At 69.2% G+C, this 55,920-nt stretch carries 57 protein-coding genes (2 of these 57 running past the window's edge); 35 read left to right on the top strand and 22 right to left on the bottom strand.

The window, feature by feature from the left end; genetic code table 11:
- The 5 genes from thrC to ACIBKY_RS06600 form a co-directional block, all read left to right on the top strand.
- A protein-coding gene (thrC, locus tag ACIBKY_RS06580) for a threonine synthase (RefSeq protein WP_397094928.1) crosses the window boundary here: on the top strand, positions 1–762 show its 3' portion. It extends 297 nt beyond the left edge of the window; 762 of the gene's 1,059 nt are visible here — the last part of the coding sequence; its start codon lies off the left edge, out of view; its stop codon occupies positions 760–762.
- A gap of 26 nt (positions 763–788) precedes the next feature.
- On the top strand, positions 789–1,709 hold the full coding sequence (gene thrB / locus ACIBKY_RS06585; protein ID WP_397094930.1) for a homoserine kinase: 921 nt from the start codon (positions 789–791) through the stop codon (positions 1,707–1,709).
- Between the two features lie 457 nt (positions 1,710–2,166).
- The gene (rho, locus tag ACIBKY_RS06590; RefSeq protein ID WP_397094932.1) at positions 2,167–4,251 is read left to right on the top strand and encodes a transcription termination factor Rho; all 2,085 of its coding nucleotides are present in this window, start codon (positions 2,167–2,169) and stop codon (positions 4,249–4,251) included.
- Positions 4,252–4,703: 452 nt separating this feature from the next.
- Positions 4,704–5,954, top strand: coding sequence for a sensor histidine kinase (locus tag ACIBKY_RS06595; RefSeq protein WP_397094934.1), 1,251 nt, complete (start codon positions 4,704–4,706; stop codon positions 5,952–5,954).
- Positions 5,955–5,964: 10 nt separating this feature from the next.
- Complete coding sequence (locus tag ACIBKY_RS06600) at positions 5,965–6,600, top strand: response regulator (RefSeq protein ID WP_397094936.1); 636 nt, start codon at positions 5,965–5,967, stop codon at positions 6,598–6,600.
- Positions 6,601–6,643: 43 nt separating this feature from the next.
- Here the strand turns inward: ACIBKY_RS06600 and ACIBKY_RS06605 are convergent, their stop codons facing one another.
- On the bottom strand, positions 6,644–7,726 hold the full coding sequence (locus tag ACIBKY_RS06605) for a hypothetical protein (protein ID WP_397094937.1): 1,083 nt from the start codon (positions 7,724–7,726) through the stop codon (positions 6,644–6,646).
- Between the two features lie 240 nt (positions 7,727–7,966).
- Here ACIBKY_RS06605 and rpmE point away from each other — a divergent pair, with 240 nt between their 5' ends.
- The 19 genes from rpmE (at position 7,967) to ACIBKY_RS06700 (ending at position 24,212) form a co-directional block, all read left to right on the top strand.
- Entirely contained in the window at positions 7,967–8,185 is a 219-nt protein-coding gene (gene rpmE, locus ACIBKY_RS06610; protein WP_184965973.1) for a 50S ribosomal protein L31, read from the top strand.
- 90 nt (positions 8,186–8,275) lie between these two features.
- Positions 8,276–9,328 (top strand): peptide chain release factor 1, encoded by a 1,053-nt coding sequence (gene prfA, locus ACIBKY_RS06615; protein ID WP_397094939.1) that lies wholly within the window; start codon positions 8,276–8,278, stop codon positions 9,326–9,328.
- Entirely contained in the window at positions 9,325–10,179 is an 855-nt protein-coding gene (gene prmC, locus ACIBKY_RS06620) for a peptide chain release factor N(5)-glutamine methyltransferase (protein ID WP_397094941.1), read from the top strand. Before prfA ends, prmC begins: the two co-directional genes overlap by 4 nt.
- 49 nt (positions 10,180–10,228) lie before the next feature.
- On the top strand, positions 10,229–10,876 hold the full coding sequence (locus ACIBKY_RS06625; protein ID WP_397094943.1) for an L-threonylcarbamoyladenylate synthase: 648 nt from the start codon (positions 10,229–10,231) through the stop codon (positions 10,874–10,876).
- 80 nt (positions 10,877–10,956) lie between these two features.
- The gene (locus ACIBKY_RS06630; RefSeq protein WP_397094945.1) at positions 10,957–12,873 is read left to right on the top strand and encodes a hypothetical protein; all 1,917 of its coding nucleotides are present in this window, start codon (positions 10,957–10,959) and stop codon (positions 12,871–12,873) included.
- Entirely contained in the window at positions 12,873–13,247 is a 375-nt protein-coding gene (locus ACIBKY_RS06635; RefSeq protein WP_397094946.1) for a hypothetical protein, read from the top strand. Before ACIBKY_RS06630 ends, ACIBKY_RS06635 begins: the two co-directional genes overlap by 1 nt.
- Before the next feature lie 67 nt (positions 13,248–13,314).
- Positions 13,315–14,571: a serine hydroxymethyltransferase gene (gene glyA / locus ACIBKY_RS06640; RefSeq protein WP_397094947.1), complete on the top strand. Its 1,257-nt coding sequence runs from the start codon at positions 13,315–13,317 to the stop codon at positions 14,569–14,571.
- 58 nt (positions 14,572–14,629) lie between these two features.
- Complete coding sequence (locus ACIBKY_RS06645; protein ID WP_397094949.1) at positions 14,630–15,892, top strand: glycosyltransferase family 4 protein; 1,263 nt, start codon at positions 14,630–14,632, stop codon at positions 15,890–15,892.
- A 131-nt stretch (positions 15,893–16,023) separates the two neighbouring features.
- Entirely contained in the window at positions 16,024–16,446 is a 423-nt protein-coding gene (locus tag ACIBKY_RS06650; protein ID WP_397094951.1) for a hypothetical protein, read from the top strand.
- 64 nt (positions 16,447–16,510) lie between these two features.
- Positions 16,511–16,729 (top strand): AtpZ/AtpI family protein, encoded by a 219-nt coding sequence (locus ACIBKY_RS06655; protein ID WP_379609100.1) that lies wholly within the window; start codon positions 16,511–16,513, stop codon positions 16,727–16,729.
- Positions 16,730–16,796: 67 nt separating this feature from the next.
- Entirely contained in the window at positions 16,797–17,597 is an 801-nt protein-coding gene (atpB, locus tag ACIBKY_RS06660; protein WP_397094952.1) for a F0F1 ATP synthase subunit A, read from the top strand.
- Positions 17,598–17,669: 72 nt separating this feature from the next.
- Complete coding sequence (gene atpE, locus ACIBKY_RS06665) at positions 17,670–17,900, top strand: ATP synthase F0 subunit C (protein WP_132595523.1); 231 nt, start codon at positions 17,670–17,672, stop codon at positions 17,898–17,900.
- Positions 17,901–17,933: 33 nt separating this feature from the next.
- Positions 17,934–18,479 (top strand): F0F1 ATP synthase subunit B, encoded by a 546-nt coding sequence (locus ACIBKY_RS06670; RefSeq protein WP_397094953.1) that lies wholly within the window; start codon positions 17,934–17,936, stop codon positions 18,477–18,479.
- Positions 18,480–18,516: 37 nt separating this feature from the next.
- Positions 18,517–19,326, top strand: a complete 810-nt coding sequence (locus ACIBKY_RS06675) for a F0F1 ATP synthase subunit delta (RefSeq protein WP_397094954.1) — start codon at positions 18,517–18,519, stop codon at positions 19,324–19,326.
- Between the two features lie 24 nt (positions 19,327–19,350).
- Positions 19,351–21,000, top strand: coding sequence for a F0F1 ATP synthase subunit alpha (atpA, locus tag ACIBKY_RS06680; RefSeq protein ID WP_397094956.1), 1,650 nt, complete (start codon positions 19,351–19,353; stop codon positions 20,998–21,000).
- A gap of 3 nt (positions 21,001–21,003) precedes the next feature.
- The gene (locus tag ACIBKY_RS06685; RefSeq protein WP_397094957.1) at positions 21,004–21,906 is read left to right on the top strand and encodes a F0F1 ATP synthase subunit gamma; all 903 of its coding nucleotides are present in this window, start codon (positions 21,004–21,006) and stop codon (positions 21,904–21,906) included.
- A gap of 1 nt (position 21,907) precedes the next feature.
- Positions 21,908–23,353, top strand: a complete 1,446-nt coding sequence (atpD, locus tag ACIBKY_RS06690) for a F0F1 ATP synthase subunit beta (RefSeq protein ID WP_397094958.1) — start codon at positions 21,908–21,910, stop codon at positions 23,351–23,353.
- A 66-nt stretch (positions 23,354–23,419) separates the two neighbouring features.
- On the top strand, positions 23,420–23,821 hold the full coding sequence (locus tag ACIBKY_RS06695; RefSeq protein WP_184965942.1) for a F0F1 ATP synthase subunit epsilon: 402 nt from the start codon (positions 23,420–23,422) through the stop codon (positions 23,819–23,821).
- 16 nt (positions 23,822–23,837) lie between these two features.
- A complete protein-coding gene (locus tag ACIBKY_RS06700; protein ID WP_397094959.1) occupies positions 23,838–24,212 on the top strand; it encodes a DUF2550 domain-containing protein in 375 nt (124 codons plus the stop codon).
- Here the strand turns inward: ACIBKY_RS06700 and ACIBKY_RS06705 are convergent.
- A complete protein-coding gene (locus tag ACIBKY_RS06705) occupies positions 24,209–24,799 on the bottom strand; it encodes a cob(I)yrinic acid a,c-diamide adenosyltransferase (RefSeq protein WP_397094960.1) in 591 nt (196 codons plus the stop codon). The two genes, ACIBKY_RS06700 and ACIBKY_RS06705, sit on opposite strands and share 4 nt — an antisense overlap.
- 12 nt (positions 24,800–24,811) lie before the next feature.
- The gene (locus ACIBKY_RS06710) at positions 24,812–26,659 is read right to left on the bottom strand and encodes a hypothetical protein (protein WP_397094961.1); all 1,848 of its coding nucleotides are present in this window, start codon (positions 26,657–26,659) and stop codon (positions 24,812–24,814) included.
- Positions 26,660–26,910: 251 nt separating this feature from the next.
- Here ACIBKY_RS06710 and ACIBKY_RS06715 point away from each other — a divergent pair, with 251 nt between their 5' ends.
- The 4 genes from ACIBKY_RS06715 (at position 26,911) to ACIBKY_RS06730 (ending at position 30,457) form a co-directional block, all read left to right on the top strand.
- Positions 26,911–27,786: an ABC transporter ATP-binding protein gene (locus ACIBKY_RS06715; protein WP_397094962.1), complete on the top strand. Its 876-nt coding sequence runs from the start codon at positions 26,911–26,913 to the stop codon at positions 27,784–27,786.
- Positions 27,783–28,892 carry an ABC transporter permease gene (locus tag ACIBKY_RS06720; RefSeq protein ID WP_397094963.1) on the top strand — a complete coding sequence of 370 codons (1,110 nt, stop codon included), beginning with the start codon at positions 27,783–27,785 and terminating at the stop codon, positions 28,890–28,892. Before ACIBKY_RS06715 ends, ACIBKY_RS06720 begins: the two co-directional genes overlap by 4 nt.
- Positions 28,893–30,050 (top strand): sensor histidine kinase, encoded by a 1,158-nt coding sequence (locus ACIBKY_RS06725; RefSeq protein WP_397094964.1) that lies wholly within the window; start codon positions 28,893–28,895, stop codon positions 30,048–30,050. It begins immediately after the preceding gene.
- A gap of 89 nt (positions 30,051–30,139) precedes the next feature.
- Entirely contained in the window at positions 30,140–30,457 is a 318-nt protein-coding gene (locus tag ACIBKY_RS06730) for an STAS domain-containing protein (RefSeq protein ID WP_397094965.1), read from the top strand.
- A gap of 22 nt (positions 30,458–30,479) precedes the next feature.
- On the opposite strand, the gene ACIBKY_RS06735 is transcribed toward ACIBKY_RS06730, so the two are convergent.
- The 10 genes from ACIBKY_RS06735 to ACIBKY_RS06780 form a co-directional block, all read right to left on the bottom strand.
- Positions 30,480–31,541, bottom strand: a complete 1,062-nt coding sequence (locus tag ACIBKY_RS06735; protein ID WP_397094967.1) for a hypothetical protein — start codon at positions 31,539–31,541, stop codon at positions 30,480–30,482.
- Between the two features lie 126 nt (positions 31,542–31,667).
- Positions 31,668–32,210, bottom strand: coding sequence for a TetR/AcrR family transcriptional regulator (locus ACIBKY_RS06740; protein WP_397094968.1), 543 nt, complete (start codon positions 32,208–32,210; stop codon positions 31,668–31,670).
- Between the two features lie 144 nt (positions 32,211–32,354).
- Entirely contained in the window at positions 32,355–33,827 is a 1,473-nt protein-coding gene (locus tag ACIBKY_RS06745; RefSeq protein WP_397094969.1) for an aldehyde dehydrogenase family protein, read from the bottom strand.
- Positions 33,828–33,857: 30 nt separating this feature from the next.
- A complete protein-coding gene (locus ACIBKY_RS06750) occupies positions 33,858–34,475 on the bottom strand; it encodes a response regulator (protein ID WP_397094971.1) in 618 nt (205 codons plus the stop codon).
- Entirely contained in the window at positions 34,472–35,656 is a 1,185-nt protein-coding gene (locus ACIBKY_RS06755) for a sensor histidine kinase (protein ID WP_397094972.1), read from the bottom strand. Before ACIBKY_RS06755 ends, ACIBKY_RS06750 begins: the two co-directional genes overlap by 4 nt.
- The gene (locus ACIBKY_RS06760) at positions 35,614–36,396 is read right to left on the bottom strand and encodes an ABC transporter permease (RefSeq protein WP_397094973.1); all 783 of its coding nucleotides are present in this window, start codon (positions 36,394–36,396) and stop codon (positions 35,614–35,616) included. Before ACIBKY_RS06760 ends, ACIBKY_RS06755 begins: the two co-directional genes overlap by 43 nt.
- Positions 36,393–37,214 carry an ABC transporter ATP-binding protein gene (locus ACIBKY_RS06765; protein WP_397094975.1) on the bottom strand — a complete coding sequence of 274 codons (822 nt, stop codon included), beginning with the start codon at positions 37,212–37,214 and terminating at the stop codon, positions 36,393–36,395. Before ACIBKY_RS06765 ends, ACIBKY_RS06760 begins: the two co-directional genes overlap by 4 nt.
- A gap of 67 nt (positions 37,215–37,281) precedes the next feature.
- Positions 37,282–37,839: a GNAT family N-acetyltransferase gene (locus ACIBKY_RS06770; RefSeq protein WP_397094976.1), complete on the bottom strand. Its 558-nt coding sequence runs from the start codon at positions 37,837–37,839 to the stop codon at positions 37,282–37,284.
- Positions 37,840–37,844: 5 nt separating this feature from the next.
- Positions 37,845–39,143 (bottom strand): carotenoid oxygenase family protein, encoded by a 1,299-nt coding sequence (locus tag ACIBKY_RS06775; protein WP_397094977.1) that lies wholly within the window; start codon positions 39,141–39,143, stop codon positions 37,845–37,847.
- Positions 39,144–39,209: 66 nt separating this feature from the next.
- Positions 39,210–42,593 (bottom strand): hypothetical protein, encoded by a 3,384-nt coding sequence (locus ACIBKY_RS06780; protein WP_397094979.1) that lies wholly within the window; start codon positions 42,591–42,593, stop codon positions 39,210–39,212.
- Between ACIBKY_RS06780 and ACIBKY_RS06785 the strand changes: the two genes are divergently transcribed.
- Positions 42,547–42,780, top strand: a complete 234-nt coding sequence (locus ACIBKY_RS06785; protein WP_397094980.1) for a hypothetical protein — start codon at positions 42,547–42,549, stop codon at positions 42,778–42,780. The two genes, ACIBKY_RS06780 and ACIBKY_RS06785, sit on opposite strands and share 47 nt — an antisense overlap.
- On the opposite strand, the gene ACIBKY_RS06790 is transcribed toward ACIBKY_RS06785, so the two are convergent.
- Together ACIBKY_RS06790 and nucS are read right to left on the bottom strand one after the other, a co-directional pair.
- Positions 42,706–44,361, bottom strand: a complete 1,656-nt coding sequence (locus ACIBKY_RS06790) for a hypothetical protein (protein ID WP_397094981.1) — start codon at positions 44,359–44,361, stop codon at positions 42,706–42,708. The genes ACIBKY_RS06785 and ACIBKY_RS06790 overlap by 75 nt on opposite strands.
- A 641-nt stretch (positions 44,362–45,002) precedes the next feature.
- A complete protein-coding gene (gene nucS / locus ACIBKY_RS06795) occupies positions 45,003–45,665 on the bottom strand; it encodes an endonuclease NucS (protein ID WP_397094983.1) in 663 nt (220 codons plus the stop codon).
- A 37-nt stretch (positions 45,666–45,702) separates the two neighbouring features.
- On the opposite strand from nucS, the gene ACIBKY_RS06800 reads away from it, so the two are divergent.
- The 5 genes from ACIBKY_RS06800 to ACIBKY_RS06820 are packed head-to-tail and all read left to right on the top strand — an operon-like array spanning position 45,703 to position 49,796.
- Positions 45,703–47,151, top strand: a complete 1,449-nt coding sequence (locus ACIBKY_RS06800) for a 3-hydroxyacyl-CoA dehydrogenase (protein ID WP_397094985.1) — start codon at positions 45,703–45,705, stop codon at positions 47,149–47,151.
- Positions 47,148–47,438 carry an ATP/GTP-binding protein gene (locus ACIBKY_RS06805; RefSeq protein WP_397094987.1) on the top strand — a complete coding sequence of 97 codons (291 nt, stop codon included), beginning with the start codon at positions 47,148–47,150 and terminating at the stop codon, positions 47,436–47,438. Before ACIBKY_RS06800 ends, ACIBKY_RS06805 begins: the two co-directional genes overlap by 4 nt.
- A gap of 24 nt (positions 47,439–47,462) precedes the next feature.
- Complete coding sequence (locus tag ACIBKY_RS06810; protein WP_397094989.1) at positions 47,463–48,170, top strand: alpha/beta hydrolase; 708 nt, start codon at positions 47,463–47,465, stop codon at positions 48,168–48,170.
- 49 nt (positions 48,171–48,219) lie between these two features.
- Positions 48,220–48,978 carry an SDR family NAD(P)-dependent oxidoreductase gene (locus ACIBKY_RS06815; RefSeq protein ID WP_397094990.1) on the top strand — a complete coding sequence of 253 codons (759 nt, stop codon included), beginning with the start codon at positions 48,220–48,222 and terminating at the stop codon, positions 48,976–48,978.
- A gap of 23 nt (positions 48,979–49,001) precedes the next feature.
- Positions 49,002–49,796 carry an alpha/beta fold hydrolase gene (locus ACIBKY_RS06820; protein WP_397094992.1) on the top strand — a complete coding sequence of 265 codons (795 nt, stop codon included), beginning with the start codon at positions 49,002–49,004 and terminating at the stop codon, positions 49,794–49,796.
- On the opposite strand, the gene ACIBKY_RS06825 is transcribed toward ACIBKY_RS06820, so the two are convergent.
- From ACIBKY_RS06825 to mce, 3 genes are all read right to left on the bottom strand, one after another.
- A complete protein-coding gene (locus ACIBKY_RS06825; protein WP_397094993.1) occupies positions 49,756–50,838 on the bottom strand; it encodes an AI-2E family transporter in 1,083 nt (360 codons plus the stop codon). The genes ACIBKY_RS06820 and ACIBKY_RS06825 overlap by 41 nt on opposite strands.
- Before the next feature lie 107 nt (positions 50,839–50,945).
- Positions 50,946–52,241 carry a DivIVA domain-containing protein gene (locus tag ACIBKY_RS06830; RefSeq protein WP_397094994.1) on the bottom strand — a complete coding sequence of 432 codons (1,296 nt, stop codon included), beginning with the start codon at positions 52,239–52,241 and terminating at the stop codon, positions 50,946–50,948.
- A 192-nt stretch (positions 52,242–52,433) separates the two neighbouring features.
- Positions 52,434–52,856 (bottom strand): methylmalonyl-CoA epimerase, encoded by a 423-nt coding sequence (gene mce / locus ACIBKY_RS06835; protein ID WP_397094995.1) that lies wholly within the window; start codon positions 52,854–52,856, stop codon positions 52,434–52,436.
- 84 nt (positions 52,857–52,940) lie between these two features.
- Here mce and ACIBKY_RS06840 point away from each other — a divergent pair, with 84 nt between their 5' ends.
- On the top strand, positions 52,941–54,122 hold the full coding sequence (locus ACIBKY_RS06840) for an acetyl-CoA C-acetyltransferase (RefSeq protein ID WP_397094997.1): 1,182 nt from the start codon (positions 52,941–52,943) through the stop codon (positions 54,120–54,122).
- Positions 54,123–54,393: 271 nt separating this feature from the next.
- On the opposite strand, the gene ACIBKY_RS06845 is transcribed toward ACIBKY_RS06840, so the two are convergent.
- The 4 genes from ACIBKY_RS06845 to ACIBKY_RS06860 all read right to left on the bottom strand — a co-directional run.
- Positions 54,394–54,531 carry a hypothetical protein gene (locus tag ACIBKY_RS06845; RefSeq protein ID WP_184965887.1) on the bottom strand — a complete coding sequence of 46 codons (138 nt, stop codon included), beginning with the start codon at positions 54,529–54,531 and terminating at the stop codon, positions 54,394–54,396.
- Positions 54,532–54,564: 33 nt separating this feature from the next.
- The gene (locus ACIBKY_RS06850; RefSeq protein WP_397094999.1) at positions 54,565–54,708 is read right to left on the bottom strand and encodes a hypothetical protein; all 144 of its coding nucleotides are present in this window, start codon (positions 54,706–54,708) and stop codon (positions 54,565–54,567) included.
- Positions 54,709–54,853: 145 nt separating this feature from the next.
- Positions 54,854–55,504, bottom strand: coding sequence for a DUF4230 domain-containing protein (locus ACIBKY_RS06855; RefSeq protein WP_397095001.1), 651 nt, complete (start codon positions 55,502–55,504; stop codon positions 54,854–54,856).
- Positions 55,505–55,532: 28 nt separating this feature from the next.
- On the bottom strand, positions 55,533–55,920 hold the end of the coding sequence (locus ACIBKY_RS06860; protein ID WP_397095003.1) for a hypothetical protein. It continues 923 nt past the right edge of the window; the window shows 388 of its 1,311 coding nt (coding positions 924–1,311); the start codon falls outside the window, past its right edge; its stop codon occupies positions 55,533–55,535.

Raw genomic sequence — 55,920 nt, forward strand, 5'->3', positions numbered from 1 at the left:
GCCGGGCTCACCTGCGCGGTGCTCGTGCCGCGCGGCAAGATCGCGATGGGCAAGCTGGCCCAGGCGCTCGTCCACGGGGCGACGCTGCTGCAGGTCGAGGGCTCCTTCGACGACTGCCTGGAGATGACGCGCAAGCTGTCGTCCGAGTACCCCATCGCGCTGGTCAACTCCGTCAACCCCTTCCGGCTCCAGGGCCAGAAGACCGCCGCCTTCGAGATCGTCGACACGCTGGGCGACGCGCCCGACATCCACTGCATCCCGGTGGGCAACGCGGGCAACATCTCGGCGTACTGGATGGGTTACCAGGAGTACGCGCAGGACGGCGTCTCCACGCGGCGTCCGCGCATGTTCGGCTTCCAGGCCAGCGGCGCGGCCCCGATCGTCAACGGCGCGCCGGTGGCCCGTCCCCACACGATCGCCACGGCCATCCGCATCGGCAACCCGGCCTCCTGGCAGCTCGCCGAGGCGGCCAGGGACGACTCCGACGGCGTCATCCAGTCGGTGACCGACCGCCAGATCGCGGCCGCGTACAAGCTGCTGGCGCAGGAAGAGGGCGTCTTCGTCGAGCTGGCCTCGGCGGCGAGCGTGGCGGGACTCCTGCAGGCCCACGCCAACGGCCTGGTCGAGTCCGGCCGGCGCATCGTCTGCACGGTCACCGGCAACGGACTGAAGGACCCCGACTGGGCCATCTCCGGCGCTCCGGCCCCGGTGACGATCCCGATCGACGTCCACGCCGCGGCGGGCGCGCTCAACCTCGCCTGACCACGCGATCTGAGGGAAACAACACATTGATCACTGTTCGCGTGCCCGCGACCTCCGCGAACCTCGGTCCCGGCTTCGACACGCTCGGCCTCGCGCTCGGCATGTACGACGAGGTCGAGGCCGAACTCACGGGAGACCGAGTCCAGGTCACCGTGGAAGGCCAGGGGGAGGGCGAACTCGACCTCGGCGAGGGCCATCTCGTCGTCAAGGCGATGCGCAAGGCGTTCGACCGGATGGGCATGGCGCAGCCCGCCGGCATCCGGCTGCGCTGCCTGAATCGCATCCCGCACGCGCGCGGGCTGGGATCGTCGTCGGCGGCCATCTGCGCGGGCATCCTCGCCGCGCGCGCTCTCGGCTCTCAGCGAACATCGCCGGAGGGCGCGCGCACGCTGTCGGACGACGAGGTGTTCGCCCTGGCCACGGAGATGGAAGGCCACCCGGACAACGTCGCCCCATGTTTGGCCGGAAATCTCACGATTTCATGGACCGACCATGGGGGGTCACCGCATATGGTGAAAGTCACCCCCGATGCGAGAATCCGTCCGGTCGTGCTCGTCCCATCGGCACGGGTGTCCACGGAGACCGCTCGAGGGCTGCTCCCGAAGGACGTGCCCCACAAGGACGCTTCCTTCAACGCCGGCCGGGCCGCGCTGCTGATCGCCGCGCTCACCCTGCGTCCGGAGAGCGACCTGCTGCTCGCCGCCACCGAAGATCGTCTCCACCAGAAATACCGCGCGCCTGCGATGCGCGACAGCGCGGATCTGGTAGAACGTCTGCGTGCGGTGGGCGTGCCCGCGGTCGTTTCGGGAGCGGGCCCCACGGTTCTTGCGTTTTCCACACCGGATACGCAGGATTTGATCGCGCCAGAAGTGGGTAATGACTGGCACATCCAGCTAATGGACGTCGACCCGGATGGTGCGAACGTTCAGTTCCCCGAGACACGCTGATGCCTCTTTAGACCTTCAGGGAATAGCCGTGTGCGCTGGTGATGTTAGGCTGATAGCCGCACCAGATGCCCCCTTGGTGGGTGCGTGCTTGTCAGCCACACATCGCTGCTTCATGCTGCACGTCGCGAGGCGTGGGCAGCGCGGCTGTCTCCCCGGAATCCGGCGTCTCCCATGGACCTACACCCGGTTGGTTCACCACGAGACGACGACTATGGGGATCTGCGCGTTCGAATCACCTCGACATCTGGCTGGCGACAGCAATCTGGGGGGTGTCCTCCATGCGCCACCGTCCTGTGGCGGCCTGGACGAACCCCTCCCCAATAGTGGCGGCCGACCTGCGCGGCGGCCGAAGATCGCAGCGTGCATCCCGACCCGGTCTGTCCCGCCGGATCGACAGCACCTCCGGGACGCCCGGTACAGCAAAGCCGGCGCCCGACCCCTGGGAAGGACCTTTTAGTTGAGCGACACCACCGAACTCCTCTCCGACGCATCGGGCGCGTCTGCGCAGCCCGCGTCCGGCGACACCCCCACTCGTGCCGCGGCCAAGCCGCGTGCGCGTCGCTCCGGCACCGGCCTGTCCGCCAAGGTGCTGCCCGAGCTGCAGAAGATCGCTGCCGAGCTCGGCATCAGCGGGACCGGACGCATGCGGAAGAGCCAGCTGATCGCGGCCATCCAGGAGAAGCAGGGTGGCGGTTCCGGTGACAGCGCCCCGGCGGCTCCGCCCGTCGCGGAGGCTCCGGCGGCCGTGGCCGAGGCGCCCGCCGCCGAGCGGCCCACCCGCGCGAGGAGGGAACGTTCCCGGGCCAAGAGCACCGAGGAGACCAGCGCACCCGTAGCAGAACCGGTGGTCACGGCCCCTGAGCCGGTGGCCGCCGCCGCCCAAGCCGAGCCGGTCGTGGCCGCGGCTCCCGCCGTGGTGGAGCAGCAGCAGCCGGCCGCCGAGGCCGTTCAGAGCGACCCCCAGGGCGAGTCCCGTGGCGACCGCGGTGACCGTGGCGACCGGGAGAGCCGCCGTGAGCGCCGCACCCGCGGCGAGCGGCGCGACCGTGGCGACCGCGGTGAGCGTGGCGACCGCGGTGACCGCGGCGGTGACCGTGGCGAGCGCGGGAGCGACCGTGGCGAGCGTGCGGGGAACGACCGTGGCGAAGGCGGCCGTGCCGACCAGCGCGCGGTGGACGCGGGCAGCCGCGGTGACCAGCGCGGTAACGACCAGCGTGGCAGTGACCCTCGCGGGGGCGACCCCCGTGGCGGTGACCAGCGCGGTGGCGACCCCCGTGGTGGCGACCCGCGCGGCGGGGCCGACGACGACGAGCGCGGGCGCGGACGGCGTGGCCGTTTCCGTGAGCGCAACCGTGGCCGTGGCCGCGACCGCTTCGACAGCAACGAGCCGGTCATCGGCGACGACGACGTGCTCATCCCGATCGCCGGCATCCTGGACATCCTCGACAACTACGCCTTCGTGCGGACGAGCGGCTACCTGCCGGGCTCCAACGACGTCTACGTGTCGCTGGCCCAGATCCGCCGCAACGGCCTGCGCAAGGGCGACGTCGTCACCGGCGCCGTCCGGCAGCCGCGCGACGGCGAGCGCCGCGAGAAGTTCAACGCCCTGGTCCGCCTCGACACCGTCAACGGCATGGACCCGGAGCAGGCGCGCAGCCGTCCGGACTTCAACAAGCTGACGCCGCTCTACCCGCAGGACCGCCTGCGCCTGGAGACCGAGCCGAACATCATGACGACCAGGATCATCGACCTGGTCTCGCCGATCGGCAAGGGCCAGCGCGGCCTGATCGTCTCGCCGCCCAAGGCCGGTAAGACGATGGTGCTGCAGGCGATCGCCAACTCGATCACGCGCAACAACCCCGAGTGCCACCTGATGGTCGTGCTCGTGGACGAGCGTCCAGAAGAAGTCACCGACATGCAGCGGTCGGTCAAGGGTGAGGTCATTCACTCCACCTTCGACCGTCCCGCCGAGGACCACACCACCGTCGCCGAGCTCGCCATCGAGCGCGCCAAGCGCCTGGTGGAGCTGGGCCACGACGTGGTCGTGCTGCTGGACTCGATCACCCGCCTGGGCCGCGCCTACAACCTGGCCGCCCCCGCGTCGGGCCGGATCCTGTCCGGTGGTGTCGACTCCACCGCTCTCTACCCGCCCAAGCGCTTCTTCGGCGCCGCGCGCAACATCGAGAACGGCGGCTCGCTGACGATCCTCGCCACGGCCCTGGTCGAGACCGGGTCCAAGATGGACGAGGTCATCTTCGAGGAGTTCAAGGGCACCGGCAACATGGAGCTCAAGCTCAGCCGTTCCCTGGCCGACAAGCGCATCTTCCCGGCGGTGGACGTCGACGCGTCCAGCACCCGTAAGGAAGAGATCCTCATGGCCAAGGACGAGCTGCAGATCGTCTGGAAGCTGCGCCGGGTGCTCCACGCGCTCGACATGCAGCAGGCGCTCGAACTGCTTCTGGAGAAGATGAAGGAGACGAAGTCCAACGCGGAGTTCCTCCTCCAGGTCCAGAAGACCACCGTAAGCAACGACCGCGACTAGATCGCGGTTTGAGGGCGGCGGGGATCCTTCCCGCCGCCCTTTGGCTTTCCGTCGTCGTGGTCTGTTGTCGTTACGGCACAGCCGCCAGGACCACCGCCCGCCGCCATCGGCGCGCCACCGCGACCGTGCGCCCGTCGCCGCACCCCACCCCGCCGCCACAAGGCACGTAACCCGGAGGCACGGTCAAGCCTGCCCCGATCCTCCAGAACCCCTGAACCCTCCGGGCCCCCGCAACCCCGGCCCCTCAGGACGCTCCTAACCCCCCCGATCCCCGGAACCCCGATCCCCGGCCCCTCCGGGCCTTCGCGGCTTTCCGAGGGTGCCGGATCGCCGAGGCCCTCAGTCCCGGCGTCGGTACCCCAGGGGTTTGGGCTTGATGCGGGGGTTAACCCCACCATGAAGCGGGCGCCACCGGCATTCCCGGATGCCGTTGGCCCAGGCACGCTGGAACCGTGGATGTGCCGTTGCGTGAGCGGGTGCCGTTGGGGCCCAACGGGCCGGTCGGGGTCGTGGTCGATCCGCGTACCTGGCGGGCGGTGCCGTACCTGCTGGTGAGTTTGTTCTTCGGGCTGGCCTGGTTTCTGGTCGTGGCGTTCGGGAGCACGATCTCGCTGGTCATGACGGTGGTCTGGGTCGGGTTCCCGTTGCTGCTGGTGACCGTGCTCGTCTGGCGTGGGGCGGCGATGCTGGAGCGGCGGCTGTTGTGGCTGGCGTTCGGGGTGCGGATCCGGGATCCCTATCGGCGGCGTCCCGAGCGGGGCGTCATGAACCATCTCAAGTGGCTCTTCCGGGATCCGGCCACCTGGCGGGATCTGGGGTATCTGATACTGCTCGCGCCGCTCAGCCTGCTGGAGTTCGTCGTGGTGATGGTGCTCGGGAGCCTGTCCGTGGCGTTGATTCTCGCGCCGTTCCGGGAAGAGCTGATGATCGGCGCGGCCTTCGTGGTGAACACGCCTGTGGAGCGGGCGATGGCTGTTCTGGCCGGGTTCGTGATGGTGGCGGTGCTGGCGTACGCGGTGCGTGGGCTGAGTCTGCTGCACGGGACGCTCGCGGCGGCGTTGCTGGGCGGCGGCGAGGAGGAACGGCTGCGGGCCAGCCGGGCCAGGGGCATCGACGCGGCCGAGGCCGAGCGGCGCAGGATCGAGCGCGACCTGCACGACGGGGCGCAGCTGATGCTGCTGTCGGTCGCCATGGACCTGGGACGGGCGCGCACCAAGCTGGACGACGACCCGGAGCAGGCCAAGGAGCTCATCGCGCAGGCCCACACGGGCACCAGGGCCGCGATCGCCGAGCTGCGCGACCTGGCGCGCGGCATCCATCCGGCGATCCTCACCGACCGGGGCCTGGACGCCGCCCTGTCGGCTCTGGCCGCGCGGGCGCCGATCGGGGTCGACGCGGCCGTGGACGTCGGCGAGCGGCCTCCTGCGGCCGTGGAGAGCATCGCCTACTACATCGTGGCCGAGTCGCTGGCCAACATGGCCAAGCACGCGGTGGCCACGGAGGCGTCGGTACGGGTCGTACGCGCGGGCCAGATGGTCACCGTCGAGGTCTGGGACAACGGCATCGGCGGCGCGACCCTGCGTCACGGCGGCGGCCTGGCGGGGCTGGCCGACCGGGCGGCGACCATCGACGGCGTGCTCGTGCTGAACAGTCCGGTGGGCGGGCCCACGCTGGTTCGCGCGGAACTGCCGTGTGAGTGGTAGTCATGAGCGCATGCGAGTGGTGATCGCCGAGGACTCGGTGCTGCTGCGTGAGGGCCTGGCCCGCCTGCTGGCCGACGGCGGCATCGAGACGGCGGCGGCGGTGGGCGACGGCCCGTCGCTGATCAGCGCGGTCGAACACCACCGGCCCGACCTGGCGATCGTGGACGTGCGCATGCCGCCGAGCAACACCGACGAGGGCCTGCGCGCCGCCCTCGACGTGCGGGCGCGGCGGCCGGACTTCCCGATCCTCGTGCTGTCGCAGTACGTGGAGGAGCGCTACGCGGCCGAGCTCATCGGCCCCGGCGTGGGCTACCTGCTGAAGGAGCGGATCTCCGACGTGGCCGAGTTCCTGGCGGTGGTGCGGCAGGTGGCGGAGGGCGGCACGGTCATCGACCCCGAAGTCGTGCTGCAGCTTCTGGGCAGGCAGCGCAGGGGCACGGCGATGGACATGCTGTCTCCGCGCGAGCGCGAGGTCCTGGCGCTCATGGCCGAGGGACGCTCCAACACCGCCATCGCGGCCCGTCTGTCGGTCAAGGAAGGGGCCGTGGAGAAGCACATCTCCGGCATCTTCGCCAAGCTCTCGCTCGGCCAGGCGCCCGACGACCACCGCCGGGTGCTGGCGGTGCTGGCCTACCTCGGGCGCTGAAACGGCCCGCGCCGAGCAGGCGCGGGCCGGTCAGTGAGACGGGCTACTTGACGTTCACGAACTTCTGCGGGGACCAGGCGCTCCTGGTCTTGCTCGTCCCGGAGACCTTCACCTTGACGTAGCCGTCCTTCTTGATCTTGACCTTGGTGCTGTACTTGCCGGCCGAGTCCGTCTTCACGAACGCGATGCGCTTGTACGTCTTGGCGCCCTTGGCCTTGTAGTAGACGGCCAGCACCTTGCCCTTGTAGGCCTTGCCGGCGCGGGTGGCCTTGCCGTACACCTTGACCTTCGTGCCCTTCTTCTGCACGGAGAGGGTGACCTTGGACTTGGCCTTCTTGGAGACGCCGCCCTCGGGCTCGTTGACGGTGAAGGCCACCTGGCCCTTGAACGTCTCGCTGCCCCGGGTCGCGCTCACCTCCAGGGTCCACGCGCCGGGCTCGGTGTCGTCGCTGAAGAACGTGCTGCCGGTGTAGACGCCGTAGCTGTCCTGGCTCAGGGTGCCGAGGTCGTAGTACTCGCTGGTGTCGTCGCTGACCAGGCGGGCGCTGACCGAGCCGGCGTCCTTGACCCTGGCGCGGACGTCGACCTGGACCTCGCGGCCCTTCTTGAGGTTGACGGGGTCGGGCGTCACCGAGGCGCTGATGCTCGCCTTCTTGCCCGTCACGCTGACGGTGAAGGAGTCGCTGCTGATCGATCCGCCGCGGCTGACCTTGAACGTCAGCGACCAGTCGCCGGCCGGGTCGTCGCTGGAGATGCTGAACGATCCCGTGCCGGCCGCCGAGGTGGGCAGCCTGCCGTCGCTCCCCTTGGACGGCTGGCTGTAGGAGACGTTCACCGAACGGGCGCCCTTGCCGGGCGGCGAGATCTCGGCGGTGACGCTGGCCGGGACGGTCGTGTTCGGGTCGGTGCCCAGCGGGTCCTTGACCGTGAAGTTGATACTGGCCTGGACGGTTCCGTCGCTCGGCACGTAGGTGTTGCCGGCGGAGACGCCCGTGATGTCCCCTGCCGCGGTGCGGGCGGTCAGGGAGGTGGAGGCTCCGGCGGCCGTGGCCGTGATTCCAGCGCCTCCGAGGAGAACGGCGGCCCCCGTGGCGGTCGCGAGCAGCAACCGCACCTTTCTCATCATCTCTTTTGATGTCCTTTATGGGAGGAAAACTAATGATTGATGCGCGGGAGCCTAGTGTGACAGGAGTGAGTTGGGCATCAAGATCCGGGGAATGCCTGGTGGCCCGGGATGGTTGCAACGTCTGGCACACTGGTAGCTGAACCGAAGCGGTACCGGTTCCCGCCGCGCGCACCACATCAGTGTGCGACCGCGCGCAGAGCAGCTGAGGCGACCCGGCGACCGCACCCCGAAAGGACTCACATGAAGAGCGACATCCACCCGGAGTACCACGTCACGCAGGTGACCTGCACGTGCGGTAACTCCTTCACGACCCGCAGCACCGCGAAGAACGGCGTCATCCACGCCGACGTGTGCTCGGCCTGCCACCCGTTCTACACGGGCAAGCAGAAGATCCTGGACACCGGTGGCCGGGTGGCGCGCTTCGAGCAGCGCTTCGGCAAGAAGGCCCAGAGCAAGTAGCTCCCCTGACGCCGGCCCGACGCACTCACTGGTGCGCCGGGTCGGCGTTCTTGGTGATACGGCCGGCACGGACGACATTAGGGACCCACGGTGAACCTGGACGAGTTGCTCAAGGAGTACGCGGAGCTGGAGACGCAGCTCGCCGATCCCGCCGTGCACGCCGACCAGTCCAAGGCCCGCACGCTCGGCAAGCGTTACCGCCACCTCACCCCGATCGTCGGCACCTACCGCGAGCTGGAGAGCGTCCGCGACGACCTCAGCGCCGCCAAGGAGCTCGCGAGCGAGGACGAGGCGTTCGCCACCGAGGCCGAGGAGCTCGCGGCCCGCATCCCCCTGCTGGAGGAGAAGCTCCGCCACCTGCTCATCCCGCGCGATCCCAATGATGACAAGGACATCATCATGGAGATCAAGGCCGGCGAGGGCGGGGAGGAGTCGGCGCTGTTCGCCGGCGACCTGCTGCGGATGTACCTGCGCTACGCCGAGCGCCTGGGCTGGAAGACCGAGGTCATCGAGGCCCAGCACTCCGACCTCGGCGGCTACAAGGACGTCACCGTCGGCATCCGGGCCAAGGGCGACGAGGGCGTGTGGTCAAGGCTCAAGTACGAGGGCGGCGTCCACCGCGTCCAGCGGGTGCCCGCCACCGAGTCGCAGGGCCGGATCCACACCAGCGCCGCGGGCGTGCTCATCTATCCGGAGGCGGAGGAGGTCGACGTCCAGATCGACCCCAACGACCTGCGCATCGACGTCTACCGCTCCAGCGGACCCGGCGGCCAGAGCGTCAACACCACCGACTCCGCGGTGCGCATCACCCACGTGCCCACGGGCGTGGTCGTCTCCTGCCAGAACGAGAAGAGCCAGCTGCAGAACAAGGAGTCGGCGCTGCGCATCCTGCGCGCCCGCCTGCTGGCCATCGCCCAGGAGGAGGCCGACGCCGCCGCGCAGGCCGAGCGCAAGTCGCAGGTCCGCACCGTCGACCGTTCCGAGCGCATCCGCACCTACAACTACCCGGAGAACCGCATCTCCGACCACCGCGTCGGCTTCAAGGCGTATAACCTCGACCAGGTCCTCGACGGCGAGCTCAACGCCGTCACCCAGGCCCTGATCGACGCCGAAACGGCGGAGAAGCTCGCACAACACTCATGACATTTCTGCTGGACGAGATCGCACACGCAACGGCCCGGCTGGCCGAGGCCGGCGTGCCGTCGCCGCGCACCGACGCGGAGGAGATCGCGGCGTTCGTCCACGGCGTGCGCAGAAGCGAGCTGCACACGGTCAAGGACGGCGACTTCGACGCCCTGTTCTGGGAGGGCATCGCCAGGCGCGAGGCGCGCGAGCCCCTTCAGCACATCACCGGCCACGCCTACTTCCGCTACCTGGAGCTTGAGGTTGGCCCCGGCGTCTTCGTCCCTCGACCGGAGACCGAGGTCATGGCCGGGTGGGCCATCGAGACCCTGCGCGCCATGGACGTCGCCCAGCCGCTCGTCGTCGATCTCGGCACCGGCTCCGGCGCGATCGCCCTGTCCATCGCCCAGGAGGTCTCGCTGGCCGAGGTCCATGCGGTCGAGGTCGACCCCGGCGCGTACACGTGGGCCAAGCGCAACATCGCCGAGCACGGCCAGGGCCGTGTCCACCTGCACCCCGACGACCTCGCGGAGGCGCTGCCCGAGCTCAACGGCACCGTCGACATGGTGATCTCCAACCCGCCCTACATCCCGCCCGGCGCGATCCCGCGCGACCCCGAGGTGCGCGACTACGACCCCTCGCGGGCGCTGTACGGCACGGGCGACGACGGGCTCGACGAGGTCAGGGCGGTGGAGCGTACGGCGTTCCGCCTGCTGCGGCCGGGCGGCTGGGTCGCGGTCGAGCACGCCGACCAGCAGGGCCGGTCGGTCTACCTGACCTTCCCCGAGGACAATGGCTGGCGGGACGTACGCCTGCGCCAGGATCTCACCCGGCGAGACAGGTTCGTCACCGCCAGGCTGGCCCAGGACTAGGATTCGGGCGAGCACCGCCCATCCAGAACGCAGAGAGGCCGACAGCGCCGTGGGACGACGATTTGACTGCTCGGACGCCGACCAGAAGGCCGAAGGCCTGACCGAGGCCGCCAACGCGGTGCGCAGGGGCGAACTCGTGGTGCTCCCGACCGACACCGTCTACGGCATCGGCGCCGACGCCTTCACCCAGAGCGCCGTCACCGCGCTGCTGGAGGCCAAGGGCCGGGGCCGCGAGATGCCGCCGCCCGTGCTGGTCGGCACCGTACGCGCGGCCAACGCCCTGGTCGAGGACCTCGGCCCCTACGGCCAGGACCTCATCGACGCCTTCTGGCCAGGTCCGCTGACGATCGTGTGCAAGGCCAACCGGGCGCTGTCGTGGGACCTCGGCGACACGAAGGGCACGGTGGCGCTGCGCATGCCGCTGCACCCGATCGCCCTCGACCTGTTGAAGGAGACCGGCCCGATGGCCGTCTCCAGCGCCAACCGCTCGGGCTCGCCCGCCGCCACCACCGCGGACGAGGCGGAGGACCAGCTCGGCGAGTCCGTGGCCGTCTACCTGGACGCCGGACCGACGAATGACAACACGCCCTCGACCATCCTCGACCTGACCACCGCGGTGCCGCGGCTGCTGCGGGGCGGGGCGATCCCGGTGGAGAAGTTGCGGGGGATTGTCGGGTACGTCGCCACCGACGGCTGATCCCAGCGATACCCGCTGTTTATCACGCGAGTCACAGGCGGCACGGGCGGCCTACCGTGGTGCCCGGAGGTGGCTCGCCCATGGGCAAGTTCGACGGCATGGACCCGAAGCTGGTGCGTGACCTGCTGGCCGAGGTGAAGCAGGCGGCGGGGGAGCTGCGCGCGATCGAGGGCCGGGTCGCCCAGGTGATGAGCGGGGCGGGGCTGGCCACCCGGGCCATGCATCGGCCGGGGCAGGTCGCCGAGGCCATCGACACGATGTCCAAGGACGTCAACACCCGGCTGACGGTGCTGGAGAAGCGTGAGGACGCGCCTCGGGGCGCGGACGCGGGCAAGGACCCGGTGCGTGTACTGGGCGGGAACGACGAGCCCAAGGACGGCGCCAAGACCCCGACCGGTCCCGTGGACGAGCCGAAGGAAGAGCGCGGAGACGACCGCTCGCGCTACGACAACCCCAGGGCGGACGATCCGAAGCCGGGCGACAAGCCGGACGTGAAGACCGACGACAAGCCCGACGTGAAGACCGACGACAAGCCCGACGTCAAGACGGACGATAAACCGGACGCCAAGACGGATGACAAGCCCGACGTGAAGACGGACGACAAGCCGGACGTCAAGACCGAGGACAAGCCGGACCCGAAGGGTGACGACAAGCCGGATCTCAAGGGCGATGACGTCACCGCCACCGACGAGAACAAGAACGACAAGAAGGACGACCCGGTCAAGGGTGACGAGCCCAAGGACGACGAGCGTGACAGCAGGCGTGACCGGGGCGCCGAGCCTCCCCTCGACCCGACCAAGCCGCAGGTCGTCGAGGTGGACGGGGTGAAGGTCCTCCAGGTTCCCCTCGATCCGCCCACAGCCGAGGAGCTGGAGGAGCTGATCAGGAACATCGACGACGTCCAGCCCCAGGACACCCCTACGCTCGCCGGCGACACCACTCCGGGCCAGATCCAGCCCGGCGGGAAGACGGTCGACGCCGGCCTCGGTACCTGGGCGAACGACGGCAGCGACGTGGTCTCCGCGGACGCCCGGCCGATCGACCCCGCAGCCCTGAAGGCGCTGATCGAGAACATCAGGGACGTCCAGCCCATGGACATGCCCGGGGTGGAGGTGCCCAAGGGGGAGTGGGGCAACGGCCAGTGGGCGCCGCAGGACATCAAACCCGACGGCCCACCGGGCTCCCTCGACCCCGGCAACCCCACCACGACCCCGGACCCCTCCGGCAACCCAACCGCCACCTCCGGCAACCCCGCCACACCTCCAGAAACCTCCGGCAACCCGGCCCCGCCCTCCCAACCGGTCGGCAACCAGCCCCCGACCTACCAACCGGTCGGCAACCCGCCCGCGACCTCCGACGTCTACGGCAACCCGGCCCAGCCCGTCGGCAACCAGCCCTCCGACACTTCCGGCAGCGCGGCTCAGCCGGTCGGCAACCAGCCCTCCGACACTTCCGGCAGCGCGGCCCAGCCCGTCGGCACCCAGCCCTCCGACGCCTCCGGTGAGCAGGGCAACTGTGCGAAGACCGGCGGAAACGACACCGCACCGGGCACCAAAGCCGATCCCGGCACCCCGGGCACCTCCGGTGACCGTGGTCAGACGGTGCCGGCGGGTGACCGTACCGGAGTGGAGAACGGCGACCGTACCGGAGTGGAGAGCGGTGACCGCACCGGAGTGGAGAGCGGTGACCGTACCGGGACCGAGTACAGCACTCCGGCGGGCGGACGTGCCGGAGCGGAGGACAGCAGCCCGGCGGCGGGGAGCGCGGGACCGCGGCAGTGGGCCGATGACGGCGGCGATGTGGTGTCCGTGGACGCCGACCCGCTCGACCCCGCGGCGCTCAAGACGCTCATGGACAACGTGCGCGACGTCCAGCCGATGGAGATGCCGAGTGTGGAGGTGCCCAAGGGGGAGTGGGGCAAGGGGGAGTGGGTGCCTGAGGACATTCGGCCTGACGGCCCGCCGGGTGCGGTGGAGCCGGGCGAGAGGAGTCGCTGATGTACGTGGACCCGCCCGCCCCCCAGCCCCGCCAGCCCGGCGAGACCCCGCCCGCCACCGCCTCCGGCGCCCTGGACGGCCAGCCGAGGGCCTGGGAGTTCAATCCCGAGTACCAGCGCCTGGTGACCGCCTGGCAGGCCGTCATGCCGCTGCTGGAGTCGCTGACGACCGCTCTGGACAAGGCCTACCAGCTCGCCCGGAGCCCGCAGACGTGGGACGCTCCGGTGGGGGCGCGCTACGTCGAGGATCTCGCGGAGTGGCGTACCCGGCTGGGCCTCTACCGGCAGGCGGTGCTGACCGCGATCAGCGACGAGGCCGCGGACACGCCGCGCTGGGTGCCGAGCTCCGCCGGGGCTCCGCATGCCTTCTCCTGACGGCGATCCGGCGCGTGGTGCCAGGGGGACCTGCGTCGGGTGAGGGAAACGGGCGTACATTGAGAAAATGCCCTACTACGGGCCAGACTTCGGCCTGCTGCAGCAGCAGGATCCCGAGATCGCCCAGGTGTTGCTCGACGAGCTCGACCGGGTGCGCGGCGGGATCCAGCTGATCGCGAGCGAGAACTTCACCTCGCCCGCCGTGCTCGCCGCCCTGGGTTCGACCCTCACGAACAAGTACGCGGAGGGCTATCCGGGACGCCGCTACTACGGCGGCTGCGAAGTCGTGGACCGGGCGGAGCGGCTGGCGATCTCGCGGGCCAAGGAGCTGTTCGGGGCCGAGCACGCCAACGTCCAGCCGCACTCGGGCGCCTCGGCGAACCTGGCCGCCTACGCCGCGCTGCTGCAGCCGGGCGACACGATGCTGGCCATGGCGCTGCCGCACGGCGGCCACCTCACGCATGGCTCGAAGGTGAACTTCTCCGGAAAATGGTTCGACGTGGTCGCGTACGGCGTGCGGCGCGACACCGAACTCATCGACTACGACGAAGTCAGGGCGCTGGCCCTGCGCCACCGGCCGAAGGTGATCGTCTGCGGCGCCACCGCCTATCCGCGCCTGGTCAACTTCTCGATCTTCCGCGACATCGCCGACGAGGTCGGGGCCTGGCTGCTGGCCGACGTGGCCCACACGATCGGGCTGATGGCGGGGGGTGCGATCCCGAGCGCGGTGCCGTACGCGGACGTGGTCACCTTCACCACGCACAAGGCGCTGCGCGGACCGCGCGGCGGCGGCATCCTCTGCACGCGCGAGGTCGCCGCGCGCGTGGACCGGGCGGTCTTCCCGTTCGTGCAGGGCGGGCCGCTGATGCACGCGATCGCGGCGAAGGCGGTGGCGTTCGGCGAGGCGTCGCGGCCGGAGTTCGCCGACTACGCCAGACGGGTGGTCGCCAACGCGAGGGCGCTGAGCGACACGCTCGCGGAGGAGGGCATGCGCCCGGTGTCCGGCGGCACCGACAGCCACCTGGCGCTGATCGACCTGCGCGCGCTGGGCGTCACCGGGGCCGAGGCGGAACGCCGGTGCGCGGCGGCCGCGATCACCCTGAACCGCAACGCGATCCCGTATGATCCCGAACCACCTGCCGTCACGTCAGGAGTCAGGGTCGGCACGCCCTGCGTCACCACGCAGGGCATGGGACCCGAGGAGCTGAAAGAAGTGGCAACACTCGTGGCGCAGGCGGTGAGATATCCGGACACTGTCGCTGAAGTGCGGAGACGGGTTTCGGAGCTGCTGGTCATACACCAGCCTTATCTCAGCGAATTATAAGCTGTTCTGTGTCGTTTTCCGGTCACAGTAGGCCGGAGGATCAGGGAAACTGATGCCCGTGCGCGAATACCTCTTCATGGCGTTGGTCGCGGCGGCGGTGACGTTTCTACTCGTGCCGCTGGTCCGTCGCTTCGCCATTCGCATCGGAGCGATGCCCGAGGTTCGCGAGCGCGACGTGCACACCACGCCGACCCCGCGCCTGGGCGGCCTCGCCATGTACTTCGGCATGGTCGCGGGCCTGCTGGTGGCGGGCAACCTCAACCGCACCGGCTACGTCCTGTCGCAGGACCAGACCACGCTGGCGCTGATCGTGGCGGGCGGCCTGATCACGCTGACCGGCTTCCTGGACGACTGGTGGGGCATGGACCCCTTCATCAAGCTGGGCGGCCAGATCGCGGCGGCGGGCGTCATGGTCTTCTTCGACATGCGCCTGACCTCGATCCCGCTGCCCGACAGCTGGGGCGGCGCGTACGTACTCGACTACAACCTGAGCACGGTGCTGACGATCCTGATCGTGGTCGTCGCCATCAACGCGGTGAACTTCGTCGACGGGCTCGACGGCCTGGCGGCCGGCATCGTCGGCATCGCCGCGGCGGCCACCTGGATGTACTCGATCTTCCTCGACCAGGCCATCGAGCAGAACCGCATCAACACCACGGCCGCCATCACCGCGATCCTCATCGGCATGTGCCTCGGCTTCCTGCCGCACAACTTCCACCCGGCCAAGATCTTCATGGGCGACACCGGCGCGATGCTGCTGGGCCTGGTGCTGGCCGGCTCGCTCATCACGGTGACCCCGCTCGACCCGTTCTCCTTCGATGGCATCAACAAGTTCGGCACGCTGGTGCCGCTGCTGCTGCCGGTGGCCGTGCTGGTCCTGCCGCTGACCGACCTGATAACCGCCGTGGTCAGACGCACGTCCCACGGCATGTCCCCGTTCGCGCCCGACCGGGGTCACCTGCACCACCGGCTGCTCGACATCGGCCACTCGCAGCGCCGCACGGTCCTGATCATGTACGCGTGGACGGTCCTGTTCGCCTTCGGCCTGGTGACGATGTCGGTCTTCGGGGTGCCGATCCTGCTCTTCCCGATTGTGATTCTGCTCGCACTCGGCGTGCTGGTCATGATGGCGCTGCCCCGGTTCCGCGGCCGCGGCGGCGCGCACGCCGCGCCGCGTGGCGACTCCGGCGATGACGACGACGGCCCGCCGACCGGCCCGATGCCCGTCATCCAGCCGTTCGACGAGGTCACCCGGCAGGTACGCCGCCCGTCCCCCAACCAGGAGCGCAACACGGTCCAGGCGTTCCCCGGCGGTTCATGATCGCGAACTAGAAACGGCAGGTAAAAGCGGTCTTCCATGAGCTTGTGATATCTTTCACGAGCAAGGCCCCCCAGACGCACCGGCTCTGGGGGTAGCAAACGCTCGCTTGATAACTCGCTACGGGAGCACCGATGCAGGCCAACGACGTGCGCGTACTCAAAAGCGCCGCGCTGCCCACGCTGGCAGTGGGCGCCGTTGCCGCCATCGTGGCCTTCTTCCTCGCGGGAGGTAAGGGAGTCATCGGAGCCCTGGTCGGGCTCGCGCTGGTCGGTGTCTTCTTCAGCATCAGCGTGGTGGTCGTCTCGTACGCCGCCAGAATCTCCCCGCAGATGATGGCCGCCGCCGCCATGGTCAGCTACCTCGTCAAAGTCGTCGTCATCATGGTCATGCTCTCCACGTTCGGTGACACCACCGTGTGGAACCCGCGGGCCTTCGCCTGGAGCGTCGTGATCTGCACGATCGTGTGGACCGCGGCCGAAGTCAGGGCCTTCGTGAAGACGAAGATGCTTTACGTGGACCCCGACGCCAAAGTCCCGGGGCAGGGCGACTCATGAGCAAGGTAAAGGGGCGGGTCCGATATGACTAGTCCTCTGCTTGCCTGCTATCGTCGGGCGCGCGATGAGCGAAGAGAAGAAGCGCCGGCCCGAAGACGACGGCCAGGACTTCGCCAACGCCGCGTGGTCGATTCCCAGCTACCTTCTCTCCGGGATGGCGATCTACGGCGGTGCGGGCTGGTTGCTGGACCGCTGGTTCGGCACGTCCGCGCTCTTCCCCATAGGCATTGTCGTGGGGGTCGCTCTCGCCGTCTACCTGGTCTACCGGAAGTACGGTCGCTGACCCCACCTGGCGATCGCTTCGCTGAGGAAACCCTTGTGATCCACTACGACGTTGAAGGGGACGCCGCGTGAATGCGCTGACGGTCCTGGCCGCCGACACTCCTGGCGAGTTCGGGGCGCCGACGCCCGAGTCACTGTTCGACCTTGCCCCGATCATTCCCGGGGTCGCCTGGTTCACCAAGCCGGTTCTCCTCGCGATCCTCAGTTCGATCATCGTGATCGGCTTCTGCTGGGCCGCCTTCGCGAAGCCGAAGATCGTGCCCCGGGGTGTCCAGAACGTCGCCGAGTACGGCTACATGTTCGTGCGCGACCAGGTCGCCCGGCCCTTCCTGGGCAAGGACGCCGACCGCTGGATGGGCCTGCTCCTGACCATGTTCTTCCTGGTGCTGGTCTGGAACCTGATGGGCGTCGTGCCCTTCGTCCAGTTCCCGGTCGCCTCGCACATCGCCTTCCCCGCGGTGCTCGCGATCACCATCTACATCCTCAAGGTGTATCTCGGCGTCAAGCACCAGGGTGCCGTCGGCTACTTCAAGAACATGATGTTCCCCCCGGGACTTCCCAAGCCGATCTACTTCCTGCTGGCCCCGATCGAGTTTCTCTCGAACATGATCATCGCGCCTTTCACGCACGCGGTGCGACTGTTCGCCAACATGTTCGCCGGTCACATGCTGCTGGCCTTCTTCAGCATGGTGGGCTTCTGGTTCCTGTTCGAGAAGCTGACCCCGCTGGGCGCCCCGATCGGCGTGCTCGGTGTGGTGATGACCATCATCTTCACCGGCTTCGAGATGTTCATCCAGTTCCTGCAGGCATTCCTCTTCGCGATGCTGGCCTCGATGTACATCGGCGGCTCGCTGCACGCGGAGCACTGAGAACCACATACCGGAACAGTCCGTGACCGGTGAGACTCCGCTTCACCGGCCGTCCAGTAAAGGAAAACAGCAATGAGCGTTCTCGCTGAGGTCTCCGGCAACGTCACCGCCATCGGTTACGGTCTCGCCGCCATCGGCCCCGGCATCGGCGTCGGCATCATCTTCGGTCAGGGCGTGCAGGCCATCGCCCGCCAGCCGGAGGCGTACGGTCTGATCCGCCAGAACATGCTCCTCGGCTTCGTTCTCACCGAGGCCCTGGCTCTGATCGGTCTGGTCGCGCCGTTCATCTTCCAGGCCATCTAGTTACAGAAGACCCTCTGACGAAAGGCTGCACCCATGACTAAGGCAGCTACGCTCCTCGCTGCGGAGGAGGGGTACAACCCCCTCCTGCCGCACACGTACGAGCTCGTCGTCGGTATCTTCGCGTTCGCCGTTGTCGCCTTCTTCCTCATCAAGGTGCTCGTCCCGCGCATCCAGAAGACTCTGGCCGAGCGGACCGACGCCATCGAAGGCGGCATCAAGAGGGCGGAGGAGGCTCAGGCTGAGGCGCAGGCGCTGCAGCAGCAGTACCGCGACCAGCTGGCCGAGGCCCGGCATGAGGCGGCTCGTCTGCGCGAGGAAGCTCGTGAGCAGGCCGCGCAGATCAAGGCCGAGCTCCGCGAGGAGGCGCAGGCCGAGGCCCGTCGTCTCGTCGAGGCGGCGCACGCCCAGATCGAGGCCGACCGCCAGGCGGCGTTCGCCTCGCTCCGCAACGAGATCGGCCGCCTGTCGACCGACCTGGCCGGACGCATCGTCGGCGAGTCCCTTGAGGACGAAGCCCGGCAGCGCCGTACCGTCGACCGGTTCCTCGACGAGCTCGAGAACTCCGCGGCGGTGCGCTGATGCCGGAGCGAACCCGACGCACTGAGCGGAGCGAGACATGAGGGGTCTGAGCAGGACCTCGCTGGCTGAGGTGGAGGAGCGCTTCAACGCCGCGGCCGGCAGCGCCGACCTCGGCGCGCTCTCCGACGAGCTGTTCGCGGTCACCGACCTGCTCGACCGCGAGCACGGTCTGCGCCGCGCCCTGTCCGACCCGGCCAGGCCCGCCGGGCAGAAGGCGGAGACCCTCCGCGGCCTGCTCCAGGGCAAGGTCGGCGACGCGACCCTCACCACCGTCGAGGCCGCCGTCGCGGCCAGGTGGTCGCGGGCCGGGGACCTGACCGACGTGCTGGAGCGGCTCGGCGTGGTCGCCGCCGCCGCCGAGGCCGAGGGGCAGGGCAAGCTGGACGACGTGGAGGACGAGCTCTTCCGCTTCGGCCGCATCGTCGCCGCCAACCCCGAACTGCGCCGCGCTCTCACCGACGCGTCCGCGCCCGTCGAAGGCAAGCAGCGGCTGCTGCTGGACCTGCTCGGCGGCAAGGTCGCACCGTCCACGCTGCGTCTGGTCACCCAGCTGGCCGCACACCCGCGAGGACGTAATCTGGAGGGTGGCCTCGAGGAGTACGGGCAGCTGGTCGCTCAGCAGCGCCAGCGCCTGGTCGCGGTGGTGCGCAGCGCCGTCGCGCTCAGTGAGGAGCAGAAGCAGCGCCTGACGGCGTGGCTGCGCGGCTCCTACGGCCGCGACGTGCACCTGAACGTCGAGGTGGATCCGCGTGTGCTCGGTGGATTCTCGGTCCGCATCGGCGACGAGATCATCGACACCACCATTGTGGGACGAATCGAAGAAGTCCGCCGCCGGCTGGCCGGCTAAGGCGAATAGGGAGACAGAGTAGAGATGGCGGAGCTTACGATCCGGCCGGACGAGATCCGGGACGCGCTTGAGCGCTTCGTCCAGGCGTACGAACCGGAAGGCGCCGCGCGCGAGGAGATCGGGACCGTCGTCGACTGTGGCGACGGCATCGCCCACGTCTCCGGCCTTCCCTCGGCGATGGCGAACGAACTGCTCGAGTTCGAGGACGGCACGCGCGGTCTGGCACTGAACCTCGACACCCGCGAGATCGGTGTCGTTATCCTGGGCGACTTCAGCAAGATCGAAGAAGGCCAGACGGTCCGCCGGACGGGCGAGGTCCTGTCCGTGCCCGTCGGCGACAACTTCCTTGGCCGCGTGGTCGACCCCCTGGGCAACCCGCTCGACGGCAAGGGCCACATCGAGTCCGAGGGCCTGCGCGCCCTTGAGCTCCAGGCGCCCAGTGTCGTCCAGCGCCAGCCGGTGAAGGAGTCCCTCGCCACCGGCATCAAGGCGATCGACGCCATGACCGCGATCGGCCGTGGCCAGCGTCAGCTGATCATCGGCGACCGTGGCACGGGCAAGACCGCGATCGCCGTGGACACCATCCTCAACCAGCGCGACAACTGGCTCTCGGGCGACCCGAAGAAGCAGGTGCGCTGCGTCTACGTCGCGGTCGGCCAGAAGGGCTCGACGATCGCGCAGGTCAGGGCTCGCCTGGAGGAGGCGGGCGCGCTGGAGTACACGACCATCGTGGCCGCTCCCGCGTCCGACGCCGCCGGCTACAAGTACCTCGCCCCGTACACCGGTTCTGCCATCGGCCAGCACTGGATGTACCAGGGCAAGCACGTCCTGATCGTCTTCGACGACCTGACCAAGCAGGCCGACGCCTACCGCGCGGTCTCCCTCCTGCTGCGCCGCCCGCCGGGCCGTGAGGCCTTCCCCGGCGACGTCTTCTACCTCCACTCCCGCCTGTTGGAGCGCTGCGCCAAGCTCTCCGACGACATGGGCGGCGGCTCGATGACCGGTCTGCCGATCATCGAGACCAAGGGCAACGACGTCTCGGCGTTCATCCCGACCAACGTCATCTCCATCACCGACGGCCAGGTCTTCCTCGAGACCGACCTGTTCAACGCCGGTGTCCGCCCGGCCATCAACGTCGGTATCTCCGTCTCCCGAGTCGGTGGTTCCGCGCAGGCCAAGGCGATGCGCAAGGTCGCCGGTACGCTCCGTCTGGCCCTGTCGCAGTACCGCGACCTGGAGGCGTTCGCCGCGTTCGCCTCCGACCTCGACGCCGCCTCCAAGGCTCAGCTTGAGCGTGGTCTGCGCCTGGTCGAGCTGCTCAAGCAGCCCCAGTACAGCCCGTTCTCGCTGGAGCGCGAGGTCGTGTCGGTGTGGGCCGGCACCACCGGTGAGCTCGACGAGGTCCCGGTCGAGGACATCCGCCGCTTCGAGACGGAGTTCCTCGACTACATCCAGAGCGCGCACAAGGGCATCTTCGACAGCATCCGGGAGACCCGCGAGCTGTCGGACGACACCGTCACCGCGCTCAAGGACAGCGTGACGGAGTTCAAGAAGGGCTTCACCACCTCCTCGGGTGAGCTTCTGATCAAGGACGAGCCGGTCGCGCCGCTGGACGCGGACGAGGTCGGCCAGGAGAAGATCAAGAAGGTCGTCCGGCCGGCGGAGAAGAAGTAGGCCATGGGTGCCCAGCTAAGGCTGCTGCGGCGGCGGATCAAGTCGGTCACCTCGACCGCCAAGATCACGCGCGCGCAGGAGCTCATCGCCTCCTCACGGATCGTGCGGGCGCAGCAGCGGATGCAGGCGGCGCTGCCGTACGAGCGTGAGATCACTCGCGCCGTCACGGGCGTCGTCAGCAACGCCGCGAGCGTCGACCATCCCCTGACGGTGGCGAAGGAGAACCCCGCCAAGGCGGGCGTCCTCATCGTCACCAGCGACAGCGGGTTCTGCGGTGGCTTCAACGCCAACGTCCTGCGCGAGGCCGAGGCCCTGCGCGGGCTGCTGGCGGGCCGCGGGCTTGAGGTCATCCCGTTCGTGACCGGCCGCAAGGGTGTCACCTGGCACTCCTTCCGCGCGCGTTCGATGGGCGGTCAGTGGGTCGGCTTCTCCAGGAAGCCCTCCTACGCCGACGCCAAGACCATCGCGGGCGAGCTGATCGACTCGTTCAAGGACGACAACGGGATCGACGAGATCCACATCGTCTCGACCGAGTTCGTCTCGATGCTCACCCAGAACGTGGTGGTCAAGCGCATCCTGCCGCTTGAGATCGAAGAGACCGAGGCCACGGCGACGGACACCATCCCGCCGTACTTCGAGTTCGAGCCCACCGCGGGCGACGTGCTGGAATCGTTGCTGCCGCGCTACGTCGAGTCCCGTATCTTCACCGCGCTGCTGCAGTCGGCGGCCTCCGAGGAGGCCGCGCGCCGGCGCGCGATGAAGTCCGCGACGGACAACGCCAACGAGCTGATGCGGATTCTGACCCAGCGAATGAACCAGGCTCGCCAGGCCGAGATCACCCAGGAAATCAGCGAGATCGTCGGTGGCGCCAACGCGCTGGCCGACGCCGCAGCGGGGAAAGAGTGAAATGACTGCAGAGACTGTGGAGTCTGTAGAGGCCACGGCCAATGGAATCGGCCGGGTGGCTCGTGTCAACGGTCCCGTCGTCGACGTGGAGTTCCCCGTCGAGGCGATGCCCGACATCTACAACGCGCTGAACGTCGAGGTCACCCTCGGCGGCGAGACCAAGACGCTGACCCTGGAGGTCGCCCAGCACCTGGGTGACAACCTGGTCCGCGCGATCTCCATGCAGCCCACCGACGGCCTGGTGCGCGGCTCGGCCGTCACCGACTCCGGCGAGCCGATCTCCGTGCCCGTCGGCGACGTCGTCAAGGGTCACGTGTGGAACGCGCTCGGCGAGTCCCTCGACGTGCCGACCTCCTCCCTGAAGATCACCGAGAAGTGGGGCATCCACCGCCCCAGCCCGGCGTTCGACCAGCTGGAGTCCCGTACCGAGATGCTGGTCACCGGCATCAAGGTCATCGACCTGCTGACCCCGTACGTGCAGGGCGGCAAGATCGGTCTGTTCGGTGGCGCCGGTGTCGGCAAGACCGTTCTGATCCAGGAGATGATCCGCCGAGTCGCGCGTAACTTCGGTGGTACGTCGTGCTTCGCGGGCGTCGGCGAGCGTACCCGTGAGGGCAACGACCTCTGGCTGGAGATGGAGGAGGCGGACGTCCTCAAGGACACCGCGCTCGTCTTCGGCCAGATGGACGAGCCCCCGGGCACCCGTCTGCGCGTGGCGCTGTCGGCGCTGACGATGGCGGAGTACTTCCGCGATGTGCAGAAGCAGGACGTGCTCCTGTTCATCGACAACATCTTCCGCTTCACGCAGGCCGGTTCCGAGGTTTCCACCCTGCTCGGCCGTATGCCGTCCGCCGTGGGTTACCAGCCCACGCTGGCCGACGAGATGGGTGTGCTCCAGGAGCGCATCACCTCGACGCGTGGTCACTCGATCACCTCCATGCAGGCGATCTACGTGCCCGCGGACGACATCACCGACCCGGCTCCGCACAACGCGTTCGCGCACCTCGACGCGCAGACCGTTCTGTCGCGGCCGATCTCGGAGAAGGGCATCTACCCCGCGGTGGACCCGCTCGACTCCAGCTCCCGCATCCTCGACCCGCAGATCGTGGGCGCCGAGCACTACGCGGTGGCACAGGAGACGAAGCGCATCCTGCAGAAGTACAAGGAGCTGCAGGACATCATCGCGATCCTCGGTATCGACGAGCTGTCCGAAGAGGACAAGGTCACGGTCAACCGGGCCCGCCGCATCGAGCGTTTCCTGTCGCACCCGATGTACGCCGCCGAGGCGTTCACCGGTCAGCCGGGTGAGAACGTGCCGCTGGACGAGACCATCGCCTCCTTCAAGGGGCTGTGCGCCGGCGAGTACGACCACCTGCCCGAGCAGGCGTTCTTCATGGTCGGCGGCATCGAGCAGGCCGTGGCGAAGGCCAAGGAACTCGAGCGCTGATCGCCCGACGATGCCGGTGTCAGCAAGCGCTGATACCGGCATCTTGAGACCGGAAGGGAACCTAACGTGGCCAAGCTACGCGTAGGGGTTGTCTCGCCAGAGCGTGAGATCTGGTCGGGCGAGGCCGACATGGTGATTGCCAAGACCGTGGACGGCGAGATCGGTATTATGCCGCAACACGCACCCGTTCTCGGCGTCCTCGTCGAGGGCGGCGTGCTGCGCGTGAAGCGGGAGGGCGAGGGCGATCTGGTCGCCGCGGTCCACGGGGGTTTCATCTCCGTGGCCGACGACGAGGTCTCCGTGCTCGCCGAGGTGGCCGAGCTCGGTTCCGAGGTCGACGTCGCGGCTGCGCGCGACGCTCTTGAGCGGGCTCAGGCCTCGATCGAGAGCAACCAGGAGGATGCCGACGCGGCAGTCGAGGCCAAGCGTGCGCGGGCTCGACTGAAGGCGGCCGGCGAGGACGTCTGATCGTTTGGGGGCGGCGATGGCGGCAGCGCTGACGGTATTGATCGGTGTGCTTCTGTTCGCCGCCCTGATCGTGTTGCGCGGGCTGGTGCTCGCGCGCACGCGCGGGAGTGTGCCCTGTCGGCTGCGACAGGGGTCCGGCTCCTGGCGCGGCGGGGTGGCCCGCTACGCCGACGGGGAGCTCCACTGGATCCCGCTCATCGGAGTGCGACTGAGGCCGCGCCACGCGATCGCGAGGCGCGGCCTCGTCGTTTCCGACCGCCGCCCGCTCGACGACGACCTGTACGCCATCGACTGCGGCCCGGTGTCGCTGGCGATGAGCGCGGACGCCCTGACGGGCTTCCTGGCGTGGCTGGAGTCGGCTCCGCCCAGCGCCTACCTCGACGTCGCCTAGCGGGTGCCGCCCGGCTTCCAGAGGATCTCTGAGCCGTCGTGCGCGACCCGGCACAGGATGAACAACAGGTCCGACAGCCGGTTCAGGTACGTGGCGGTCAGCGGGTTGATGTCGTCGTGCGTCTCCAGGGCCGCCCAGGCCGTGCGTTCGGCCCTGCGGACCGTCACGCGGGCCACGTGGAGCTGGGCGGTGGCCGGGTCGCCGCCGGGCAGGATGAAGCTGCGCAGCGGCTTGAGCTGGGCGTTGAAGGCGTCGCACTGCGCCTCCAGCCACTCGACGTAGGAGGCCTCGACCCGCAGCGGCGGGAACTCCGGTTCGGCCACCACCGGTGTCGCCAGGTCGGCGCCCAGGTCGAAGAGCTCGTTCTGGACACGGCCCAGCACGTGCGCGATCTCCGGCGCCAGCGTGCCGAACGACAGCGCCAGGCCGATCGCCGCGTTGGCCTCCTCCGCGTCGGCGTAGGCGGCCAGGCGGGGGTCGGTCTTGGGGGCGCGGCTCATGTCGGCGAGCGCGGTCGTCCCGTCGTCCCCGGTGCGGGTGTAGATCTTGGAGAGAACGACGGGTTTGTCCTTGTCTGCTCGGGTCATGGACCCAGGATCTCACTCTTCACCGGTACTGCGGAGCCACAGCGTGAGCGCCCAGTCCTGGTCGTTGGCGAGCGAGTCCGGCCGGTGCGCGGGCAGCCCCTCCACACAGCTCGGCATCACGAACGCGCAGGTGGCCGAGGCGTCGGCGGTGTAGTTGACGAGGTTGGCGCGGAAGATGGCCTGGGCACTCTCCCTCTCGCCCACCTGTGACAGGGCCACCGCGGTCAGCACGCTCCAGTAGTGCGGGAAGACGTCACCGTAGAGCCGGTCGCGGCCGAACCAGAAGCCGTCCCAGTGCCGGATGCCGATGTCGCGCAGCCGTACGTGGGGCTGGGGGCCGCCGAACGCGCGCAGCCAGCGCAGCGCCCGCTCCAGCGCCTCGGGGTGGCCGCCGTCGGCGGCCAGCAGGGACACCAGCGGCGCCACCATCGACTGCTCGTAGTTGACCTCGTGGCTGGGCAGGGCGTGGCCGAGCCGGGCGAAGTGGGCGGCGTGCTTGGCCAGGGAGTCGCGCAGCCCGGCGGCCCGCGCGGTCTGGTCGTTCTCGTCGAGCTGACCGGCCACCTGGAGGATCACCTCGGGGAAGCCGAGCAGCAGGTGGTCGATGGCGCCCAGGGTATAGGCGCGTTCGATGACGCGGGCGGCCAGGTCGAGGTCGGCGGCCTCGCCGTACAGCTTGAACTGGTCGGCGAAGAAGTGGGCCAGCCAGGGGAAGTTGTACAGGCGCGGCTCGCGCTCGGGGAAGTGGCTGCCGCGGCGGACGGTGCCGTCTTCCTCCACCAGCCATTTGCGGGCGAAGGCCGACCAGCCGTGCAGCGCCTCGTCGATCGCCGTCGCGTCGCCCCAGCCGCGCAGCCTCGCCTGCTGCAGGAGCGTGGGCATGGCCAGCCGCTCGGCGCCGTCGGTCCAGTCGCCCCAGCCGTTGGTGGGCTGGGTGAGGCCGGTGGCGTTGTCGTAGGGGACGAAGGCGTGGCGTTCCGGCACGTCGAGGTGCAGGGGCCGGTGGTCGGCCAGGACACGGGCGACCCGCCGCTCGACCAGCTCGCGCCGCGGCGTGTGGAACAACACCGCGGTACGGCTGCCGCCCGGCAGCTCGACGTGCAGCGCCCCGTGCTCGTGCGAGGTGATCTCCCGATCGCCCACGCGGAGCGTCTGCCCCGTCTCGGCGACGAGCTGTTCGATGGCCACCGGCGGGCGGGTCGCGGCCAGGAACGCCTCGACGGTGTCGTGGAAGCCCGTCTCCAGCCGCAGCACGTACGGCCGGCCGGGCTCCAGCACGATCTCGGGCTGCCCGCCGAACGCCTGGGGATTCCTGGCGTGGTCGGTGACGTGGAGCAGGATGTGGCCGCGGACGTTGGAGCCGGAGCCGATGTTCCTGGACTCGACCGAGTAGGCCCACAGCGCGCCCTCGCGCACGATCATGCCCAGGACCGGGCCCTCGCCGCTCATCGGCTGGGCCAGCGCCCAGGACCAGGCGCCGCCGGTCCAGACGTGGGCGTGGCAGGCGCGGGTGAGCGCGTCCTCGGCGTCGTCGTAGACGTCCCTGATCGGCAGGGAGATGGCCAGCGAGCCGAGCGTGAGCGGGGAATCGCGGGTGTTGAGCCAGGTGTAGGTCTCGGTGAGGGCGTCGTCACCGGTGGTTCTGTCGATCGTCAGCGTGAGGCCGGGGACGGGCTCGTGGGTGCCGGAGGCGGCGTTCCAGCGGCCCGAGCCCCGTGAGGTGATCGCGAAGCCGCTGCCCCAGCGGTGGGCGGGCGTGTGCCAGCGGTCGGTGTCCTCCTGCAGGAGGAACGGGTGGCCGGGCAGGCCGGGGTGGGTGAATCGGAGCGGGAAGCCGTCTGGGTGGAAACTGGCGGTCATGTGGCTGGCCTCGGCAGGGGTTGGTCGGTGTCGTACTGGCGCGTCGAGGTGGCCGAGGGCGTACCGCGTCCATGACCACCGCCTTGTCGCCAAGTGCGGAGACTGCCACAGCCGGGGGGCTCCCGACAAAGGGCGTCCACATGGCGGCGCGGCCGGATGACAAATGTCATCCGAAGCGCACGCACCCTGCATTTCCAGCCAGTGATTTCCACGACTACCTGGATGAACCGCGCAGCCAGCACCATAGACGCATGCTGGAGATAAGGGAGCTGCGCAAGCGGTACGCGGACAAGGTCGCCCTGGACGGGGTGGCCTTCGCCGTACGGCCCGGCGAGATGTTCGGGTTCGTCGGCGCCAACGGCGCCGGAAAGACCACCACCATGCGGATCGTCATGGGGGTGCTCAGGCCCGACGCCGGCGAGGTCGTCTGGCAGGGCCGCCCGCTCGGCGCCGCCGACCGGCGGAACTTCGGGTACATGCCCGAGGAGCGCGGGCTCTACCAGAAGATGCGGGTCGGCGAGCAGGTCGAGTACTTCGGCCGCCTGCACGGGCTGAGCCAGCCCAAGGCCCGCCGGGCCACCGACGAGCTGCTGGAGCGGCTCTCGCTCACCGAGCGGCGCGCGGACGCCGTCGAGGCGCTCTCCCTGGGCAACCAGCAGCGTGTGCAGCTGGCCGTGGCCCTGGTGCACGACCCCGAGGTGCTCGTGCTCGACGAGCCGTTCTCCGGCCTCGACCCGATCGCGGTCGACGCGCTGGCCGGAGTGCTGCAGGAGCGGTGCAGGGGCGGCGTGCCGGTGATCTTCTCCAGCCACCAGCTTGAGCTCGTGGAGCGGCTGTGCGACGCGGTCGGCATCGTCTCCGCCGGGCGCATGGTGGCCAGCGGCACCGTCGAGGAGCTGCGCGCGGCCGAGAGCAGCACGCTGCGCGTCGTCGTGCGCGACGCCCAGCCCGGCTGGGCCGACGGCCTGCCGGGGCGGCTCACCGTCACCGGTGACCGGCACGTGCTGCTCATCGAGGCCGGCGAGGATCAGGAGATCCTGCACCGCGCCATCAAGGCCGGGCACGTCGAGCACTTCGGGGTCGAGCACCCCACCCTCACCGAGATCTTCAAGGAGGCCGTGGCATGAACTCCCTGCTCCTGGTGGCGCGTCGGGAGATCTCGACACAGCTGCGCACCAAGGCCTTCGTCATCGGCCTGATCGTCACCGTGGTCATCATGGCCGGCCTCGCCTTCGCCCCCAAGCTCATGGGCGGCCCCGACTCCTACACGCTGGGCACGGTCAACTCCCAGCAGCTACCGCTCAAGGCGGCGGCACCCGACATCGAGTTCGAGTGGCGCAAGTACGCCGACGCGGCGGCGGCCAAGAAGGCGCTGCTCGACGGCGACGTCGAGGCGGTGATCGTGGACGGCACGAAGGTGCTGACCGACGGTGAGATCGAGACCGAGCTCGGCATCCTGCTCCAGAGCGTCAACCGCGAGGCGCGGCTCGGCGCGGCCGGGGTGAACATCCCGCCGCTGGCCATGGAGTCGGTGGGCGCCGACACCCGCTACCAGGCCGCCCGCGCGGGCATCGCGACCGTGCTGGTCGTCCTGTTGTTCATGCTGGTCATCGGGCAGGCCATGATGGTGGCCATGGGTGTGGTCGAGGAGAAGGGCAGCAGGATCGTGGAGATCCTGTTCGCCTCGTTGCGGCCATGGCAACTGCTCGGCGGCAAGATCGTCGGACTGGGCGTGATCGGCGTCATCAACCTGGCCGTGACGCTGGCGGCGGGTCTCGTGGCCGCGTTCGCCTCCGGCCTGGCCATGGACTTCCCGCCCGGGATGCCGATGATCGTGACCTGGGTGCTGGTGTGGTTCATCCTGGGGTACGCCTTCTACGCCACGCTGGCCGCCTCCCTGGCCTCCCTGGTGTCCCGGCAGGAGGAGGTCGGCAACACGCTGACCCCGATGACCATGCTCATCATGGTCACCTACCTCGTGGGCTTCTTCGCCGCCAACCAGCCGACCGGCACGCTGGCGCAGATCGTCTCGATCATCCCGCCCTTCTCCTCGATCGTCATGCCGGTACGCCTGGCCGCCGCCGAGGTGCCCCTGTGGGAGGTCTCCCTGGCGGCCGTGCTGATGGTGGGAGCGGTGCTCGGCATGCTCTCCGTCGGCGCCAAGGTCTACGAGCGGGCGGTGCTGCGTACCGGGGCCAAGGTCAAGCTCGGCGACGTGCTGCGCGCGAAGTAGATGGATGAGCTGACGCGGGCCCGCCGCACGACCCGCCTGGTGCTGAACTCGACACTCGGCGCCATGTGGCTGGTCGTCCTGCTCAACTCCGCCGCCACGCTGGGGACCGGGCGGACGGAGCCGTGGCAGATCGGGCTCGCGCTGCTCATGACGGTCGTCTTCAGCTGGCTCTACCTGCGCATCAGCGACGCCGTCTTCGAGCGCCGCTATCCCGTCAGGGACGTCGTGGTCGCCGGCGTCCTGGCCTTCGCCGCCTGCGCGCTGAGCGGCGCCGACGTGGTCGGCTGGGGTTTCGTCCCGATGGCGTGGCTGTCGGTGGCGGTGGTGGGGGTCCGGCGGCGGACCATGTTCCTGCTGATGTTCGGCTGCTGGCTGGTCGTCACCGCGCTGGCCTCCTTCTGGACGGTGGCCGGACGGGCGGTCTTCGTGCCGCAGGACACCCCGGTGGGGGTCGGGATCGTGGCGGCCGCCTTCACCTACCTGCTCATCTGCCTGATGACCCCGCTGTCCAACCGGATATGGGTGTGGATCTGGCTGCTGGCCGCCAAGGCGCACGAGGCCAAGGAGGCCCAGTCGCAGCTCGCGGTCGCCGAGGAGCGGCTGCGCTTCGCCCGCGACCTGCACGACCTCGTGGGGCATCAGCTCTCCGCGCTCGCGGTCAAGTCGGAGCTGGCCGTACGGCTGGCCGACGCCGACGTGGAAGCGGCCAAGGCGGAGATGACCGAGGTCCGCGACCTGACCAGGAAGGCGCTGCGCGAGCTGCGCGAGGCGGTGCGCGGCTACCGGGAGCTGGATCTGCCCGCGGAGCTGCTGAGCGTCAAGAGCGTGCTGGAGGCGGCGGGCGTGCGGTGCGAGCTGAACCTGCCCTACCGGGAGGTGCCCGCCGAGGCGGCCCGGGTCTTCGCGTACGTGGTGCGCGAGGCGGTGACCAACGTGCTCAAGCACTCCACGGCCGGTTTCTGCGACATCACCCTGCGCTTCACCGGCGACGACGCGACGCTGGAGGTCCGCAACGACGGCGTGGCCCGCAGGCGCGCCCTCGACCTCGGCAGCGGGCTGAGCGGCCTGAACGAGCGGCTGGCCGCCGTGGGCGGGAAGCTGACGGCGTTGCCGAATGGTGATGGGGAATTCACGCTGAAAGCGGTAGTGCCTCGCTAAGCGGGTAGTTCTTTGTTACTAGTGCTCTTGTGGCAGGGTAAAGCGACGTTGCGTGACGATCATCGCGGAGCGTGAGTTGGGGAGGTGGCATGCGCGTCCGGGGTAAGCCTGGGGCCCAGGTGGTGCGGATCGGCTCCCGGCTGGACGCCGGGACCTCGGCGGGGCTGCGCACGCGGCTGCACGACGCGGTTGACTCGGGCACGGGCGATCTCGTCCTGGATCTCTCCAAGCTGGAGATGATCGACGCCACCGGCCTCGGAGTGCTCGTGGGCACACATCGGCGCGCGCTCGCCGCGGAACGCCGCCTGGTCCTGCGCCGGGTGCCGCCCCGGATCATGCGGGTGCTCGCGGTGACCCGGCTGAACAGGGTCCTGCACGTGGAAGTGCCCGCCGCCGCCGTGGCATGACCGCCGCTACACACCTCGCCCTCTACGCCTCCGTCCTGAGCCGGGCCAGCGTCGCGGGGGTCTGGGCGTCCAGCCAGGAGGCCAGTTGCTCGAAGGAGACGCATCTGACGGCGTCGCGCGTGCAGACCTCCTTCATGAGCGTGATCAGCGCCCGCATGTAGATGCCGCCGTTCCACGTCTCGAAGTGGTTGCCGAGGAAGACCGGGGCGCGGTCGCCGCGCAGGGAACGCCGCACCGCGCCGACATAGGCCTCGGTGGTCTGGCGCTGCCAGCGCCGCCAGTTGTGCCGTTCGCCGGTACGGGCGCCGCTGTGCACGGTGAAGAAGTTGTAGTCCATGCCGAGCACGCGCGTGCCGCTGCCGGGCAGCGGGATGCTGGGCAGCGGGAACTGCCACAGCCCCGAGCGCCTGCGCGGCCAGCGGACCTCGCCGGTGCCTGAGGCGTCGTAGCGCCAGCCGTACTTCTTGAAGGCGGTGAACATCGCCTCGCGATCGCCCTGCAGGCAGGGCGTGCGGCCGCCGGACACCACCTCCCGGATGCGGAAGGGCAGGTCGGGCAGGTCGGTGCGGCCGGAGTTGCGCCGCCAGTTCTCGACGAAGCCGTAGAACTGCTCGATCTCGCTGCGCCAGTCGGCGGCCGACCACGACGAGACGCCGGTCGGGCCGCAGAAGTGGCCGTTGAAGTGTGTGCCGATCTCGTGGCCGGAGTTCCAGGCGGCGGTGAGCTCTGCCGCCTGGCCGGCGATCCTGGAGGGGCGCTGGAAGCCGATGTCGGAGCTGCCGCGCGGGCGGCCGGGCGGCCGGTACAGCTCGCGCCGGTCGGCGGGCAGCAGGTAGACGCCCGACAGGAAGAACGTCAGCTTGGCCCGGTGGCGCTCGGCGGCCCTGCGGAAGACCGGGAACCAGTCCTGGCCGTCCACCCCCGCCCCGTCGAAGGAGATCACCACGAACTGGGGCGGGCGCTCTCCTCGGCGCAGGCGGCAGCCGTTCTCCGCGCACCACGAACTCCGGCCGCCGGGGGAGGGCGACTTTCGCGTACTTGTTTCGCTGGGCCGGGGGTTGACGGGTGCGGACAAACCGAGCATGCCGGGCAATGGTTGTGCCGTGACGTTGCCGCACGCCGCCGTTCCCAAAGCTACGCAGATGCCGATTAGCGGTGTGATTATCCCCCGGCGCACTCCGCCATGGAATCACGGTCTGTCATCAAATGCTCACGACGCACCGAGCGCCCGTCCACAGATGTGAACAGCGACTTGGACCAGCTCTTCGAGTTCCTTCGGCTCCTCGGCGAGGATCCATTCGATGAGAAGTTCTTGCAGCGCTCCAATCACGCCGAGGGACAGCAGATGCCGATCGATCTTCGCCGCCTGCGGGAATTCGGCGGAGGCCTCCTCCACGAGCCTGGCGAAGGAGGCCACGGCGCGCTGCCGGGATGCCGCCAGCACATCTCCCGACCTGCGCACCTCCAGGTGCATGATGCGGGCACGGCGCCAGTCGGCCGTGGCGAATTCCATATAGGCGCGCACTCCCGCGCCGATTCTCCCGTCGAGCGTCTGAGGTGCGTCCTGCAACGCTTTGGCGACGACGGCGAGGCTTTCCTCGACGCATCGTTCGTGGAGCGCCTGAAGGAGTTCCTCGCGCCCGCCGAAACATTCGTAGAACGCCCGGTTGGAGATCCGCGCCTCCGAACACAGCCTTTCGATCGTTGTAGCCGAGAAGCCCGGCTTAGCGTAGAGCGTGTACGCAGCTGTCATGAGCCGCTCGCGTCTGTCTGCCAGCCTTTGCTCAGCCGACATTCCCCGGTAAGACCGGTTCACATTCCACCCGTCCAACATGATCGTGGCCCCCAGAGCACATAATTATGGACGGATGATCTGTATTCGGAAAGAGCGCGCAGATCACCTCTTACGTCGTCCATGCAAGAACGTGACAAGCCTGATCAGCCGCTCAAGCTCGTCGGCGCCCCGGGAGAAGGACGTAAGGTTCATCCCGGGCATCGCGAAGCGCTGCCGGGAGATGGCTTTGGGCCTGGCGAACTCGCGCAGTCCGTCGGCGCCGTGGATGCGGCCGAACCCCGAGTCACCGACCCCACCGAAGGGTAGCGCGGGAACGCCCGCGAAGGAGATGACTGAGTTGATCGCGGTCATTCCGCTGCGCATCAGCCTGGCCAGTTCCATGGCCCGCCGGGTGTTCCTGGAGAAGATCGTTCCGGCCAGCCCGTACGCCGAGGCGTTGGCCAGCTCCAGCGCCTCCCGCGCGTCACGGGTGCGGCGCACGGTGATGGTCGGGCCGAAGGTCTCCTCGCGCACGGCCGGGGAGTCCTCGGGCACGTCCTCGACGATGACGGGGTCCACGAACGGCGCCCGGACCGACTCCGGCCCACCAGTCACTACTTTTCCGGACTTGGTGGCTTCGTCGATGTGCCGGCGGATGATGTCCATCTGCCCTGGCATGGTGATCGGGCCGTAGTCCTGGCCCGCCTTGACCGTTCTCGCCCGCTCGGCCAGCTCCCGCATGAACGGCTCGTACACCGCGTCCACCACGTAGACCCGCTCCACGCCCACGCAGGTCTGGCCGGCGTTGGACAGCGCGCCCCACAGGCACGCGTCGGCCGCCGCCTTCAGGTCGGCGTCGGCGTCCACGATGAAGGCGTCCTTGCCGCCGCACTCGGCCACGATCGGCGTGAGGTTCTGCGCGCAGGCCGCCATGACCCGCTTGGCGGTCGCGGTCGAGCCGGTGAAGGCGATCTTCTTGACCCTCGGGTCGCCCGCCAGGGCCGCGCCGGTCTCACCCAGGCCGGTCACCGTCTGCAGGACCGGGTGCTCGGGGACGGACTCGGCGAACAGCTCGGCCAGCCGTACCCCGACGCCGGGGGTGAGCTCGCTGGGCTTGAAGACGACCGCGTTGCCGGCCGCGAGCGCGTACGCGATCGAGCCCATCGGGGTGAAGACCGGGTAGTTCCACGGGCCGATCACGCCGACGACGCCCAGTGGCAGGTACTCCAGCGTGGCGGCCAGGTTCAGGCCGACCATGCCGGGGGAGACCCGGCGGCGGCCGAGCACCTTGGCCGCGTTGCGCGCCGCCCAGTCGATGTGGGTGATCGCCAGCACGATCTCCAGCGTGGCGTCGCCCACCGGCTTGCCGGTCTCCTCGTGGACGAGCGTGGCCAGTTGCCTGAGGTTCTGCGTGATGACGGCCTTGTAGTCGAGCAGCCGGCGGCGCCGCTCGGCCGCGCCCAGGCCCGCCCACCAGGCGGCCGCCTCCTGCGCGCGGCCGACGGCGGCGTGGACCGCCTCCTGCCCCTGCTTGGGATGGCTGCCCACGACCGTGCCGGTCGCGGGGTTCAGGGAGTCGAACGTCAGCGTCGTCATGGCCGCCACGATAAGCCGGTAAATCAACACTTACAACAGACCGCGCTCCATGGCCGTCGTGACCGCCGCGGTACGGTCGGAGACGCCGAGCTTGCCGAAGATCCGCAGCAGGTGCGTCTTCACCGTCGTCTCGCTGATGAACAACCGGCGGCCCACGTCGGCGTTGGTCAGCCCGCGGGCCACCAGGGCCAGCACCTCCGCCTCCCGGGGCGTCAGCGCCTGCTGCGCCGGGCCGCGCATCCGCGTCACCAGCTTGGTCGCCACCGACGGCGACAGCACCGTCTCGCCTCTGGCCGCCGCGTACACGGCCGCCACCAGGTCATCGGCGCTGGTGTCCTTCAGCAGGTAGCCCGCCGCGCCGGCCTCGACGGCGCGCACGATGTCCTGGTCACTCTCGTACGTCGTCAGCACGATCACCCGGATCCCCGGGCAGTCCGCCAGGATGCGGCCGGTCGCGCTCACGCCGTCGCCGCCGGGCATGCGCAGGTCCATGAGCACCACGTCAGGGGCCAGTTCGCGGGCCCGCGCGACGGCCTCGTCGCCGGAGGAGGCGGCCCCGACCACGTCGAGGCCGGGGTCGCCGTCGAGCATGCCGCGCAGGCCCTCCCTGACCACCGGGTGGTCGTCCACGATCAGGAGCTTGATCACGCCGGCACCTCCACGGTCAGCGTCGTTCCCGCGTCCGGGGCACTCGTGAGCGTCAGCGTGCCGCCCGCCTGCTCGACCCTGCCGCGCATGGTACGCAGGCCGAAGCCGACGCTCTCCTCCCGGAACCCTCTTCCGTCGTCGGCCACGCTCAGGCGTACCTGCCGCTCGCCGTACTCCAGAGCCACGCGCACGGTCCGCGCGGCGGCGTGCTTGCGCACGTTGGCCAGCCCTTCCTGCAGCGCGCGGATGAGCACCACGTCGGTGCGGGTGGCCAGCGGCCGCGCCGCGCCGCACGTCTCGAAGCGCGCGTCGATCCCGATCTCGTCGCCCATCCGCTCGGTGATCCGCCCCAGCGCCTCGACGAGCGAGGCGTCGTCGAGCGGCGCGGGCGCGAGCGCCGAGAGGAACGCGCGCGCCTCGGCCAGGTTCTCCTGCGCCGTCTGTACGGCCAGCGCCAGATGCCGGGCCGGATCCGGCTGCCGCTGCGCCGCCCGCACGAGCATGATGATGCTGGTGAACCCCTGGGCCAGCGTGTCGTGGATCTCCCCGGCCAGCCGCTCGCGCTCGGCCTGCGCCCCGCGCTCGGCAGAGAGCCTGGCCACCTCGGCCCTGCTCGCCTCAAGTTCCTCGATCAGCGCCGCTCGCTCCTTGCTCTGTTTGGTGATCCGCTCGATCCACAGCCCCATGGTCCCGGAGAAGAAGACCACCACCGTCATGACCACGATCAGGTTGAAGGCCGATCCCAGTGGATCCTCCCGGTCGGCCACGGTGATCGCCGGCCCCGTCCACAACAGGATGCTGGCGATCGTCGCCTCCTTGGCGGGCAGCGCCAGGTAGCACATGGAGCAGAGCCCGAACAGCGAGAACGAGATCGCGGGGATCGTCAGCGCGGCCGGGGTGAACAGCACGATCAGCAGCGCCACGTAGAGCACGCTCCTGCGCCGGTCCTCCGCGATGATGCCCGGCCGGCCGACGAACACGTAGATCGGGATCGTGGCCAGCAGGCATCCGGCCACGATCGCCTTCTCCCTGGCCGAGAAGTCGCCGGCCAGCGCGAACACCACCGGGATCAGCGTGGTGACGACGAGCAGCAACTCCCAGCCGCGCAGGCTCTCCCAGACGTTGGGGCCCGCGGAGCTCAGCCGTCGCGGCGGCTCTTCCACCGGAACGTCATCAGGCACAGCGCCAGGCCTCCGACCGTCCACGCGCCCAGCACCAGGGCGACCTTGCCCAATTCATACGACCTGGCCATCTCCAGCGCCACCCCGTCGTCGCCGATGAACACCGAACGCAAGCCCTGGGCCACCCACCGCAGCGGGAAGACCGAGGCGACGTCGATGAGCCACGGCGGCAGCTCGGTGAAGGGGATGTAGATCCCGGAGATGAACTGCAGCACCACGAACGGCAGCGTGATCACCGCCGCCGCGGACTTGGCCGAGCTGGGTACGCTGCTGGCCGCGATCCCGAGCAGGCTGCCGGCCGCCAGCCCCAGGACCAGCACCCAGGAGAAGGTCAGCCAGCCGACCAGGCTGGAGGGCAGCTCCAGGTCGTACAGGAACACCGCCACGGCCAGCAGCAGCGCCACCTCGATGGCCGCGATGACCAGAACGCTCAGCACCTTTCCGGCGAAGTACGAGCTCTTCGGCATCGGCGTGCCCGCCAGCCGCTTGAGCCCGCCCTCCTCGCGCTCGACCGCGATGCTGATGGCGAGGTTCTGGAAGCTGACGCTGAGGACGCCCGCGCTGATCAGCGCCGCCGCGTAGAGCTGCGAGACCGTGACGTGCGTTCCGTCCAGGGTCCCGGCGAAGATCGCGCTGAACAGCACCAGCAGCACGATCGGGAAGGAGAAGGTGAAGACGACCTGGTCGCGGGCGCGGAAGAAGATCTTGAGTTCGAAGGCGGCTCTCGACAGCGCGATCATGACTCCTCCAGCAGGCGGAGGTAGACGTCCTCCAGAGTGGGCCGGGTGACGCGCAGTTCGGGGATCTCGCCGTCGTAGCGGCCCATGAGCTCGGCGATCGTCCTGGTCGGCGTGGCCGTGCGCTTCTCGCCGTCCGCCCACGTGACCGTGGCCTCGTCGTTCGCGCGCCCGCCGAGGGTACGCGGCGTGCCCTCGGCCACGATCCGCCCGCCGGCGATCACCGCCACCCGGTCGGCCAGTTCCTCGGCCTCGTCGAGGTAGTGCGTGGTGAGCAGGATCGTGGTGGCCTCCAGGTTCTTGATCAGCTCCCAGAAGCGGCGGCGGGCCTCGGGGTCGAAGCCGGTGGTCGGCTCGTCCAGGAAGAGCAGTTCCGGGTTGCCGATCAGGCCCAGTGCCACGTCGAGGCGGCGGCGCTGGCCGCCGGAGAGCTTGGCCACGCGCGTCTTCGCCTTCTCGCCCAGGCCCACCCGGTCGACGACCTCGTCGGGGTCGGCCGGGTCCGGGTAGAAGCGGGCGAAGTGGGTGACGATCTCGCGTACCGAGACCTCGGCCACGTCACCGGCCGTCTGGGGGACGATGCCCACGCGGGCCCGCCAGGCGCGGGTGGGCCGGTGCGGGTCGGCGCCCAGGACGCTGACCTCGCCGCCGTCGCGCTTCCTGAGCCCTTCGAGGATTTCTATGGTGGTCGACTTGCCCGCGCCGTTGGGGCCGAGAAGGGCGAAGGTCTCGCCCCGGTGAATGTCCAGATCGATGCCGCGGACCGCCTCTAACGCGCCGTAGCGCTTGGCGAGTCCGCGGACGTGCACTGCGGTCTCCATGGAGTCAAGGGTCCGGATTTGACCAGACCTGCGACACCTTCGGCCGACCGACCCCGTTGTCCTCCGTTCAGAGGACGGCCGGGCGCAGCATTCCCCACACCGCCGGGCCGTCGGGCAGCTTGATCTCCTCGGTCACGGCGAAGCCGAACCGCTCGTAGATCGGGATGTTCGTCTCCTTGCTGCTCTCCAGGTAGACCGGCAGCCCCGCGCACAGGGCCAGCCCGGAACGCAGCAGCGCCCCGCCCACGCCTGTGCCCTGGACCGCCGGATCGGTACCGATCTGGGCGAGATACCAGTGCGGCTCCTTCGGGCGGTGCTCGGCGAACACCTCCTCCAGTCGCATGCCGTACGCCACCCGGTCGCCCATCACCTCCAGCAGCGCGGGCCCGCCCGTCTCCAGGTCGGGCGTGAAGCCGGGCGGATCCCAGAGCGCCGCCCCGGTCACCGCGCCGCTCCCGTCGCGGGCCACCTCCACCACGTCGTGCATGTAGCGGGCCAGCGCCACGAACATCCTGGGCCGGTCGGCGGCCCGCGGCATCATCCACTCCATCACCGGGTCGTCGGCGAACGCCCGTCCGAGCACCTCGCCGATCTCCTCCAGGTCGCTCGCCTTGCCGATCTCCATGAGGCTCAGTCCTCCAGCCAGGATCCGTGGAAGCCGGCGGGGACCCGTCGCGGCAGCCGTACCGACGCTACCTCCGAAAGGTCGCGCGCGTCGGCCACGAGCAGGCGCGAGACCTCGCCCGAGGTGACGATCGACAGCAGCCAGCCCTCGTCCTCGGCCCGCGCGCCCTCGGCCGGCACGAACACCGCCTCCCCGGTGGCGCCGCCCGTCGCCAGGACGGAGGCGGCGCCGCTCTGGTGGTCGTACTTGATGATCTGGTCGTCGCCGACCGTGTAGAGGTAGCGGCTGCCGAGACCGAGCCGTTGTTCGTTCAGCGTTGGGAACTCGACGTTGCGGTCGTCCAGCGGCTCCTCCGACACCTTGCCCGTGGCCGGGTCGAGCGTCCAGCCGTACAGGGAGGCGCTGATCGTGCCCGCGGCGTGGCGGGCGGCGTCGGCCCGGCCGCTGATGTGCTCCCACAGGTTGGCGAAGACCTCGGGGTTGTAGCGGGCGGCGGTGAGCACCACCCGACCTTCGGCGTCCTCCCAGGCGTTGCCGACGTGGAACGCGTAGCACAGATCCACCTCGAACCACCGCGTCACCCCGCCCGCCCGCGGCGTCAGCCCGATCCGCGCGCCGTAGCCCTCGTCGAAGGCGTAGGGCATACCCATGCCGCGGTTCAGGTCGAAGGTGACCGGTAGGTCCAGCCAGACCAGGTAGTTCTCGGTGATCGCGAAGTCGTGCATCATCGTCGCGCCCGGAACCTCGATCTCCTTCGTCTCCACCAGCTCACCCCCCGCCGAGAGCCGGTGGTAGGTCAGGAAGGGCGGGAAGAACCCGTAGCCGAAGAAGTGCAGCTCGCCGGTGATCGGGTCCTGCTTGGGGTGCGCGGTCATCGCCGTCGCCAGCTTCCCCTGGAAGTCGACCGGCCCGACCGTGTCGAGCTCGGGCGTCATCTCGTACGGCAGGCCGACCTCGATCAGCGCGAAGACACGGCCGTCGTGCCTGATCACGCTGGTGTTGGCCTGGGTGGCGGCCAGATCGACGCCCTTCTCGCCGACCAGGTCGGCCCCGTCGGTGAACGCCTTGGTCTTCACCCACCGGTTCCGATACCACTCGGCCCGGCCGTCGCGCAGGCGGATGCCGTGGATCATCCCGTGCCCGCCGAACCAGTGCCCGGGGTCCTCGCCCGGGCGGGGGTTGGGACCGTTGCGGAAGTAGCGTCCGGTGAGTTCGGGAGGCAGCGCGCCCTCCACCGGAAGGTTGTAGGCGTCGATCTCATCGGGAACGGGAGCCAGGTTGCCGGTCAGATAGGCCTTTTCCATGCCGATGCTCCAATCTTGATAGGTCGAACTTAGAAGCTTCATGTATGACCTGTCAAGATTGGAATATCAGGATTCGGCCGTCAGGGACCCGGCCGCGCAGGACATCGAGCCGTAGGCGAGGTTGAACACAGTCGCGATGCCGACCGCGACGCCCCAGGTGACGGGCTCCTCGTCGCCCGCCAGCAACGGCGACAGGACACCGCTGCCGTCGAAACACGTCCCGGCCCAGCCGTTCAGAACGCCGACCGTGTTCTGGTTCTCCTCATCGACGCTCGCCGCGATGGTCGGCACCTCCCACAGGATGTTCGCGCCGAAGTCCACCCAGGGAGACGCCGGACCCCACGCCTTGTTCGCGCCCGAGTCCCGCTCGGTCAGCCCCACGCCCAGATCCACGAGCGACTTCACGACCATGAGATCGGTGATGGCCTGGTTGGTGATGGCCCACCACTTCCGGTCGCTCAGGTCCTGGATCTGGCCCATGACGTCGGGGGCCACGTAGACCCAGTACGACACGCACGTCAGGCTGTTGAGGACCGGGAAGGCCTGCGTGACCACCTTGAACTGCCGGGCCTTCGTGGCCAGCGGCTGGAGCACGCTCACCGCCACCGCTCCGGCCATGGCGCAGACACCGCCGGTGAGCGCCAGGATCTTGTTGGTCGAGGTCGAGATCTGCTCGGCCCCCATGGCGGAGCGGATGTCCGTGGGATTGCAGATCCGCTGAATGGCCGCGAAATCGGGCGCGTTGATCAGCGCGGTCGTGGTGGAGTCGTCCGGGAACGGCGCCTCGTCGGCGATGAGCTTGTAGCCGATGGTGACCGGGATGGCGGCCACCAGGCAGGCCGCGTCCAGCAGGCTCAGGTCGTTGCCGGAGACCTTCCTGTAGAGCCACGACAGGACGGGGATCTCGATGGTCGCGGTGAGGATGTCCATGACGCCGTCGACGAGTTCGGCCAGCACGTCGAGCGCCGCGAGCAGGATGTTCTCGACGCTCTCCAGGAACGCGTCAGCGGTGATCGCGATCACTTCTCTGACGATCTGGGCGAACGAGATCTGGTCGATCTTGTCGATGATGTTGCTCTTGAAGCTGGCGAGTGCCTGCCGGAAGACCTCCTCCTCCCGGTTCAGGGCGTCCACCAATGGCTGGAGCGTGGCCGCCACGTCACCGGTGACGCCCCGGTTGGGCTGGGCGGTCGTGGTGCCGTTGGACGCGTTGCTCTTCAGCTGGTGCAGCCCCCAGTTGCTCTGCGGGCTGTTCTGGCCGGGCACCGCCGGGCTGGACGCCATGACGCCGCCGCGGGTGGTGCCGCTCAGGCTCGGTGGAATGTCGCCGGGGAGATCGGCCCACGAGTCGACGTACCCCTGCACATCGGTGAACGCGTGCCGCAACCGGGTTCGCGCGTCGCCGAGCCCGTCGATGCTCTTCGCCACGTACCGCGTGAAGATGTTCTTCAGCACGTTGTGCGTGCGGACGATGTCCGACCAGACGAACAGGAAGCCCAGCCACTTGATCAGGTCCTCGAAGAACACCTTGATCTTGTTGAAGACGAACTCCACCGCGTGCACCACCGCGTCGACGCAGTCGAGCAACACGTCGTAGACCTCGCCGGCGATCGTCGCGAGGAAGTGGTAGACGCCCTCGGCCTCCCGCACGACGAAGCTCACGACATCGTCGAAGCAGTCCTTGAGCCAGGAGAAGAAGTCACCCATCGCCACCGAGATGGCCGACGCTCCGCCCGCCTGGGCTTCGGGCCCTTCGTGGTAGGTGAGCCCGCCGCCGGCGAACGAGAGGCCCCACACCTGCGGCACGGGGGCCCTGCGGGTGGCGGAGTCGCCGGGACGCTGCCGGGAGCCGTCCTGCGGCAGTCCGGAGTTGATGTTCATGAACTGCGCGAGGGCCTTGGCGGCGCTGTCGCCGTCCGCCGCGGCGACGCTGGAGGGCACGAGCGGCGCCTGCGAGCCATCCGCGTTCGTGACCACGACGGCCCGCAGGTCGTCACCGGTCTGTACGGCGTTCAGCGTCGCGATCGCATTGCTCATGGGGTTGACCTCGGCCACGACGTCCGGTGTGCCGGACAGGACGACGTGGAAGCAGACGGCGGCCAGGGACTGGGTCTCCTGGACGACGGTCAGCACCCCGGTCGCGTCGGTGGTCGTGTTCACCGGCACCGTCGGTGAGAGCAGGTGGTAGACGTCGTCCAGGTAGACGCTCACCGGACTGGTCGCGGTCACCGCCACATTGGTGTCCGGCGCCGCGAGACCGTCGTCGTCGGTGACGGCGACGTGGGTGGTGAAGGTGTTGTACGTGATCACGTCGTCAGGGTCGGTGGCGGGCAACAGGATGGAGCGCTGGAGCCAGTCGGTGGTGACGGGATCCTGGGTGAGCCGGACGAGGTCCTGGCCGTCCAGGTCGGCGAACAGGACGTTGTTGCCGGCGCCGAGGTTCAGGAAGAACGCGAACCGCGCCGCCGAGGGCAGCAGCGGCACCGGCGCCGACCACGCGGCCGGGTCCGCCTCGCCACCCGCGGCGCAGCGCACGTAACACAGGGTGCCCTGCGGGCCGAGACCCCAGACCGCGGTGCCGTCGGCGTCGCTCGCCGCGGCGAGGGTGGTGGCGCCGGCCAGGAGACCGCCGGCCACGATCTGGACCGGCGTGGCCTCGTCGTGCTGGTTGTCCGGCGTGAACAGGTACAGGCCGTCCCCGGCGGACACGAACAGGTTGGTCACGCCGGAGCCGTTGAGCGCCGCCGCGATCGTGCTGGTCCCCGCCGGCGGCGTCAGCCGGGCGGGGTCGGGCGCGTCCCGGTTGGGCGCGTTCTTGGCGACGAAGTAGTTGTACTGCGGCGTGAAGAGCAGCTGGGGCTCACCGCCGATCGTGCCGAAGGTGTAGATGCCGGGAATCGGGTCGTTCTCCCGCTGGCCGAGGCAGTTGACGATGCTGTTCGCGGAGAAGTCGGCGGCGAGCTTGTGCGGGTTCCACTGGGGCGACCCGCCGGGCGTGATGTAGTAGCGGTCGAGCAACTCCAGGGAGTCGCCCGGGACACGGATGACGTCGACGAAGATGTTCTCGACGGTGCCGGGGCCGTTCATGATGCTCACGTCGGCGATGGTGAGCGGGTCCGGCGCGGCGCCCGCGTCGAACGGGACGGCCGTCCAGATGACACCGTCGGCCCAGGCCGCGTCCGTGTTCGCGTTGCCGAGGGAGAGATACAGGATGTCCGCGCCGTTGACGGTCACCGCGAGCGCGAGGTCGATGGCGAGGGTCTGGGCGTTCTGGGCGACGGCGAGCGCCTTGGCCGTCACCGGGGCGCCGCCGTTCCGGGCCGACAGGGCGCCGCTGAGGTCGATCCTGTTCCAGCCGGTCGGGGTCTCGCTCACCTCGCGGGTGAGGTAGCAGACGTCGTCGGTGCCGATCGAGAAGAAGAGCGCGTCGCCGTTCTGCGACTGGAGCACCTCGAAGGCCTGGTCGGGGGCCATGACCACGGCGGCCTTGTGGTTCTCCATCAGCTCGGAGTCGAAAGAGATCTTCATGGGACCTTCAGCGCTTTCGATTGGGAACGGGTATTCACCGCGTCGGGTCGGCGTAGGTGATGTGCGAGACGAGGTCCTGGTTGTCGGAGAACATGGCGTCGCTGAATGAGAACGTCGTTCCGCCGGGAAAGACGAAGTTCTCCACGAACGAGGCCGGAATGTCCGTCATGGCGGTCGCAAAGCAGCCTTGCGCGTACTGCTTCGAGTAATCGAGGAGCTGGTTGACCCCGGTGAAGAAGTTCAGAAAGCCGTTCTGCCCGGGCGTCTGCGACTTGTCGACCACGCTCGAATGCGGCGGGGAGACCACGACGCTTCCGGTGTCGTCCACCCCGATCGAGTAGACGTCCGTGATGCTTTTGTCGACGATATTGCCGCCGGCGCCGCTCCCCGCGCATCTGATATAGGTGTAGATGACGAGATGCTGGGTGATGGTCATCGTGTCGCCCTGGACGCTCACGGAGAAGTCGTACGTGCTGTCGAGTTCCATCGACCCGCCGAGCAGGGGGCCTCCGCACTCGTCGGAAGCGGTGCTACTGAATGCGACGGAGATGATGGTCGGCCCGGACGCCGGAAAGGTTATCGTCGGCGTCGTGTACCAGAAATTGAAATAGTAATAGACGTCCGGCGCCTTGCATTGGAGTGTCACGTCCGTGGTCAGGCAGTTCGTCCCGATGTATTCGGACAGGGTTTGAATGCCGTTGAAGGTGTTGAGGAGATAGCCGGCGAACGTGTTCCTGTTCAGGGCGGCCACGCCGTCGTACTGGGACACCTCGCCTGGCTCAATCCAGTTCCACCCGAAACCGGCGTGCGTGGTGTCAGGGAGCTGGTCGTAGTTGGCGGCGCACAGGTAGTTCAGCGTGAGCGGAGCGCCGTCCGAGCCGACGGCGTCCGGCGTGAAGAAGTTCACGTCCGTCACCGCGATCGAGGACGGCGACGTGGCCGTCACCTGCTTCGCGGCGTAGCCGAGCACCTCGCCGCCGTCGAGCGCCTTCCAGTAGGTGTCGATGAAGTCGCTCGTCATGAACGCGTTGAGCACACTGTTGGACGGCTGGTTGCAGAACTGGAAGCCCTGCTCCAGGTCGGAGCTGTTCAGGTCGTAGTAGAGCTGCTGGACGCCGAACATGTCGGGGTCGCCCACGCCCTTGAGCCGGTTCTGCACGTCCGGGGGAAGGTTCGTGAAGGAGGCGTCCTGGAAGTCGAGGTCGACGGCGCCGGAGAAGGTCCAGCTCGTGCCGGACGGCTGCGCCTGGTTGAACCAGGTCATCGAATCGTGCGGACCGTAGAGGAGCTCGGCCGCGACGAACTCCGAGAACATCAGCGTGTACGTCACGTTCGACTGCCCCGGCTTCAGGGCGACGATCGGCGGCAGCGACGAGGGATCGACACCGGGCGGAAGGCCCAGCTTCGCCTTGACGGCGAACGCGAAATAGGCGTTGTTGAGATTCTGCACTCTCGGGTCGGACGACGGTGTGCCGTCGGGCACGGTAAAAGGATCCGTGTTTCCGGCGTTGGCCACGAAAGTGGCGAAGTCAATCGGAACGGGCTGGTTGCCGTCGTACACGTAGCAGAGGATGGCCTCGGGCAGGCCGCCGTAGAGATATTCCGCCAGGGTGCCGTTGATGCTGTCCTGGGTCACCGCGACGACATAGTCGAATCCGGTCGACGAGAGATTGGAATCCTGAGCACTCATGAAACGTTTCCTTGTATCTGAAAAGAGGCGCCGCCCAAAAGGCGCACCATTTCGAAGCCATCACCCAATGGGGGCAGATTCTTCGTGCGCGGGGGCGTTGCCGCCCTTGATCTCCACGCGCGGGTTCCGCGTAGTAGGTCGAATACCCTCTGCTCAGATCGGTACACGCGCCGCGCGCCTTCGTCTCATGGAAGGTTTCGCGCCTGCCCTCAATTAAACGGCGACACGCCGTTTTCCGGCGGCTGGGAAAGTTGGCAAAAGAACCGATCCAGGTTGATGGCGTTCGCATTGACCGGGCGCCAGGACCGGGGTCGGGAAGATCGGGGATTTCGCCGCCGGGTCGTTCTTCGCGGCCGACAACACCTGCGGGATCGCTCCGCGTCCGACATGGCGCGGAGGAGCCGGGAGCCTGGCAGGGGGTAGATCTCGCCGCCCCGCCTGACGCGCCCGTCCCGATCGGGTACCGGGCCCTTGGCCCAGCGCCGGTGCCTTCCGGCCGAGCGTCCCCGGGCAACGCGCGGGGTCCGCGGACGGGCTCCCGGCTTGGGGTAGATGGCGCTTGGCCCCTTGGCTGAGGGGCGTGGTCCCCCACTGAGGGGGAGGCCGAGCGCCCCCGGCGCGTGGTGTCCTCTGTGGGCGGGCTAGAAGAGGGTGGGGTTCTCGGGTTCGATGCCGCGTAGCGCGTCGTAGTCCAGAGTCACGCAGTTGATCCCGCGGTCCGTCGCCAGCACCCGGGCCTGGGGCTTGATCTCCTGGGCCGCGAACACCCCGCGCACCGGCGACAGCAGCGGGTCACGGTTCAGGAGTTCGAGGTAGCGGGTCAGTTGTTCCACCCCGTCGATCTCGCCGCGCCGCTTGATCTCCACCGCGACCGTCGCCCCGGAGGAGTCCCGGCACAGGATGTCCACCGGCCCGATCGCCGTCATGTACTCCCGGCGGATCAGCGAGTACCCGTCGCCCAGCGTCGTGATGTGCTCGGCCAGAAGCTCCTGCAGGTGCGCCTCCACGCCGTCCTTGATCAGGCCGGGGTCCACGCCCAGTTCGTGGGAGAAGTCGTGGAGGATCTCCTCCATCGTCAGGACCAGCTTCTCGCCCGTCTTGCCGTGGGTGACGGTCCAGGTGCCGCCATCCTCCTTGAGCTTGCAGGGCGGATTCATCCAGTTGAGCGGCTTGAAGGCGCGGTCGTCGGCGTGGATGCTCACGCTGTTGTCCGCCTTGATCATGATCAGCCTCGGCGCCATCGGCAGGTGAGCCGTGAGCCGTCCTATGTAATCCACGCTGCATCGCGCGATGACCAGCCGCATGACGGCCCACCCTACCGGCTCTGGAAAACTGGGGGGCATGGCGTTTGAAAAGGTGGGAGTGGTCGGTCTCGGCACGATGGGTGCGGGGATCGCCGAGGTGTTCGCGCGTGCGGGGATACGGGTGATCGGCGTCGAGGCCGATCCCGAGGCGCTCGCGCGGGGGCGCGGGCACCTGGAGAGGTCCACCGGCCGGGCCCTGGACAAGGGGCGGCTCAGCGCTGATGAGCGTGCGGCGATCCTGGGGCGGATCACGCTCACCACCGCGCGCGAGGATCTCGCCGACGCCGACCTGGTGGTGGAGGCGATCCCCGAGATCCTCGAGTACAAGATCGCGTTGTTCGCCGACCTCGACCGGATCTGCAAGCCGGACACGGTGCTGGCCACCAACACCTCGTCGCTGTCGGTGACCGCCGTCGCCGCAGCCACCGGGCGGCCCGGACGGGTGATCGGCATGCACTTCTTCAACCCGGCGCCGGTCATGAAGCTGGTCGAGGTGATCGGCACGGTCATGACGGACGACGGGCTGCCGGAGCGGATCGCGGATCTGTCCCGGGCTCTCGGCAAGACGCCGGTGGTGGTGGGCGACCGGGCCGGGTTCGTGGTCAACAGGCTGCTCCTGCCGTACCGCAACCAGGCCGCGGTGCTGCTGGAGCGCGGCGTCGCGGCGCGCGACGACATCGACACGGCGATGAGGAAGGGCGTCGGGCTGCCGATGGGCCCGTTCGCGCTGCTCGACCTCATCGGGCTCGACACCTCCTACGAGGTCATGGGGGTGCTCTTCGACGAGACGCGCTCCTCGCGCCACGCGCCCGCGCCCGTCCTGCGCGAACTGGTCACCGCCGGGCTGCTCGGCCGCAAAAGCGGTCGCGGCTTCCACGGCGACGAGCCCGTCACCGGCGAGCCGGGCAAAGCGTCCGCGACACGGGTCCTGGTCCGCGGCGAGGGCGCGGAGGAGCTCGCCGCGCGGCTGGCCGCCGCGGGCTTCGGTGAGTCCGACACGCCCGACGTCGTGCTGCGGCTCGGTGAGCGTCCTGTCATCGAGCACGCCGTACGGCATGCCGACCCGTCCCGGGTGGTGGGCATCCACCTCGTGGGCCAGGGCGTCGCGGAAGTCGTCTCGACCGTGCTCACCGCCCCGGCGGCGACCACCGCGGCCGTCGGCCTGATGACGGTGCTCGGCCTGGCCCCGGTGCCCTGCGGAGACCGGGCCGGGTTCGTGGTCGAGGCCCTGCTCTTCCCCTATCTCAACGACGCGGTCAGGATGCACGAGTCCGGCTACGCCTCGATCGCGGACATCGACAACGCCATGCGGCTGGGCTGCGGTTATCCGGCCGGGCCGTTCGAGATGATCGAGAGCATCGGGCCGCGGCAGGTGCGCGACGGCCTGCGCGCCCTCTACGCCGAGTACCGCGAGCCGTCCTACGCGCCCGCACCCCTGCTCGACCAGTTGGTCACCGCGGGCCTGCAGACGTTCCCGCGCGCATGAGCCCCCGCCGCGCCCGCCGCAAGGAGTCGACCCGCCCCAACGCCTTCCCCTCGACCACCGACCGGGTGGAGGAGTGGCCGGACGGGGAGTGGAAGGTACGCATGCTCAGCGGCGCCGGAGCCGCCAAGGACTACCGCTGTCCGGGCTGCGACCAGGAGATCAAGGCGGGCCAGCCGCATCTGGTGAGCTGGCCCAACTGGACCGGCGGCGACGAGGAGCGGCGGCACTGGCACACGGCCTGCTGGCGCAAGAGACTGGACCGCGGTCCCGGCCGTACCCGTTACTGAGTGGCCGTTACTGAAAGGAACGATGTGGAGATCCGCGCGGCGAGCGTGCTGCCCGCCCGGCGTGAGCCGATCGAGTTGCACACCGGTGACGGACTGACCCTGGTCGGCGAGCTGGCCCAGCCCGAGGGCCGCGACCCGGTCGCGACGCTCGTCACCCTGCACCCGCTGCCCACTCACGGCGGCTTCATGGACAGCCACGTCTACAAGAAGGCGGCCAACCGCCTGCCCGCGCTGGCCGACCTGGCGGTGCTGCGCTTCAACACCCGCGGCACCTCCTCCGAGCGCGGCACCTCCGAGGGCGCCTTCGACGGCGGCGAGGGCGAGCGCTACGACGTGGCGGCGGCGCTGGAGTACGCCGAGTACCACGACCTGCCGCGCGTGTGGGTGGTCGGCTGGTCCTTCGGCACGGAGCTGGCGCTGAAGTGGGCGCGCGATCCGCTGGTGGAGGGCGCGATCCTCATGTCGCCGCCGCTGCACAGGGCCGTGGACACCGACCTCGACGCGTGGGCGGAGTTCGGGCGGCCGATGACCGTGCTGGTGCCGGAGTTCGACGACTACCTGCGGCCGGAGGAGGCGCGCAGGCGCTTCGCCCGGGTGCCCCAGGCCGAGGTGGTGGCGGTCGAGGGGGCCAAGCATCTGTGGGTGGGCGAGCCGTACGTGCGCATCGTCCTGAACGAGATCGTCAAGCGGGTGAATCCGGAACGCCACCCGCTGCCCACCGAGGTGCCGTAAGGCTAAGCTCGCCCTGTAGAACGATGTTCTGTGGAGCGAGGAGGCGGGCGTGGACGCGTTCGATCTGACCGGCAAGAAAGCACTGGTCACCGGAGCATCCCGGGGCATCGGCAGAGCGATCGCGCTCGCCTACGCGCGGGCGGGCGCCGACGTGGCGCTGGTCTCCCGCTCGGCCGAGTCACTGGGCGAGGTGGCCAAGGAGATCTCCGAGCTCGGCAGGAGCGCGTTCGTCGTCCCCGCGGACCTGACCGGCAGGGAGGCCGCCGCCGCTGCCGTGCACACCTCGATCGAGGCGCTCGGGCACGTCGACATCGTGGTCAACAACGCCGGAGGCTCCAACTTCCTGGTGGAGTTCAAGGACCTGCGCCTGTCCGGCTGGGACAAGCTCATGCGGCTCAACCTCGACTCGGCCGTCTCCGTCTGCCACACGATCGCGCCGCACCTGCTGGAGCGGGGCTCCGGTTCGGTCATCAACGTCGGCTCCGCGGCCGCCAGGGGCGCGCCCTTTCTCGCGCCCTACGCCGCCGCCAAGGCCGGGCTGGTCGCCCTCACCAAGTCCCTGGCCATCGAATGGGCCCGCGCGGGCGTCCGGGTCAACGCGCTGTGCCCCGGCTGGACGGCCACCGACCTCAACCGCAACCTCTGGCAGGACGAGGCGGCGAGCCGTTCGACGATCGCCTCGGTTCCGATGGCCCGCTGGGGCACCGCCGAGGAGATGGCACACCCCGCCGTATTTCTGGCCAGTCCGGCCTCTGCCTATATGACAGGCCAAGTCCTGTACATCGACGGCGGTCTGACGACAACCTGAACGAAGCGGACTACCGTGAGTCCGTGCAGCTCTACACGAGATCAGCCGGGAACGGTGTCCCGGTCGTCCTGCTCCACGCCTTCCCCCTCTCCTCGGCGATGTGGCTGGCCCAACGCGAAGGGCTGGCCGCCTCGTGCAGGGTGATCACGCCAGATCTGCGGGGGTTCGGCGGATCGCGGCTCGGTGACGACGAGCCGTCGGTCGACGCCATGGCCGACGACGTCGCCGCGATGCTCGACGCGGAAGGCATCGAACGCGCCGTCGTCGGCGGCCTGTCCATGGGCGGCTACGTCACCATGGCCTTCTGCCGGCGCCACCCCGACAGGCTGCTCGGCGTCATCCTGGCCGACACCAAAGCCTCGCCCGACCCCGAGGCGGCCCGCGACAACCGCGAGCGCATCGCCCTGCGGGTGCTCGACGAGGGCCCCGGCGTGCTGGTCGAGGAGGTGCTGCCCGCGCTCATCGGGCGGACCACGCGTGAGCGGCGGGCCATGGTGTTCGGGCGCGTACGCGGGCTGGTGCAGGCCGCGCCGCCCGCCGCGGTGGCCTGGGCGCAGCGGGCGATGGCCGCCAGGCCGGACTCCTTCGACACGCTGAGCGGGCTGAAGGTGCCGCTGCTGGCGATCGTGGGCGAGGAGGACGAGCTCTCGCCGGTGGCCGACGCGGAGGCGATGACGCGGGCCGTACCGGATGGGCGGTTGGAGATCATCAAGAAGGCCGGGCACCTCAGCGCGGTCGAGCAGCCCGAGGCGTTCAACGCCGCTGTGGCCGACTTCGTCAGTTCCGGGCCTGGTGGGGCAGGACGATCTCCCGGATGATCAGGGAGATGGCGGCGGCGACCGGGATGGCCAGCAGCGCGCCGACGATCCCGATCAACGCGCCGCCGAACAGCGCGGCGATCACCGTGACCGCGGGCGTCACGTCGACCGAGCGCTTCATGACGCGGGGGTAGATGAAGTAGTTCTCGACCTGCTGGTAGATCACGAAGAAGATGGCGCAGGCGATGCCGGCGGGAACCGAGCCCAGCAGGGCCACGCCGGTCACGAGCACCGCGCCGATCGTCGCGCCGACGAGGGGGATGAGGTCGGTGAGCGCGACGACGAGAGCGAGCGCCAGGGCGTACGGCACGTTCGCGATGGTCAGGAAGATCCAGCTCAGCACGCCCGCGATGACCGAGATGAGCACGTTGCCGGCGACGTAGCCGCCGATGCCGCTCAGGATCTCCTCGGTGATCGCTCCGGTACGCTCGCGGCGCGTGGCCGGCACGAGCGTGAGCAGGTAGACCTTGATCGTGTGCAGGGAGCCGAGGAAGTAGAGCATCAGCACCAGCAGCGTCACGGTGGTGAACAGGCCGTCCACCACCACGAGCCCCGCGCCCATGATGCCGCTGGCCAGCGTGGTCGCCATGGATCCGGTGAAGAATGAGCGCAGCTGCGACAGGATCTGGTAGTCCTGTTCCAGCGCGCGCAGCGTGGGGTTGTTGCCGAGCTCGGTGAAATAGCCGGGCACCGCGCTGACGAAGTCGGCCAGCTGCTGGCTGACCGGCGGCACGATGGCCACGCCGAACAACGCGAACGCCACGATGACGCCGGCGAAGACGATCCCGATCGCCGTCCGCCTGGACAGGCGGCGCCGCTGGAGGGCCTCGACGGCCGGGTTGAGGCCCACCGCCAGGAACATCGCGACCGTGATGAGGATGATGACGCTCAGCGAGCGTACGACCATCTGGCCGATCGCGATCGCGGTCAGCACGCCGAGCCCGCCGATCAGCCCGAACAGGAACGGCCCGCGGGCCAGCGGTTTGCCCGGCATGCCGTACGGGGGGTGCTCTTCGGCCGGAGTCTCGACCTCAGCTGACAATGGGGGCTCCTGGGACAAATGGGGCGGAGGCAACAAAAAGAGAGCCTAGCGACCATGTGGTCGCCAGGCCCCTTTCAGCCGTCAGTCAAACCCCCCGAGGGCGGGCCTTACTCCTGCCACCACTCGCTGTCGTCGTCCGCCTTGGCCTCCGTCTTGGCGGGTGCGGCAGCGGCCGGCGCGGGCGCCGGCTTGTCGTTGGCGGACGCTGCGATCGCCGGCTTGGCCGGTGCCGCGGCCACCGCGGGCTCCGGCTCCATGCCGGGCAGCGCCGCGCCGCCGAGCAGCTGGCGCAGCTGGGCGAGGTGGCTGGTGATGCTGTCGCGCTGGCGCGTCAGCTCGTCGACCTGGCGCTGCATCGAGGAGCGGATGCGCTCGGCCTCCGACTTGGCCTCCGAGACGATCGTCTCGGCGCTGGACTTGCTGTCGGAGACGATCTGCTCGGAGCTCTTGCGGGCGTTGGCGACCAGCTGCTTGGCGTGGATGTCGGCCTCGCGGCGGGTCTGCTCTGCCTGCTGCGTCGCCTTGGTCGCACGCGACTCCGCCGTGGCCGCGCGCTGCTCGGCCTCGGCGACCAGCTTCTGCGTGTTGGCCTGGGCGGTGGAGTGGCGCTCGGCCTCCTGGCGCTCGGCCTCCTCGCGGCGGGAGGCGAGCTGGATCTCGAACTCCGCCTCGTCCTGGGCCCGCTTGGCCTCGGACTCCTCCAGCACCCGCTGAGCCTGGGCGCGCATCTCGTCGGCCTGGCGCTTGGCCGTGGTCAGGACCTCGTCACGCTCACGCTTGGTCGATGCGCGGAGCTGGGCCACCTCGCGCTCGGTGGTCGTGCGGAGCTTGGCGATCTCACGCTCGGCGTCGGCGCGCTTCTCCGCCACCTCGTGGTCGGCGGTGGCGCGCAGCTTGGCGGCCTCACGCTCGGTCGTGGCAGTCAGTTCGTCGGACTCGCGGCGCGCGGTGCCGCGGATCTCCTCGGCGTCCCGCTCGGCGCTGGTGCGCATGTCGTCGGTCTCACGCGTGGCCTGGGCGCGCTTCTCGGCGGCTTCGGCCTCGGCGGCGGCGCGTACGTCCGCCGCCTCCACCTTGGCCGCTGCCTTGACCTCGTTGGCCTCGGAGCGCGCGGCCTGCACGAGCTCGGTGGCCTGCTCCTCGGCCAGGCGCAGCAACTGCTCGATGCGGGCGCCGAGACCGGAATAGGTGGGGCGCTCCTGCTCCTGCAGCTGGCGCTGGGAGTCGGAGAGGTCGCGCTGAATGTTGGCGAGCTGTTCGCGAGACTGACGCAACTCGCCGTCGAGTTGCTTCAGGTGGTCGTGGACCTGGTGGCGGTCATAGCCACGCAGCACCACGTCGAATTCGCGAGCTGGGGCGTCCTCGAAGAAATTGTTGAGCTGGGCGTCGATGTCGGACTGCATGGAGGCTCGATCCTGGGTTGTCGAGACGGCTACATCGGCCGGACGGGGGGTTCGGGGCATCCGAGCCAGGAGCCTGTGCCTCACGGCAGGCTCCATGTCCGGTGGAAAGCCAGCGTACTCCGCTGGTGCCGCCTTGGAGGCCCCGTCCAACTATCTGCGTGACTAGTTACATATGAACGTTTTTTGCATTTCCTAGGGCCTGGCCGCTTGGACAAGCTCCGTCAGCATTCCTCCCACGTCCTTGGGGTGCAGAAACGCGATCGAAGATCCCATCGAGCCATGACGGGGGTGTTCGTCGAGCAGCCGGACGCCCTTGGCCCCGATCTGCTCCATTGCCCCTGCCACGTCGGGCACGCCGAAAGCGACGTGGTGGACGCCCTCGCCGCGCCTTGCCAGGAATTTGCCCACGGGGGAGTCCGCGTTCAGCGGCTCCAGGAGCTGGATGTAGGAGCCGCCGCCCTCGCCGTCCGCGATGTGCAGCATCGCCTCCTTGACGCCCTGCTCCTCGTTGACCTCCCTGGCGACGACGGTCAGCTCGAACAGGCCGGAGAAGAGCGCGATCTTCTCCTCCAGGTCGTTGCAGGCGATCCCGATGTGGTCGATACGCATGAACATGTGTGGCCTACCTCCATGGCGGTCATCCAGGTACCCGTGGGTATGGTGTCAAACGACCCCTCGTGTGCACAGGAGGCCCCTGACATGTCTGGTTCCGTCATCGTCGCCGGAGCGCGCACGCCGATCGGCAGGCTGCTCGGCTCGTTGTCCGGATTGTCCGCCGTTGAGCTTGGCGGCGTCGTTATCAAGGCTGCCCTGGAGCGTTCCGGGGTCAGTCCCGACCAGGTCCAGTATGTGATCATGGGCCAGGTGCTCCAAGCGGGCGCCGGCCAGATTCCGTCGCGCCAGGCGGCGGTCAAGGCGGGCATCCCCATGACCGTGCCCTCGCTGACCGTCAACAAGGTCTGCCTGTCGGGCCTGGACGCCATCGCCCTGGCCGACCAGCTCATCAGGGCCGGCGAGTTCGACATCGTGGTGGCCGGCGGCATGGAGTCGATGTCCAACGCGCCGCACCTGCTGCCCGGCCTGCGCAAGGGCGTCAAGTACGGCCCCGCCGGCATCGTCGACTCCATGGCCCACGACGGCCTGTTCTGCGCCTTCGACCAGGTGGCCATGGGCGAGTCGACCGAGCGCTACAACGCCCGCCTCGGCATCGGCCGCGAGGAGCAGGACGCCTTCTCGGCCAGGTCCCACCAGCTCGCCGCGGCCGGCATCAAGAACGGCCTGTTCGACGACGAGATCGTCCCGGTGGAGATCCCCCAGCGGCGCGGCGAGCCGATCGTGGTCAAGGACGACGAGGGCGTACGCGGCGACACCACTCCGGAGACGCTGGCCAAGCTGAGGCCGGCCTTCGCCGCCGACGGCACGATCACCGCGGGCTCGGCCTCGCAGATCTCCGACGGCGCCTGCGCGGTCGTGGTGATGTCGAAGGCCAAGGCCGAGGAGCTGGGCCTGCCCTGGCTGGCCGAGATCGGCAGGCACGGCAACGTGGCGGGACCGGACGCCTCGCTGCAGTCGCAGCCCGCCAACGCCATCAAGCACGCGCTGTCGAAGCAGGGGTTGAGCGCCGAGGACCTGGACCTGGTGGAGATCAACGAGGCGTTCGCCAGCGTGGTGCTGCAGTCGGTGAAGGAGCTCGGCATCCCGATGGACAAGGTGAACGTCAACGGCGGCGGCATCGCGGTCGGGCACCCGATCGGCGCCTCGGGCGCGCGCATCGTGCTGGCGCTCGCCCACGAGCTCAGGCGCCGCGGCGGCGGACTGGGCGCGGCCGGGCTGTGCGGCGGCGGCGGCCAGGGCGACGCGCTGATCATCCGCGTTCCCTGACCGCACGGAAAGCCCGTGACCGCACGAATCCCGTGACCGCGCGGAGGGCTCCGGGCCGCGCGGAAACCCCTGGGCGCGCGGGAACCCTGTGCGCGTGGGAAACCCCTGGGGCGCGAAGAGCCCTCTCGGCGCGCAAAAGCCCCTAGGGGCAGAAAAGCGACAAAAAGGCCGCGTGGCGGGAACTCGCCATGCGGCCGGGCCGGTGTGTACGGCTAGGGAGGCAGTTTGGCCCGGCCGCGAGGGAGGTGGCGGCCGGGCCATCGTGCGGTGGTCATGAGGACAGGAACTTGGCGAACACCGAGCGACGCCCGGTCTTACGCGCCTCGCGGGCCCGCCGGTGCTCGGCGGCGGCCTTGCGAAGCTCCTCTGCGTGGTTCTTCATCACGGTGTACTCGAGTTCTGCGTTCATCGGAACCTCCTGGGGTCGTAAGGGGGGAAGGTCTTAGTGGGAGAGAAGCTTGGCGAAGACGGAGCGGCGGCTCTTGCGGCCCTTGCTCGCCTCCACGGCCCGGCGGTGCTCGGCGGCCACGCGGCGCAGCTCCTCGGCGTGGTTCTTCATGAGCGCGTACTCAAGCTCGGCGTTCATTTCGGGTGACTCCCGGTGTCTTGGTGCTGTTGTTTCCTTGCACTCTTAAGACTCCTCCTAAGGCCCACCCCGCCACATCGGGCGGATGCCTTATCTGTGTGCCTCAGGCGGGTCCGGGAGTACCTAGACGGGGTCCCGGGCCTCCCTAGGGTTCGTCCGAGAACTTGACGGTGACCTTGGAGAAGCCCAGTGACTTCAGCAGTCCCTGGAGCATGACCTTGGTGTTGGCGTCGGCGCGGGCGCGCAGGTCACTGGCGGTGGCCGCCTCGGCGATCTTCTTCTCGGCCAGGACGTACAGCTCGCGCTGGTCGGTGGGGCTGGCCGACAAGAAGTCCTCGACCCGGTCGAGCAGGCCGCGCTGCTGGGCGAAGACGTAGGAGCGGTTGTTGTCGATGTTGGGCTTCTCCAGCTGGGCCCGGGGCAGGCGCAGGGTGACCTGGGTGCGGTCCTCGGAGACGGTCACGGCGTCCTTGGCGAGGCCGGAGAAGTCGACGTAGGCGTCGACGCCGCCGGAGCCGACGAACAGGGTGCGGCTGCCCTTGATGGCGTCGGGCAGGAAGTTGGCGTCCTTCTCCAGGTCGACGACCACCTGGAAGGTGCCGGTGGCCGCCTCGAAGCGGCTCAGGTCGTGGATCGACTGCAGGAGCACCGGCTGGCTGCGGTCGATGGTCTGCTCGCCGAGGGGGTTCCACCAGGCCCAGGCCAGGCGCCCGCCGACGATGAGCAGGGCGGCGAGTACGAGGAGCCCGGCGATATGGCGCCACCTGCGACGTCGCGTCAGGGGAGATGTCGTCATGCGGGCAGTACTACCCGCATGACGATCATCATTGCCAGCTCTGGGGTGACATTCCTGTCGGATACACCGGATATATCGGCGTTGGCGAGGCCGGTACGGCACTGGCCATGGGCCCACCGCCGAAGTGGGTCCCCGACAGCCTGCACGACTGGAACTCGTTGTAGAACATGCGCAGCCACTCGCGGCGCTGCGGCTCGCTCAGCCCGGAGAACCACGCCGCGGCGTACTGGTGCTCGGGCAGCGGCCCGCCCGGCAGCGGCTCGCCGCGCAGCCACGCCATGACGATGTCGCGGTAGCCGTCGGAGGGGGAGTCGGCGCACTTGGCCGCCAGCGACTCGATGTAGGCGTAGGCGGCCTCGTCGGCGAACCCGGCCGACAGGTCGGGCACGTGGATGGCGGCCAGCCCCGAGGCGGAC

The sequence above is a fragment of the Nonomuraea sp. NPDC050394 genome (assembly GCF_044459065.1).
Lineage (GTDB): Bacteria > Actinomycetota > Actinomycetes > Streptosporangiales > Streptosporangiaceae > Nonomuraea.

Excerpts from the sequence above, each read along its gene's own strand:
- ACIBKY_RS06770 (WP_397094976.1), bottom strand. The coding sequence starts at position 37,839 with ATGGAGATCGGCAAGGCGAGCGACCTGGAGGAGATCGGCGAGGTGCTC.
- ACIBKY_RS06670 (WP_397094953.1), top strand. The coding sequence starts at position 17,934 with ATGACTAAGGCAGCTACGCTCCTCGCTGCGGAGGAGGGGTACAACCCC.
- ACIBKY_RS06635 (WP_397094946.1), top strand. The coding sequence starts at position 12,873 with ATGTACGTGGACCCGCCCGCCCCCCAGCCCCGCCAGCCCGGCGAGACC.
- mce (WP_397094995.1), bottom strand. The coding sequence starts at position 52,856 with ATGTTCATGCGTATCGACCACATCGGGATCGCCTGCAACGACCTGGAG.
- ACIBKY_RS06855 (WP_397095001.1), bottom strand. The coding sequence starts at position 55,504 with ATGACGACATCTCCCCTGACGCGACGTCGCAGGTGGCGCCATATCGCC.
- ACIBKY_RS06760 (WP_397094973.1), bottom strand. The coding sequence starts at position 36,396 with ATGATCGCGCTGTCGAGAGCCGCCTTCGAACTCAAGATCTTCTTCCGC.
- ACIBKY_RS06850 (WP_397094999.1), bottom strand. The coding sequence starts at position 54,708 with ATGAACGCCGAGCTTGAGTACGCGCTCATGAAGAACCACGCCGAGGAG.
- ACIBKY_RS06830 (WP_397094994.1), bottom strand. The coding sequence starts at position 52,241 with ATGCAGTCCGACATCGACGCCCAGCTCAACAATTTCTTCGAGGACGCC.
- ACIBKY_RS06600 (WP_397094936.1), top strand. The coding sequence starts at position 5,965 with ATGCGAGTGGTGATCGCCGAGGACTCGGTGCTGCTGCGTGAGGGCCTG.
- ACIBKY_RS06845 (WP_184965887.1), bottom strand. The coding sequence starts at position 54,531 with ATGAACGCAGAACTCGAGTACACCGTGATGAAGAACCACGCAGAGGAG.
- ACIBKY_RS06630 (WP_397094945.1), top strand. The coding sequence starts at position 10,957 with ATGGGCAAGTTCGACGGCATGGACCCGAAGCTGGTGCGTGACCTGCTG.
- atpD (WP_397094958.1), top strand. The coding sequence starts at position 21,908 with ATGACTGCAGAGACTGTGGAGTCTGTAGAGGCCACGGCCAATGGAATC.
- ACIBKY_RS06775 (WP_397094977.1), bottom strand. The coding sequence starts at position 39,143 with ATGGAAAAGGCCTATCTGACCGGCAACCTGGCTCCCGTTCCCGATGAG.
- ACIBKY_RS06605 (WP_397094937.1), bottom strand. The coding sequence starts at position 7,726 with ATGATGAGAAAGGTGCGGTTGCTGCTCGCGACCGCCACGGGGGCCGCC.
- ACIBKY_RS06840 (WP_397094997.1), top strand. The coding sequence starts at position 52,941 with ATGTCTGGTTCCGTCATCGTCGCCGGAGCGCGCACGCCGATCGGCAGG.
- ACIBKY_RS06650 (WP_397094951.1), top strand. The coding sequence starts at position 16,024 with ATGCAGGCCAACGACGTGCGCGTACTCAAAAGCGCCGCGCTGCCCACG.
- rpmE (WP_184965973.1), top strand. The coding sequence starts at position 7,967 with ATGAAGAGCGACATCCACCCGGAGTACCACGTCACGCAGGTGACCTGC.
- ACIBKY_RS06735 (WP_397094967.1), bottom strand. The coding sequence starts at position 31,541 with ATGCTCGGTTTGTCCGCACCCGTCAACCCCCGGCCCAGCGAAACAAGT.
- ACIBKY_RS06725 (WP_397094964.1), top strand. The coding sequence starts at position 28,893 with ATGGATGAGCTGACGCGGGCCCGCCGCACGACCCGCCTGGTGCTGAAC.
- ACIBKY_RS06730 (WP_397094965.1), top strand. The coding sequence starts at position 30,140 with ATGCGCGTCCGGGGTAAGCCTGGGGCCCAGGTGGTGCGGATCGGCTCC.
- ACIBKY_RS06790 (WP_397094981.1), bottom strand. The coding sequence starts at position 44,361 with ATGAGTGCTCAGGATTCCAATCTCTCGTCGACCGGATTCGACTATGTC.
- ACIBKY_RS06675 (WP_397094954.1), top strand. The coding sequence starts at position 18,517 with ATGAGGGGTCTGAGCAGGACCTCGCTGGCTGAGGTGGAGGAGCGCTTC.
- ACIBKY_RS06705 (WP_397094960.1), bottom strand. The coding sequence starts at position 24,799 with ATGACCCGAGCAGACAAGGACAAACCCGTCGTTCTCTCCAAGATCTAC.
- atpA (WP_397094956.1), top strand. The coding sequence starts at position 19,351 with ATGGCGGAGCTTACGATCCGGCCGGACGAGATCCGGGACGCGCTTGAG.
- ACIBKY_RS06805 (WP_397094987.1), top strand. The coding sequence starts at position 47,148 with ATGAGCCCCCGCCGCGCCCGCCGCAAGGAGTCGACCCGCCCCAACGCC.
- glyA (WP_397094947.1), top strand. The coding sequence starts at position 13,315 with ATGCCCTACTACGGGCCAGACTTCGGCCTGCTGCAGCAGCAGGATCCC.
- ACIBKY_RS06655 (WP_379609100.1), top strand. The coding sequence starts at position 16,511 with ATGAGCGAAGAGAAGAAGCGCCGGCCCGAAGACGACGGCCAGGACTTC.
- ACIBKY_RS06715 (WP_397094962.1), top strand. The coding sequence starts at position 26,911 with ATGCTGGAGATAAGGGAGCTGCGCAAGCGGTACGCGGACAAGGTCGCC.
- ACIBKY_RS06800 (WP_397094985.1), top strand. The coding sequence starts at position 45,703 with ATGGCGTTTGAAAAGGTGGGAGTGGTCGGTCTCGGCACGATGGGTGCG.
- atpE (WP_132595523.1), top strand. The coding sequence starts at position 17,670 with ATGAGCGTTCTCGCTGAGGTCTCCGGCAACGTCACCGCCATCGGTTAC.
- ACIBKY_RS06685 (WP_397094957.1), top strand. The coding sequence starts at position 21,004 with ATGGGTGCCCAGCTAAGGCTGCTGCGGCGGCGGATCAAGTCGGTCACC.
- ACIBKY_RS06765 (WP_397094975.1), bottom strand. The coding sequence starts at position 37,214 with ATGGAGACCGCAGTGCACGTCCGCGGACTCGCCAAGCGCTACGGCGCG.
- ACIBKY_RS06745 (WP_397094969.1), bottom strand. The coding sequence starts at position 33,827 with ATGACGACGCTGACGTTCGACTCCCTGAACCCCGCGACCGGCACGGTC.
- ACIBKY_RS06740 (WP_397094968.1), bottom strand. The coding sequence starts at position 32,210 with ATGACAGCTGCGTACACGCTCTACGCTAAGCCGGGCTTCTCGGCTACA.
- nucS (WP_397094983.1), bottom strand. The coding sequence starts at position 45,665 with ATGCGGCTGGTCATCGCGCGATGCAGCGTGGATTACATAGGACGGCTC.
- ACIBKY_RS06720 (WP_397094963.1), top strand. The coding sequence starts at position 27,783 with ATGAACTCCCTGCTCCTGGTGGCGCGTCGGGAGATCTCGACACAGCTG.
- prmC (WP_397094941.1), top strand. The coding sequence starts at position 9,325 with ATGACATTTCTGCTGGACGAGATCGCACACGCAACGGCCCGGCTGGCC.
- ACIBKY_RS06710 (WP_397094961.1), bottom strand. The coding sequence starts at position 26,659 with ATGACCGCCAGTTTCCACCCAGACGGCTTCCCGCTCCGATTCACCCAC.
- ACIBKY_RS06700 (WP_397094959.1), top strand. The coding sequence starts at position 23,838 with ATGGCGGCAGCGCTGACGGTATTGATCGGTGTGCTTCTGTTCGCCGCC.